The following is a 43916-nucleotide window of genomic DNA, read 5'->3' on the forward strand; positions in this document are numbered from 1 at the left end:
TCCACCACACACTTCCCCTCCCCGACGCTCTTCCGATCGGGCTGGCCCCTGCGGGGTGGCTGGCCAGCCACCCCGCAGCCACCGCTCAGCGCAGGGCGGGCTCCGCCGTGACCGGCGCGTCCCAGTCGATGACGTAGCGCTGCTCGTCGGCGACGGTCTTCTCCGGGTCCAGCACCGTGCGCACCATCAGCGGCATCAGCAGCGGCATCAGCGTCCGCGCGACCGCACCGGGCGCCTTCGCGTGGTTGATGCGGGCCGCGCGGGCCGCGACCCTCTCCACCCGGGTACGACGCAACCGCACGTACGCGGCGAACGCCGCCTGAACGTCCGGCAGGTCGCGCAGGCAGCGGGCGAGTTGCACAGCGCTCTCGATGGCCAACGACGCGCCCTGCCCCGAACTGTTCGACGGCGCGTGCGCCGCGTCGCCGACCAGCACCATCCGGCCCCGATGCCAATGCGGCACGGGCGGCATGATCTGCAACGACCCGACCACCTGGAGGTCGTCGGCGTTGCTGGTCGCGACCAACTCCCGGCCCGGGTCGTCGTCGCCGTAGGTGGCGCGCAGCGTGTCCAGCCACTGCTCCGCCGGCACCGCCCGGGCCTCGACGAGGCTCATCGGCCGCCGCTGCGGCAGGTTGGCCCCCCACCGGGTGCCGCCGCCAGGCTCCGGCCAGTACAGGTAGTAGCCGCGTCGGCCGAACGCGAACGTCATAGTGCCGGGCTCGGCGTCCACCTCGTGCCGGGCGACCGCCTCGAAGCCGAGCAGCCCGGTGAACCGGGGGCCGGGCGCGGACGGGTCGATGAGACCCCGGACCGTGGAGCGGATCCCGTCCGCGCCGACGAGGATGTCGGCGGTCGCGGTGCTGCCATCCTCGAAGCGTGCGGTCACGCCGTCGCCGGTCTGCTCGGCGTGGACCAGCCGCTTGCCGTACGCGAACGGCACACCTTCGACGAATGCCTGGTCGTGCAGCACCTGGTAAAGCTCAGCCCGGTGCACCACGTGCAGCGGCGGCACCCCGGTCAGCGTGGGCATGGCGATGCGGCGGCGGCCGACGGCCAGAGCGCTGCTGTCGATCGGTGTGGCGATCGCCGTCACCGCCTCGTGCGCGCCGACCGTACGCAGAGCCGCCACGCCGTTGGGCGCGAGGGCGAGGGTGCCGCCGATGCCGCTGGCCGTGGTCGGGTAAGCCTCGTAGACGGTTGCGGTGATGCCGGCGCGGCGCAGCGCGAGCGCTGTCACCGGCCCGGCGATGCCAGCGCCGATGACGATCGCGGTTCGTACCGTGGTCATGCTCTCTCCCTGGTTGTGGTCGTTGGCGCGCGGGCGCGGACCTGGTGTGGTCGGTGCGCGGGCGCGCGGACCTGGGAGGGAGCCCGGTTATCCTCGTGGTTGCCGCTTCGGGCCGGGTGCCTTCCCAGGCGTCGGTTCGGGGTCAGGGCCCCGGTGAGGTGTTGGCGCACCTCGCCGGGGCCGCTCTTCAGCCGGTGGTGTCGGCTCCCCGGCTGCTGCTGTCGGGGCGTTCGGCGCTGTCGGGGCTGGCCTCCTGGGTGTGGGTGGTCGGGGTGTCGGGGTTGGCCTTCGGGGCGTGTGTCTTCTCGGCCAACTCGGTCAGTTCGGCAGGCATCTCGCCGGTCTCGTGGAAGGCCCGCCAGGTGTCCAACCCGGGGTAGCTGCCCGAGGTCAGCTCGGCGAGCAGTGCCCGCAGCCAGGCGGCCTCCGCGTTGCGGATGGCGAGGTCGTACTCCGACTCCACCAGGAACAGCCGCGGGATCTCTCGCAGGTGCGCGTCGAGGGTCTCGCGGTCCTGGTGGACCGCGGCCTCCAACAGGTCGAGTCGCTGCCGCAGCAGGCCGGTGGCCTCGTCGGGGTGCAGCGCGGCGAGCACTGACAACCCGGCCCGGAAGCGGGGATGCTCCGCCATCGGGGTGGAGACCAGCTCGCGGGCCCAGTCGACCAGCTCCGCCCGCCCCGCGTCGGTGATCCGGTAGACGGTGCGTTCCGGGCGTCGGCCCTCGCGCACACTCTCCACCGCCTCGATGAGGTGGTGTTTGTCCAGGTTGCCGATCACCGTGTAGAAGGACCCCCACTTGAACTCCATGTCCTGGTCCTTGCCCCAGGCACGCAGTGCGGTGGCGATCTCGTACGGGTGCATCGGCCGCTGGACCAGCGCGGACAGCACGGCCAGCGCCAGCAGGTTGCCGACCTTGCGCCGCTTCGGCACGATGACCCCCTCGCTCGTCGACGGTTACTCGCCGACGAATATACGCCGACGGTCAGAATGCTACGACCCCCTACGTGCGGTGCCCTCGGTGGATTGACTCGGTTTTCATGAACTCGCGGTGTCCGGGTCTCCCAGATGGGCCGACTCTCAGGAAGTCGAGTTGATCACGGTGCCGGGCCGGGACGGTCGGCCACGACGCTCGGCCTACGATCATTGGGTGGAGGAAGATATCCGGCGGATCGGGATCATGGGTGGCACCTTCGACCCGATCCACCACGGGCACCTCGTCGCGGCCAGCGAGGTGGCGGACCGGTTCGGCCTGGACGAGGTGGTCTTCGTGCCCACCGGTCAGCCGTGGCAGAAGGCCGACGAGCCGGTCAGCCCGGCCGAGGACCGGTACCTGATGACAGTGATCGCCACCGCCTCCAACCCCCGCTTCCAGGTCAGTCGGGTCGACATCGACCGTAGTGGCCCTACCTACACGGTCGACACGCTGCGTGACCTTCAGGCCGAGTACGGCCCGAAGGTGCAGTTGTTCTTCATCACCGGCGCGGACGCCCTGCAACGCATTCTGTCTTGGAAGGACCTGGATGAGATCTTCGAGCTGGCCCATTTCATCGGCGTGACCCGGCCCGGTTTTCCGCTGAGCGACAAGCACCTCCCGGCGGACACCGTCAGCCTGATCCAGGTGCCCGCTATGTCCATCTCGTCGACCGACTGTCGCGCTCGGGTAGCCCGAGGCGAGCCGGTCTGGTACCTGGTGCCAGACGGTGTGGTGCAGTACATCGCCAAGCGGAGCCTCTATCAGCGCTGAGTGCACCCGTTATGCCCAGTTTCGTGCCGTTAACCGACCAGAACTGGACGATCGGGGTGCCGCCGGGTATGAGACGCTTGGAGGATCGCACGCTTGATCGAAGGAGAACGGTGACGATTTCCGAACGCGCTCACGAGCTGGCTATCGCGGCCGCCCAGGCCGCCGCCGACAAGAAGGCGCAGGACATCACGATCATCGACGTCGGCGACCAGCTCGCCATCACCGACGCGTTCGTGCTCGCTGCTGCCCCCAACGAGCGTCAGGTGCTGGCCATCGTCGACGCCATCGAGGAGAGCCTGCTCGAGCTGCCGGACAAGGCGAAGCCGGTGCGGCGCGAGGGCGAGCGTGGTGGCCGCTGGGTGCTGCTCGACTACGTCGACATCGTGGTGCACGTCCAGCACACCGAGGAGCGCGAGTTCTACGGGCTCGACCGCCTCTGGAAGGACTGCCCCACCATCCCGTTCGTCGATCGCGACCTGGTCGAGGCCGACGCCAGCGGGTCCGCCGCGGCCGAATGACCCGACTGATCGTCTGGCGGCACGGCAACACCGACTGGAACGCCGCCAACCGCGTCCAGGGGCAGACCGACGTACCCCTCAACGAGCTTGGCCGCGACCAGGCCCGCGCCGCCGCCCCGCTGCTCGCGGGGCTGCGGCCCGACGCCATCGTGGCCAGCGACCTGAGCCGCGCCGCCGACACCGCCGCCGCGCTCGCCGCGCTGACGGGCCTACCGGTACGCACCGACGCCCGGCTGCGCGAGCGGCACTTCGGCCAGTGGCAGGGTCTGCACCTCACCGAGGTCGCCGAGCGATTCCCCGACGAGTACGCGCGCTGGCGGGCCGGTGACCCGGACCCGGGCGCGGATCTGGAGCCCCTGCACGACCTCGGTGAGCGGGTCGGTGCCGCGCTGCGGGAGGCTGCCGAGGCGGCAGCCGGCGGCACTGTGGTGGTCGCCACCCACGGTGGCGGTTCCCGGCAGGGCATGGGTCATCTGCTCGGCTGGGACACTGGTGTGCTGCGCTCCATCGGCTCATTGGCCAACTGCCATTGGAGTGAGCTACGGCACGACGACCGTGCGCCGGCCATCGGGCGTCCGCAGGACGTCAGTGGCTGGCAGTTGCGGGCGCACAACGTCGGCCTGATCACCGCCCCGGTCGCCGTCGACGCGGTCTGAGCATTCGCGCCTCGGCGTTCGGGGCCTCGATCGGCTAGCGTGCCGGGCATGCCCGTCGCGGTTGTCATCGACTCCACCGCCTACCTTCCGTCCGAGCTGGTGCAGGCGCACCGGCTGACCGTCGTGCCGTTGACCGTCGTGCTCAACGGCGCGGAAGGGCTGGAGGGGGTGGAGACCCAGCCGGCCGACGCCACAGTGGCGCTGAGTGCCCGCCGGGTCACAGCGACCACCTCGCGCCCGGCACCCGAACAGTTCGCCAGGACGTACCGTCGACTGCTCGACGCCGGCGCCGACGGGATCGTCTCGGTGCACATCTCCGCCGCGCTGTCCGGCACTGTGGAGGCCGCCCGGCTCGCCGCCGCCGACCTGGACGGCCGGGTCGAGGTAGTGGACAGCCGCTCGGCGGGCATGGGGCTGGGCTTTCCGGCCATCGCCGCCGCCACCGCCGCCGAGGCTGGCGCGGACAGTGCCGCTGTACGCGACGCGGCGCTCGGCGCCATCGCCCGCACCACCGTCTGGTTCTACGTCGACACGCTGGAGTTCCTCCGCCGAGGCGGCCGGATCAACGCGGCCGAGGCGTTGGTTGGCACCGCGCTGTCCGTCAAGCCGATCATGCACATGCCGGACGGGGCGATAGTGCTGCGGGAGAAGGTCCGCACCGCCAGCCGGGGAGTGGCCCGTCTCGTGGACCTGGCCTTCGAGACGGCCGACGGCGACGACGTGGATCTCGGGGTGCACCACCTGGCCGCGCCGCAACGCGCCGAAGCGCTGCGCGCCGCGCTGACCGAGCGGTTCGGTGACCGGCTGCACGACACGTACGTCTCCGAGGCGGGTGCGGTGGTCGCCGCGCACGCCGGGCCTGGCCTGGCCTGTGTGGTCGTCCACCGCCGACCGCAGGGCTGAGCCGTGCCCACGTCGTGCGTGGTGACCGGAGGCGGTCGCGGTGTCGGCCGGGCGGTGGTGGAACGGCTGCTGGCGACCGGCGCAACCATCGTCGTACTGGAACGCGACGCCGACGTTGTCGACTGGTTGGCCGACCATCCGGCCGCCGATCGGCTCGTCGCGGTCATCGGCGACGCCGCCGACGAGCAGGTGGCCGAGCGCGCCGCCGAGCTGGCCGACCGCGCCGCGCCGCTGACCGGCTGGGTGAACAATGCTGCGGTGTTCCGCGACGCCACGCTGCACACCGCGTCGGCCGACACGGTACTGGACCTGATCGGGTTGAACCTGCGCCCAGCCGTTGTGGGCGCCGCTGTCGCCGTCCGCCGCTTCCTGGCCCGCGCCGCAGGCGGCGCGATCGTCAACGTCTCGTCGCACCAGGCCCGTCGACCGGTGTCCGGTGCCCTGCCGTACGCGACGGCGAAGGCCGCAGTGGAAGGGCTGACCCGGGCGCTGGCCGTCGAGTACGGGCGGCACGGCATCCGCGCCAACGCGGTGGCGCTCGGCTCGATCGCCACCGAGCGGCACGCCGAATTCCTCGCCACGCAGGAGCCCACCCAGGCCCAGTGGATCGACGCCGAGCTGACCCGCCTGCACCCGGTGGGCCGCATCGGGCGGGCCGACGAGGTGGCCGAGGCGGTCGCGTACCTGCTGTCGCCCGCGGCGAGCTTCGTCAACGGGGTGACGCTGCCGGTGGACGGCGGACGGGCCGTGCTCGGCCTCGACCCGGAGGCCCGCTGACCGCCAAGATCGCTCGGCTTCTAGCTGTCGGCGACGAACACGCCCTGCCCCTGCTGACCGTGATCGAGACAAGGCGGCAGATCCGCTTCGAGTTTCTGGCCGTTCTTGCCGCCGGATCCCCAGGCGCGAACGTAGACGGCCCGGCGGTAGAAACCGTCGACCTGTCAGGCGTGCGCGGGCGGGTCGAGGAGGTCACGAGCGCCCTGCTGGAGCAGGTCGGCGGCGACGGAGGTCCCGAGGGTGATCGGATCCGCCGCCCATTCGTGTACGTCGAGCACTGTCTTACCGTCAACGCTGATCACCCTCGCCCGTAGGCCGAGGCGTCCGTCGGATTCGGTGCGGGCAAGCGCAGCGATGGGGGAGTGACAGTTCCCCTCCAGGATCCGCAGCATGGTCCGTTCCGCCACGGTCTCCCGCCAGGCCCGTGGGTCGCCGAGGCTGACTGCCAGGTCGCGGGTGCTCACGTCGTCCTCCCGGCACTGCAGGACCAGGGTGCCGGAGCCGACGGCCGGGACCATCGTGTCGACGCCGATCGGGTGGGTGATGCGGGCGGCCTGCCCGATCCGTTCCAGCCCGGAGACCGCGAGCAGCAGTGCGTCGTACCTGTCCCCGGCGTCGAGTTTGGCGAGCCTGCTGTTCGCGTTGCCCCGGATGGCCACCGGCACCAGGCTCGGCCAGTGCAGCGCCAGCTGCGCCACCCGCCGGACGGCGGAGGTGCCGATCCGGGTACCGGAGGGCAGTTGGTCGATCCGCAGCCCGCCCGGGTGCACGAGGCAGTCCCGGACATCGTCACGGGCCAGGTAGGCGGCCATCACCGTGCCGGCCGGTGCCGGCCGGTCTCCGGGGACGTCCTTGACGCAGTGCACAACCAGGTCCACATCCCCGGCGATCAGGGCCGCGTCCACCTCCTTGGTGAACGCCCCCTTGCCGCCCAGGGCAGCCAGGTCACCGTGCCAGCGGTCCCCGCTTGTCGACATCGACAGCACGTCCACTGTGACCTCTGGGTGCCGATCGGCGAGCATCGCGCGGACCCGCTCGACCTGGGCGAGAGCCATCGGAGAGTTGCGGGTGCCGATGCGCAGCAGGCGGGAGTCGGACATACCGGCGAGGGTAGTCCGCTCGCTGTGGGCGTCCGCGACCAGACCGGCCGCCCAGGCCGCGCGCCGTAACTTGACGCCCACATAGCAGATCAGAGCATGATCAGGGCGTCGTCCACAGTGGCGGTGGTTGTCCACAGGAAGACGTCGTCACCCACCACCGTCCCGGCCGCCGCCATAGCGTCGCGCTGTGTCGCACGACGAGGAGACAGAGGTACGCCAGCGCCTGCGCCGGCTGACGGAGACGGCCGTCGTGCCACCGCCCCGGCCGGAGGTGCCGCTCGCGGGCGTACCCCCGTCGTCCCTGGTCGGCGCGCTGCCGGCGGACGTGCTGCCCTCCCAGCCCGCCGCGCTGGTCGCGGAGCCGACATCGGACGGCCTTGCGGTCCCGTCCGAGTCGCGGCTGCCCGGCCCCGGTGCGTTCGACCCTGGGCGGCGCGGTGTGCGGGCGTTGGCGGTGGTCGCCGTGGTGGTGGTAGTGGGCGCGGCAGGTTGGGCCTGGCAGGCCCGGCCGCAGTCGGAGCCGGTCGCCCCGCTGGCCAGCGACGCCGCGTCGGCCGCGCCGGCGGGTGACCCGAGCGTGTCCAGCTCCGCCGAGGTGGTGGTGGCGGTCGCGGGCAAGGTCCGAAAACCCGGTCTGGTACGCCTGCCGGCCGGGTCCCGGCTCGCCGACGCGGTGCAGGCGGCCGGCGGCGCGCTCCCGGGGGTCGACGTGGCGCTGCTCAACCCCGCCCGCAAGGTCAACGACGGCGAGCTGATCGTGGTCGGGGTGACGCCACCGCCACCGCCGGTGCCGGGCGGCGCGGCCGGGCCTGCGGCGGGCGGCGCGGCACCCGCCACCGGGCCGCTGAACCTCAACACCGCGACGCTGGCGCAGCTCGACGCGCTGCCCGGGGTGGGGCCGGTGCTCGCCCAACGAATCCTCACCCATCGAGACCAGCACGGCGGGTTCAAGTCCGTCGGCGACCTACGCCAGGTCGACGGGATCGGTGATGCCCGTTACGAGCAGCTCAAGGATCTGGTGACGGTGTGAGCGAGTCCTCCGTCGCCGCTGGCCCTTCGCCGGCCGGTAGGGCTCAGCCCGAGCCGCTGGCCGGGCCGGCTCCGAGCACGCCACTGGTTGGCCGGGCCCGGTCCGAGCCGCCGGATCTGCGACTGGCTGGGCTCGCGGTGGCGGCCTGGCTGACGGCGCTCGCCGGCCTGCACCTCGGCAGCCGCACCACGCTGCTGGTGACGGGTACGGCAGCCGGGCTGACGGCAATTGGTGCCGTGCACCTGCTCGGCCGCCTCGGCAGTCCCCGAGCCGTGGTGCGGCGCTACGGGTGGGTCGCCGTGGCGGTCGGCCTCGGTGTGGTCTGCGGTGGTGCGGCTACCGCCGCCCAGCTCGCCGTCCGCGACGCGCCGGCGATCCGTGCCCTCGCCGAGCAACGCGCTCCGATCACCGCCGACCTGGTCGTCCGGGACGATCCGCGCCCGATCCGGAGCGCCGGGCGGCCGGGGATGCTGCTGGTGTCGTCCGAGCTGGTCCGGCTCACCGGCCCGGATGGTCGACGGATCCACGCATCGGTGCGGCTGCTCGTCCTGGCGACCGACCCGGCGTGGCGGGGGCTGTTACCCGGGCAGCGCCTCACCGTCGACGGCCGGCTCGGCGTTCCGCGGGGCGGCGACCTCACCGCGGCGGTGCTCAGCACCAACGGTCCACCGGAGCGGCACGGCGCGCCGTCCTGGGCGCAGCGCGCCGCCGGGACGCTGCGTACCGGCCTGCAACGGGCCTGCGCGCCGCTGCCCGACGACCCCGGCGGGCTGCTGCCCGGTCTGGTGGTGGGTGATACCAGCCGACTTCCACCCGCCGTCGAGGCGGACTTCCAGGCCACCGGGATGACACATCTCAACGCGGTCTCCGGCTCCAACGTCGCGATCGTGGTGGGTGCGGTGCTGTTACTGGCCCGGTGGTCGCGTGCCGGCCCGTGGCTCGCCGCGGCGCTGTGTGCGGTGGCGCTGGTGGGGTTCGTCATCCTGGTCCGCCCGTCACCGAGCGTCGTACGGGCCGCCACGATGGGAGCGATCGGGCTCGCCGCGCTCGCCGCCGGTCGACCTCGGGCGGCGCTGCCCGCGCTGGCCGCCGCCGTGACAGTGCTGGTGCTCGTCGACCCCGAGTTGGCCGGGGACCCCGGGTTCGCCCTCTCCGTGCTGGCCACCGGTGGCCTGCTGCTGCTGGCGCCGCGCTGGCGGGACGGATTGCGTCGGCGAGGCGTCCCGCCAGGGCTGGCCGAGGCGCTGGCCGTGCCGGCGGCCGCCCAACTCGCCTGCGGCCCGGTCGTCGCCGGGATCTCCGGCACTGTGAGCCTGGTGGCGGTGCCGGCAAACCTGCTGGCGGTGCCGGCCATCGCGCCTGCGACAGTGCTGGGCGTGCTGGCGGCCATGGTCTCGCCGATCTGGCCAGCCGGCGCCGAGTTCGTCGCGTGGCTGGCGAGTTGGCCGGCCTGGTGGCTGGTGGTCATCGCCCGCCACGGTGCTCGACTGCCAGGTGGCACCCTGCCGTGGCCGGGCGGGGTGCCCGGTGCCCTGCTGCTGACCGGGCTGACCGTCGCGCTGCTGATCGCTGTTCGCCGGCCACTCGTACGCCGGCTGGTGGCGGTGGTCGGGGTCGCCGCCGTGTTGGGTGCCCTGCCGGTCCGGCTGGTGGCTGCCGGCTGGCCGCCCGCCGGGTGGGTGGTGGTGGCCTGCGCGGTGGGGCAGGGCGACGCCCTGGTGCTCCCGGTCGACCCCGGCCGGGCCGTGGTGGTGGACGCCGGGCCGGAACCGGGTGCGGTGGACGGCTGCCTACGTCGGCTCGGCGTACGGGAGGTGCCCCTGCTGGTGATCAGTCACTTTCACGCGGACCACGTGGGCGGGGTGGCCGGGGTGTTCCGGGGACGGCGGGTGGGTGCCGTGTTGACGCCGTCGTCCACCGACCCGGAGAGCGGCCGGGACCTGGTTCGAGCGGCGGCCACCGGGGGGCGGGCCGCGCTGCTCACCACGGTGGCTGGCGCTCGCCACCCCGTGGGCGAGGTCGACCTGCTGGTGCTCGGCCCGCCGTACCCGCTGGCCGGGACCAGGTCCGATCCGAACAACAACTCGCTGGTGCTGCGCGCCACGGTGGCCGGGGTACGGATCCTGTTAGCCGGCGACGCGGAGACCGAGGAGCAGCACGCGCTGCTGGCGCGGGCGGCCCCCGGCCAGTTACGGGCGGACGTGTTGAAGGTCGCGCACCACGGGTCGGCGTATCAGGATCCGGGGTTCCTCGACGCGGTGCGGCCGACGGTGGCGCTCGTGCCGGTGGGCACGGGCAACACCTACGGGCACCCGAGTCCGGCGCTACTCGCCCAACTGGGCAGGGGCGGGGTGCGGGTGCTGCGCACCGACACGGATGGCGACGTGGCGGCGGTCCGAACGGGCGACGGTCTGGCGGTAGCCCGGCGAGGTGTGCCCGCAGGCCGGCAGCCCTGACCGGCGGGCGGACGGCCCTGACCCGCGCGCCGGCAGCCCTGACCGGCGGGCGGACGGCCCTGACCTGCGCGGACGGCTCTGACCTGCGCGGAGGGGCCTGACCCGCAAGCGGACGGCCCCGGAACCGCGCTGGCTGTTCTCGGTCACTGATCGACTCGGTTCCGCTGAACCCGGCGTATCACCGTGGTCCGACACCGCGGTCTCCTGATGGCGCATGTAGCAAGTAGGCACGCCGTTGCGTAAGACAGACTGCTGTTCGTCAATCCCACACTGCCCCGTCGATCATGGACTTATGGTGGGCGACAAAGGCCACCTTAAGGCGCAAAACAGGCACCACAACTCCATGATCGACAGGTAACCCCCGACCCCGCCCGCGATCTTGCAGTTGCTGTCGCGGCATGGAGGGCATTCCAGGCGTATGGGCGACCGAAAGTGCAAGATCGGGGAGATCGCGGACGCTGCGGCGTGGGTCATGAGGCGCGGGTGACTTGCGGATTAAGCGGGGAATTGAGTTGGATGTCTGGATTTGCGCTGTGTGCGGGCTGCGCCGATCAAGCAGCGAATGAGCAGGCACGATCCCGCCGCAGGCCGTGCGAATATGGGCGGCGTGACCCCCGCCAGCCTCGCCCCCATTCTGCTCGTCCTCGGTGACGAGGAACTGCTCGCCACGCGCGCGGTCACCGAAGCTGTCGCGAAGGTTCGCAGTGTCGACCCCGAGGTGGACGTCCGCGAGTACCAGGCCAGCGCGCTCACCGTCGGCGAGATCGCCGAGATGCTCAGCCCCTCGCTGTTCGGCGGGCGGCGGCTGTTGATCCTGCGTTCCGGCCAGGACGCCCGCAAGGACCTGGTCGCCGCGCTGTTGGCGTACGCGAAGAATCCCGACCCGGAGGTCCAGCTGCTGGTGCTGCACCTGGGCGGTGCCAAGGGCAAGGCGTTCGCCGACGGTCTGCGGGCGGCCGGCGCGACTGTCGTCCCGGCCGCCAAGCTCAAGGGGCACCGCGACCGGGTGGCCTTCGTCCGCGACGAGATCCGCCGGGCCGGCGGAAAGTGCACCGACGACGCCGCCGAGGCGCTCATCGCGGCGGTCGGCAACGACCTGCGTGAGCTGGCCGCCGCCTGTTCCCAACTGGTCGCCGACACCGATGGGCGAATCAGCGCCGAGACGGTCTCCCGTTACTACCGGGGCCGGGTCGAGGTGACCGGCTTCACGGTGGCGGACGCCACAATGGTCGGCGACGTGCCGGCGGCGCTGGAGGCACTGCGCTGGGCCCTGCACGTCGGGGTCGACCCGGTGCCCATCGCCGACGCCCTGGCCGACGGGGTGCGCACTGTGGCCCGGGTGGCGTCGGCCGGGCGGGGTAGCGCGTACCAGCTCGCCAGCAGCCTCGGAATGCCCGCCTGGAAGATCGAGCGGGCGCAGCGGCAGGGGCGGGGCTGGACGCCGGAGGGCCTGGTCCGGGCCATGCAGGTCGCCGCCGAGTGCAACGCGGCCGTCAAGGGCGGCTCCGACGACAGGGCGTACGCCCTGGAGCGTGCGGTCTTCTCGGTCGCGGCGGCCCGGCAGGGCAGCACCAGGTGACGGGGGCGAACCGCCCAGCGTGGGCCACCATTCCCGTGGACGAGGAGCGCTACCGGCCGCTCTACGCCCGGCTGCTCGGCCTGCGGTTCGTCAACCCCGGCGGCGTGCTGTGCTTCCTCTTTTTCGAGGGTGCCATCGCTCTGGCGGTGCTGCTCGCCCTCGCCGAGCTGGTCAGCTGGTGGGCGGTGCTGGTGCTGCCGGTCGTGGTGGCCGCCATGGTGAAGCTCAACGACATGGTGGCCGCGATCGTGGTCCGCTCCGCCGCGCTCGTGCCCGAGCAGGAGCGGGACCGGTTTCGCCGGCAGATGGAACCGGTGGTCGGCCGAGCCCGGGTGGAGTGGGTCTCGCACAGCGTTCCCGGCGTGGTGATCACCGCCGATCCGGTGCCACCGCCCCGACGGGCCAACCCCTCAGACTGACCGCCGACCCGTCAGAGCCCACGCCCAGGGACGGCCGGCGGGAGAAACGCTGCCCGCATCCCGCACAGAACGGCCGGCCCGCAGAGAACGGCCGCCCGGATGAACACGGCCGGCCTCTGGACACACGGAAACCCCGGGCCTGGGGCCCGGGGTTTTCCGAATCAGTCTGACGGTTAAGTCGTCAGGCGGAGAGCGACACCACGCGCTTCGCGATCGCGGACTTGCGGTTCGCGGCCTGGTTGGAGTGGATCACGCCCTTGCTGACGGCCTTGTCCAGCTTGCGCGAGGCGTCCAGCATGAGCGCGGTCGCCTTCTCGACGTCACCGGCCTCGGCAGCCTCGTGGAACTTCCGGACGGCGGTCTTCAGCGACGACTTGACCGACTTGTTGCGCAGCCGGGCCTTCTCGTTCTGCCGGTTGCGCTTGATCTGGGACTTGATGTTCGCCACGCGACAGCCTCGTCTTGATAGCTCGGGTTGGTCAGCTTATTGCGCGTGATGACGAACGTGCGTCATCGCTGCGCGAAGAGCCAGGTTACCAGGTCGCCCGGGACGAGCCAAAACGGCTCGGCCTTCGCGCGGACGGACCCGGCCCGTCGGGGACCAGGTTACGCCCTCGAACACGGCGGCGGCCCACCGCCGGCCCTGGCGGCAGGCCGGTACGCGTGACCGGGAGTCCGGGCCGCTTCAGGCTGGTCAGCCGTCACCGCCAGCCCTGGCGGCGGGCCAGCCAGTCGAGCGACTGCTCGCCGCTCCACCGCTGGTGGGCGGGCAGGTGCGGCGAGGCCGTCGGCGGTGCCGCCGCCGCGCCGGTCAGGTAGTAGCCGGCCAACGCGGCCAGTGTCGCGTCCAACGCGTCCGCTGGCGCGCCGGCGGCGGCCGGGTGCGCGGCGAAGAGCCGGTCCGCGTCCAGCCCGCTGGCGTACGCGGTGAGCAGCAGGCCGGCCAGGTCGAACCAGGCCGGCCCGGAGCAGACCCAGGTCCAGTCGCAGAACCAGGCTCGGCCGTCCGTGCCGATCAGCACGTTGTCGACCCGCAGGTCGCCGTGGATCAGGCCGGTCGCGCCGACGGCGTACCGGGGGAGGAGGGACTCCAACTCCACCAGCTCGGGCAGCCGGCCCACCAGCGGCGCGGGCAGTGGTGGGGTCGGTTCCCGACCGGCGGCGACCTCCTCCCACCAGAGGATGTCCGACCGGGCCAGGTCGGCCAGGTGCGGCAGGTCGAGCGCTGTCAGCTCGGCCGGCGGGTCGGCCAGGGCGGCGGCGATGCGCGCGTACCCGGCGAGGGTGGCGTCCAACTCGGCGGGCACCCAGGGCAGGTGCGGTGTGTGCCCGTCGACCGCGTCGGTGCAGAGCACGAACCAGCCGGCCGCGGAGAGGGTCCACCGGGGGCGGGGCGCCGGCAGGTCGGCCGGCAGCCGGTCGAGGATCGCTGCCTCCCGGGCGTACCAGTCGACCAGATGCGGTTGCTCGGCGGCGGGTGCGGCCTTGACGAAGGCTTGACCACCGTCGGCGGTGTCGAGCACGGCGGCGAACCCGCGGGTGAAGCCCGCGCCCGCGATCCGGGCGGTGACCACCGGCGCGCCGAGCCGGTCGGCGACCGCGGTCCGCAGCGCCGCCGGCAACGCCGGCCACGACGGGCGCAGGGCACTCGCGTGGTACGGCACCGGCGGCAGCAGGGGAGGGGACATCCCACCATGCTGCCCCGGGGTACGTGCGCGACGCACGGCGACACTGCCAGACTGCCAAGCCATGAGGACCGAGGACTTCTGGAAGCTGATCGACGAGGCGCGGGCCGGCGGCGGGGGTGAACCCGGCCCGGTCGCCGCGCGGGCCGTGGCGTTGCTCGCGGAGCGCGACCCGGAGGACATCATCGGGTACGCGCGGCACCAGACGCGGGTGCTGGCCGCCTCGCACAAGGCGGATCTGTGGGGTGCGGCGTACCTGATCAACGGTGGTGCCTCGGCTGAGGGCTTCGAACACTTCCGGGGCTGGCTGATGACCCAGGGGCGGGCCGTCTTCGCCGGTGCGGTCGCCGAACCGGACTCACTGGCCGAACTGCCCCAGGTGCGGGCAGCCTCGCTCAGCGGCGAGGAGTTCTCCGCCGAGCAGATGCTCTCGGTGCCCTGGGACGCGTACCGCAAGGCCGCCGCCACCGAACTGCCGGCGGACCGCGACCCGGTGCGGACGCCGGATCTCAACGACTTCTGGGACTTCGACGACGAGGACGAGGCGCGTCGCCGGCTGCCCCGGCTGGCCGCGCTCTTCGTCGAGCCGCCGATGGAGTGAGGGGTCCTCGGGCCGTTCCATCGCCCGCGCAGTGGGCGCACCCCGGCGGCGTGGGAACATAGAGGGGGTCGGCGGCGCGCCGGCCTGTTCACGTCAGCCGACCAGAACGGACCGCTGTGCCACCGAAGCTCGATCCCGGCGCGAACGCCCCTGGTGCCACCGACCCCGGTCGCATCCGGAACTTCGGCATCATCGCCCACATCGACCACGGGAAGTCGACCCTGGCCGACCGGATGTTGCAGCTCACCGGTGTGGTCGACCCGCGGCAGATGCGCGCGCAGTACCTGGACCGGATGGACATCGAGCGCGAGCGCGGCATCACCATCAAGAGCCAGGCCGTCCGCATGCCGTGGACCATCCGCGAGGGTGAGCGGGCTGGTGAGCAAGCGGTACTCAACATGATCGACACCCCGGGGCACGTGGACTTCACCTACGAGGTGTCGCGGTCGTTGGCTGCCTGCGAGGGTGCCGTGCTGCTTGTCGACGCCGCGCAGGGCATCGAGGCGCAGACCCTGGCCAACCTCTACCTGGCTCTCGAGAACGACCTGCGCATCATCCCGGTGCTCAACAAGATCGACCTGCCGGCCGCGCAGCCGGAGAAGTACGCCGAGGAGCTGGCCCACCTGATCGGCGGTGATCCCGCGGACTGCATCCGGGTCTCCGGCAAGACCGGCGAGGGCGTTCCGTACCTCCTCGACGAGATCGTCCGGCAGTTCATCCCACCGGTCGGTGACGCGGTGGCGCCCGCCCGGGCGATGATCTTCGATTCGGTGTACGACGTCTACCGCGGCGTCGTCACGTACGTCCGGGTCATCGACGGCCGGATCAGCGCCCGCGACCGGATCAAGATGATGTCCACCGGTGCTGTGCACGAGCTGCTGGAGATCGGTGTCATCTCACCCGAGATGGTCAAGGCTGAGGCGCTCGGCGTCGGCGAGGTCGGCTACCTGATCACCGGTGTGAAGGACGTCCGGCAGTCCCGGGTCGGTGACACGGTCACCATCAACACTCGGCCGGCGGCCGAGGCGTTGGGTGGCTACAAGGACCCGAAGCCGATGGTCTACTCCGGCCTCTACCCGATCGACGGGTCCGACTACCCCAACCTGCGCGAGGCGTTGGACAAGCTCAAGCTCAACGACGCCGCCCTGGACTACGAGCCGGAGACCTCCGGCGCGCTCGGGTTCGGCTTCCGCTGCGGCTTCCTCGGCCTGCTTCACCTGGAGATCATCCGGGAGCGGCTGGAGCGCGAGTACAACCTCGACCTGATCTCCACCGCGCCGAACGTCGTCTACCGGGCGATCACCGACGACGGCGAGGAGATCGTCGTCACCAACCCGAGCGAGTACCCCACCGGCAAGATCGCCGAGGTGTACGAGCCGGTGGTCCGGGCCACAGTGTTGACGCCCAACGACTACGTGGGCGCGGTCATGGAGCTCTGCCAGGGCCGTCGCGGCAACCTGCTCGGCATGGACTACCTCTCCGCCGACCGGGTGGAGCTGCGCTACACGCTGCCCCTCGCGGAGATCATCTACGACTTCTTCGACCAGCTGAAGAGCCGCACCAAGGGCTACGCCTCGCTCGACTACGAGCCCACCACCGAGCAGGCGTCCGACCTGGTGAAGGTGGACATCCTGCTGCACGGCGAGCCGGTGGACGCGTTCAGCGCCATCGTGCACAAGGACAAGGCGTACAACTACGGCGTCACCATCGCCGCCAAGCTGCGCACCCTGATCCCGCGCCAGCAGTTCGAGGTACCCATCCAGGCGGCCATCGGCAGCCGGGTCATCGCCCGGGAGACCATCCGGGCGATCCGCAAGGACGTGCTCGCCAAGTGCTACGGCGGCGACATCAGCCGTAAGCGCAAGCTGCTGGAGAAGCAGAAGGAAGGCAAGAAGCGGATGAAGATGGTCGGCCGGGTCGAGGTGCCGCAGGAGGCCTTCATCGCCGCCCTCTCCTCCGACTCCGGCGACGGCAAGGCCGCCGGCAAGAAGTAGTTCGCGCCGCCGTACGCGCCCGGGTGCCACCCGCACCCGGGCGCGTCGCGTTTCCGCGCACTTCGCCCGCACTGCCCCCCGTCGGGTCTGGCGGGCCGCCGAGACTGCCGGCCGAGCGCGCCCGTGTGGGGCGTGTGACCGCCGGGCGCGGAAAATTTTCTGTCGCTGTGCTGGGGCCGGCGGGTCGACGACATGGCCTCCTACCTGTGTGGACGTACTTACGCGCCAACCGACGCACCTCGAAAACATTGACGAGTGGCGTTGTCGATTGAGGTGAGTCGGTTTGGGCTTTCGGTGGCTCGGGCACTTAGCCGTCACGACAGGAAGCACACACCTCGTGTGTCACACATTCTTTGAAGGAGGGCGACCGTGGAGTTCACCGTGTGGGGCATCATCACTGCGATCGTTGTCGGTCTCATCGTCGGCGCGCTCGGCCGGCTGGTCGTCCCGGGCCGGCAGAACATGCCGATCTGGCTGCACATGCTGATCGGTATCGGCGCGGCCCTGCTGGGCACCGTCCTGGCGCGGGCCATCGGCATCGCGACCGAGACGAGCGGCATCGACTGGGGCGAGCTGCTGGTGCAGGTCGTGGTGGCCGCGATCGCTGTCGCGCTGGTGGCCGGTGTGGGTGGCCGCCGCCGCGTGACCCGGTAACACCACAGCACCAACTCGTACCACCGCGACACCTCCGATGGGCGTCCGACCGACAGGTCGGGCGCCCATCGGTGTTATGCCCGCCGCGAGGGCCGTCGCCGCGTCCTGCTCGACGTTCCCGGCGGGCTGGAACCCAGTGATCGACTCGGTTTTGGTGATGTCGCGGTGTCCCGGTCGGTCCAATGCCGCGGATTCAATGACCTCGTGTTGATCATGCGCCGGCGGCTCGGCGGCTCGGCGGCTCGGCGGCCCGGCGGCCCGGCGGCCCGGCGGCTGGTGGGAGCGCTGTGGAACGTGTCCCTGTCGGCCAAGTCGTGATCGTTTGGTGAGTGAAGTCGGTTTGGATTTTCGGTGGGTAGGGCAATTAACGGTCACGACAGGAAGCACACGAACCGTGTGTCAGACATTCTTGAAGGAGGGTGGCCGTGGAGCTCACCGTGTGGGGCATCATCACTGCGATCGTTGTTGGTCTCATCGTCGGCGCGCTCGGCCGCCTGGTCGTCCCGGGTCGGCAGAACATGCCGATCTGGCTGCACCTGCTGATCGGTGTCGGCGCCGCGCTGCTGGGCACCGTCCTGGCGCGGGCCATCGGCATCGCGACCGAGACGAGCGGCATCGACTGGGGCGAGCTGCTGGTGCAGGTCGTGGTGGCCGCGATCGCTGTCGCGCTGGTGGCCGGTGTGGGTCGCCGCCGCAGCGTCACCCGATAACGACCCGGCATCATCTGGCGACACAGCACCACTGCTGGAACAGCACGACTGGAAAGGGCGCCCGGCCGAGAGCCGGGCGCTCTTTCGTGCTGGTAGGCCCGACTTTGGCCGGATGTTGGAGTGCCGGTCGTCGGGCCGCTGCGGTACGGTCGCCACGCTTCGGCCAGTCCCGCCCACTGTCGTAAAGGAATTCTCCGTACTAGGGTGCGGCGGAGAAGGTTAGTTCCAAGCGGCGCGAGGGGAGAAGTGGCGTGAACAGGTGGAAGCGGCTGGCCCCGGTCACCGCCATAGTGGCCTCGGCCGCGATGGTGCTGACCGGCTGTGGGGGCTCCAGCGACGATGCGGCCGACGACAGCAAGCTCACGGTCTGGATGATGGGCGAGGGCGGGGACGCGCAGAACTCCTTCCTCGACGGGGTCGAGGCCGAGTTCCGCCAGAAGCACCCCGACACCGATGTGGTCGTGCAGTACATCCCCTGGCTGGAGGCGCCCAAGAAGTTCCAGGCGGCGCTCGCCGGCGGTGAGGGGCCGGACATCACCGAGCTGGGCAACACCGAGACTCAGGGTTGGGCCGCCCAGGAGGCGCTCGCCGACGTGAGTGGTCGGATGGGCGGCTGGGCCGACGGCAAGGATCTGCTGCCCGACCTGGTGCGCAACGCTCAGCTCGACGGCAAGCAGTACGGCGTGCCCTGGTACGCCGGTGTGCGCGCCATCTACTACCGCACCGACTGGTTCGCCGAGGCCGGCGTGCAGCCCCCGAAGAACTGGGACGAGCTGGTCACAGTGGCCAAGGCCGTACAGGCGAAGAAGAAGGGCACCTACGGCATCGCGCTGCCTGGAAACTCCGAGCTGCCCTTCTACTCCTTCCTCTGGGGTGCCGGCGGCGAGATCGCCAGCAACCAGGGCGGCACCTGGAAGTCCGGCTACACCACGCCGGAGGCGCAGCGGGCCGTCAAGTTCTGGACCGACCTGGTGACAGTGCACAAGGTCGCCCCGCCGGCGGCGGCGGGTTGGAACGAGATCGACGCGCGTACCCAGTTCGCCACCGGCAAGGCCGCGATGGCCTTCGCCGGCAGCTGGCAGCAGGGCGCCATCAAGAAGGACAACCCCGAGATCGAGAAGGTCTGGGGCACGTTCCCGATCCCCGGCCCGGATGGCAAGGCGGCGCCCGGTTTCGCGGGCGGCTCGGACGTGGCGATCTGGAAGGACAGCGAGCGGCAGGACCTGGCCTGGGACTACCTGACCGTGCTGCTGAACAAGAAGAACGCACAGAGCTTCGCGAGCAGCCTCGGCTTCTTCCCGGTTTACAAGGACCTGGTCTCCGGTGACGCGTACGCGAACGACAAGGTGATGGCGTCGTTCGCCACCACGATGCAGAACACCAAGCTCACGCCGCTCACCCCGAAGTGGGTGGAGGTCAGCCGGACGAAGACGGTGACCCAGGCGATGAACAGCTCGGTCATGAAGGGTCAGAAGACGGTCGAGAAGGCTACCGCCGACGCGGCCGGTGAGATGGAAGGCATTTTGAACAGCAAGTGAGCTCACAGACCAAAAACCCGGAGACGGCCGCTGCGCGGGAGACCCCCGCGCGGCGGCCTCGCCGGGTGGACCGCCTGCCCTACCTGCTGCTCCTGCCCGCTCTGCTGATCATCGGGGTGCTGCTGCTCTGGCCGCTCGGCCAGGTGGTGGTGATGTCCTTCTACCGGCTGAACAGCGTCCGGCAACTGCGCGGCGATCGGGAGTGGCCGTGGGTGGGGTTCGGCAACTACGTCGACATCCTCTCCGACCCGTTCTTCCTGACCGTGCTGCGCAACACGGTTCTGTTCGCCGCGGCCAACGTGCTGCTCACCATGGTGCTCGGCACCCTGGTGGGGCTGCTGCTCAACCGGCTCGGTCGCAAGATGGCGACGTTCGTGGCCAGCTGCGTGATGCTCGCCTGGGCGACGCCGGCGCTGACCGGCACCATCGTCTGGAAGTGGATCTTCGACGACACGAGCGGCCTCGTGACGTGGTTGTTCAACGCGTTGCCGGACGGTCTCTCGAACAGCCTGTTCGGGCGCAGCGACTGGACCGGCTACGGCTGGTTCAACTCGCCACTGCTCTTCTTCGCCATCCTCACCCTGGTGGTGGTCTGGCACTCGTTCCCGTTCATCGCGGTGAGCGTGCTGGCCGGTCTGAAGAGCGTGCCGAGTGAGCTGCACGAGGCGGCCCGGGTGGACGGCGCCAGCCCGTGGCGGGTCTTCTGGAAGATCACTTTCCCGTTGCTGCGCCCGGTCTTCGGGATCCTGATCGTGCTCTCCACGATCTGGGACTTCAAGGTCTTCACCCAGCAGTTCGTGCTGGCCGGCGGCACCCAGGACCGGCCGACGTTCATGCTCGCCATCTACTCGTACGCCGAAGCCTTCTCCCCGCCGCCCAAGTACGGGCTCGGCGCGGCCATCGCGGTCATCCTCACGCTGATCCTGCTCGTGGTCACCGGCTTCTACGTACGGATGGTGCTCAGGCAGGAGGACGAGTCGTGAAGAAAATCGCCCTCAACGGCGCCGGGCTGCTGGTCGCGCTCTTCGCGGCGTTCCCGGTCTACTGGATGATCTCCACCTCGCTGAAGCCGAGCAACGAGATCTTCTCGGCCACCCCGCAGCCGGTGCCGACTCATCCGACGTTGGCGCACTATCGGGAGATCCTGACCGGCAACCTGATCCCCGGCGTCAGCTTCCTCGACTTCTTCCTCAACAGTGCGTTGGTAGCTGTCTCGACTGTGGTGCTCAGCGGTCTGGTGGCGTTGCTCGCCGCGACCGCTGTGGCCCGGTTCCGCTTCAAGCTGCGGACCAGCTTCCTGATCATGCTGCTGGTGGTGCAGATGATCCCGCTGGAGGCGTTGGTCATCCCGCTGTTCCTGATGATCCAGCGGCTCGGGCTCTACAACACCCTGCCCAGCCTGATCCTCACGTACCTCGGCTTCTCGCTGCCGTTCGCGGTCTGGATGCTGCGCGGCTTCGTCGCCGCGGTGCCGAAGGAGTTGGAGGAGGCGGCGGCGATCGACGGAGCCAGCCGGGCCCAGATCTTCCGCCGGGTGCTCTTCCCGCTGGTCGCGCCCGGCCTGGTGGCCACCAGCATCTTCTCCTTCATCACCGCCTGGAACGAGCTGATCTTCGCGCTGACCTTCATCAACGACCAGGGCAGCTACACGCTTCCGGTGGCGATGACCTTCTTCTTCGGTCGGGACGACACCAACTGGGGGCCGGTGATGGCCGCGTCGACCCTGTTCACCCTGCCGGTCATCATCTTCTTCCTGCTGGTGCAGCGTCGGATGGTCTCCGGCCTGGTGGCCGGCGCCGTCAAGGGCTGACCCCGCGTCAGCCCGAGGCCGACGTCGGCCTACGTGCGGGATGTCGACCCCCACGCTGCCGCCCTGCCCAGCCATGGACCGCCACTAGGCTGACGGTCATGACGGGCAGGGTGGCAGCGGTGAACCTCGGCATCGTGACCGAGGCTGGGTGGGCCAGCGACGCGAGCGGTCGCAGCGGCATCGACAAGCGGCCGGTCGACGGCCCGGTGTCGCTGCTCACCGGCGGCGTGGCGGGCGACTTCATCGCTGAGCGGCCCCAGCACGGCGGCCCGGACCAGGCGGTCTACGCGTACGCGGAGGAGGACGCCGCCTGGTGGGTGGCCGAACTGGGTCGCGCCATACCGCCCGGCGGCTTCGGCGAGAACCTGACCACCTACGCGGTCGACGTGACGGGTGCGGTGATCGGCGAGCAGTGGCAGGTCGGTTCGGCCCTGTTGCAGGTCACCAAGCCGCGTACGCCCTGCACCACGTTCGCCGGGTTCTGGGGCGTACCGGATCTGATCAAGCGGTTCACCGTCCGGGCATCGCCCGGGGCCTACCTGCGGGTGCTGCGCGAGGGGGAGGTCGGCGCGGGTGACCCGGTCGAGGTGGTGGACCGGCCGGCGCACGGTGTCACCATCGGCGAGGTGTTCCGGGCGACCAGCCTGGAACCGGAGTTGCTGCCCCGGCTGCTCGACGTCGAGGATCTGCCGGCGCCGATCAGGGAAAAGGCCCGACGACGCCTCGCCGCCCGGGGCTGACCGACCCCGACGACATCCGCCTCGACGCCGCGACGAGCACCGGCGGCGTCCGCGACGAGCACCGGCGGCATCCGCCTCGACGCCGCGACGAGCACCGGCGGGCTCGGCGGATCCGACCCGGAAGAACCCCGATGACGGGTCCAGCGTCGGACTTGCCCGTATCGTCCCCACGGAGGGTGTGCGGCGGGGACCGGGTGGAGCGCGATGTCGATGGCGACGGACGGCGGTGCCGCAGGGGCGTCACCCCCCGATCCGGGCCTGGAGCGTCCGGCGTTCCTGGAGCTCTTCTTCGACCTCGTCTACGTCTTCGCGCTGGTCACCTTGGCGACGGTGTTGACCGAGAACCTGACCTGGACGGGCGTCGCGGAGACGCTGGTGCTGCTGCTCGGGTTCACGATGATCTGGGCGCTGACGGTGTGGACGGCGGACAGCGTCGACCTGACCCGCCCTGCCGGGCAGGGGCAGTTCATCTGGGTGGCGGCCGCCAGCCTGCTGTTGGCCGCGCTCGCGGCCGATGCGTACGGCGATCGCCGGCTGCTCTTCGCCACCACGTACGTGGTCATCCACCTCAGTACGGCGGCCTACTACATCCTGGTCGTCTCGCTCAGGAGACCGCCGCGTCGCAGCATCCGCATCCTGATCTGGGAGGCCGTCGCGGGCATCGGCTGGATTGGTGGGGCGCTCGTCGGCGGTTCGGGGCAACTGGCGATCTGGGTGCTCGCTGTCGTCGTCGAGTACGGCGCAGCGGCGTTGGGCTGGCCGGTGCCCGGGATCGGTCGCTCACGACCGCGCGACTGGCGGCTGGTCGGCGGGCGGGTGGCCGAGCGGTACCGGCAGTTCGTCATCGTCGCGCTCGGTGTCTCGCTCTTCGTGACCGGAACGACCTTCAGCATGAGCGAGTACACGATGGAACGGGCCTGGGCGCTGGTGGTGGTGTTCAGCACGGTGGTGCTGATGTGGCGGATCTACATCTACCGCGCCGGTGAGCTGCTGACCGATGCGATCGCCAGGTCGTCCAACCCGGCGCTGCTCACCCAGTCCGCCGCGGTCACCCATTTGATCATGGTGGCCGGAATCGTCGGCGCGGCGGTCACCAGTCACCTGGTGGTGAGCCGCCCGTGGGGCGAGACCCCGTCGTCGTGGGTCGCGGTCATCCTCGGCGGCCCCGCGTTGTACCTGGTCGGTCGGGGTGTCCTCGACTTCACGGTGTTCGGGCGGATCTCAAGGTCCCGGCTGGCCGGGCTGGTGCTGCTGGCGGGCGTGGCGCCGGCCACGCCCCTGCTGCCGCCGGTGCTTGTCGCGCTGCTCGCCATGGCCGTGCTGGCCCTGATCGCCGTGGCGAATCTGCTGAGCACCCGGCGACACGCGCGAACGCCGGCGCCGCCGATGCTGCGGTGACTCTTTCCCGGGGCCGCGGACGGCGCTTCATCGCGATGGCGCGGCGGCCCCGACCAGGCGGCTGCGCGCGGCCCACCCTTCGCCGACCAGGGTGATCAGCAGGACCAGGTTCGCCAGCACCAGGGCGGTCAGGGGTGTGAGCAGGAGTGTCGCGGGTGCCATCACGGCACACAGCACCACGATCGCCAGCACCCGGGACCAGAGGATCCGGCCGGTCACCACGGCGTCGAACAGGACGCTGCCGAGCAGGAACAGGACCGGTCCGCCGAGGGTGGCGACCACCAGCTCGGCCGGGGCGCGACCGAACGGCCGGTCGATGACCAGCGAGGTGCTGGTCGAGACCAGCACCACCCCGGCGACCATGACGAGGTGGCTGTACGAGGTGGAGGTGCCGGAGCGGACCCGTTCCACAGTTGCGACGCTCGGTGGTGCCAGGATCCGCTGGACCCGCTGGAAGTAGAGCTGGAACAGGAGAACCGCGCTGACGAACGCGACAGCGCCGGTAGCCACCGCGCCAGCCGTGAATCCGCTGCCGGCCAGCCCCGTGCCGGTGCTCAGGATCAACTCGCCGAGGGCGACGATGAAGATCGCCCGGTGCCGCTCGGAGAGGTGCACACCGGTGAAGATCTGGCTGGCGAGCTCGGTACGCCCCAGCCTCGGCGTCGGCCAGCCGATCCGAGCCGAGCCGAGGTCGATCGCCACCGCGAGCGACCAGAGCACCAGTCGGGCGGTCTCGTCCACGAACACTCCGGCCACCCAGGGCGTCACTGTGACGCCGAACCAGAAGAAGACCCGGATGCTCCTGGCCTGGATCGGGCGGTTCACTCGGGTGCCGGGGATCAGGACGGCGTCACGGACCAGGTGAATACCGAAGTACGCCGCGACGAAGAGCCACCCGTACCGACCGAAGGCGTACGGCGTCGCGATCGCCATCAGCAGGGTGCCGAGCATGACCACCAGGACTGTCGCCTGGATGATCGGCAGTCGGGGGTTGAACAGGTCGGTGAGCCACGCGGTCAGCACCCAGACCCACCAGGCGGCCAGCAGCAGGACGGCGGTCTGCGCCGCGCTCCGGACGGTGAGGTTCTCGGCCAGGCTGGCAGCGAGCCGGGAGAACATGAAGATGTAGACGAGATCGAAGAAGAGTTCCAGGAAGGTCGGGTATTCCGGCTCGCCGCGGCGGCGGAGGATCCGGGGGAGCGGAGCGGATGTCACTGCGCTGCCTCCTGTGCCACCCCACGCCCTGCGCACCACGCCCCGACCTGCGCACCCGCCACGCTACCGACAGTGCGGTCCCCGGTGGTCGGGAACGGGCTCGGCCCGAGCGGTCCGTCCGCGAACGTGGAACGGCCCCCTGCCAACGCTGAGCGTCGGCAGGGGGCCGTCCTACGAGCCGTGGATCAGCGGAGCCAGGGGATGTTGCGGTCGAGCAGACCGCGCTCCTTGAGCTCCTTACGCAGCGGGATCTCGTCGTCGACGTACCCGTCCCAGTTGATGCCCCAGTAGTTGGCGGTGTGGGTGCCCTCACCGATCAGCTGGCGCTGCACGGGGGTGCGGTTGCGGTACCACTCGCCGTCCACGTCGGGGTGCAGCTCGTCCAGGGGACGGATCCACCGGTAGGTGTACCCGACGAAGAGCATCTTGCGGGTGATGGTCGACAGGTTCGTCGACCGCGAGTGCCACTGCCGGCGGTCGAAGATGAAGGCGTCGCCCGGGTTGGCGGTGATCTCCACCGTGCCCTCCGGGTCGGGGTTCTGCACGGTGAGGTCCGCCGGCCGGGACAGCGAGTTCTTCAGGTGGCTGCCCGGGATGACCTTGGTGGCGCCGCGGCCGGTCTCGGAGAGGTCCGACAGCACGTACGCGACCTTCAGCGAGAACATCGGCCGAGGCAGGTTCGGGTCCATCGTCTCCGGGTCGGAGTTCTGGCGGTACCCGTCCTGGTGCCAACCCCAGTACGGCTTCTCCGGCTCGGCGGCCGGCGGGGTGACGTCCAGGTGGTTGTGGTGGGTGTAGATGTTCCAGCCGGCCAGCCCCCACATGTACGGGAAGGCGATCGGGTGGGTCAGCAGCTCACCGAAGAGCTCGTCGCGCTCCAGGAAGCCCAGCAGGTGCAGGGTGCCGTCCTTCTTGGTGGTGCCCTTGGCCTGCTCCTCCGCGTAGACGCGGTCGACCGCCGCCTCCAGCGCCGCCCGGTGGTCCTCCGTCAGGACGTTGCGCAGCAGGAGGAAGCCCTGCTCGTGGAACTCCTTGCGGTCAGTGTCGCTGATCGGTTCGTAACCGGTCCGGTCGCCGTAATCGAACACCGCGTCGTACCCCTCCCCATGAGGTGAAACCTTTTCTGGCACAGGCCGCCGATCGTAACGCGGCGGTCCAGGCATCGGGGAGGGTGTGGTGCGGGATTGGGCCAGTGTGGGACCCCGCGCAGCGAGAGAAACGCACAGAGTGAGATCCGGGAGATCAATAGTGCGATTAGATGGGCATTGCCCGATTGTGCGGTGACTGCCGGTTAAGAGATCCGGGTCGGTCAACCCTCGTTGAACACCTCGGCCACCACCTGGCCGGCGGGGTTCTGCCGACCGTCCACCCGGCCCCACGAGCCCTCGCGGGCGGTCCACTCCAGGTCGCCGAAGCGGACCCGCTTCACGCCGTGGTCCTGGGCGTGCGAGACCAGCCAGTGCGCGTACCGCCAGCCGTCGCGCTGGTCGCCCGGAGTCACCGCCAACCCGGTCGGGTCGGTCGGGTCGGTGCCCTTCAGTCCCCAGTCCAGCACCAGGTTGCGGGTCAGTTGCGCAGCCGCCGACGCGCCGTGCATCGCCGGGGTGCGCCCCACCGAGCAGGTGACCGCGCCGCTGGCGTCGCCGAGCAGGGCCCGGCTGAGCACCTCGGAGTCGTCGGCCCACTTCTGGTACGCCTCGGGGAACGCCGAGCGCTGCACCCGCTGCGCGGCGTCGGTGACCCGCATCTTCTCCCAGCCGCGCACCTTCTTGAGGGCCGCGTAGAACCGGTTGGCCGCGTAACGCGGGTCGCGGATCTGCGCCGGAGTGCCCCAGCCCTGGCTCGGCCGCTGCTGGAACAGGCCGACCGAGTCGCGGTCGCCGTCGGCGAGGTTGCGCAGCCCGGACTCCTGGTACGCGGTGGCGAGCGCGACCACGACGGCCCGCTCGGGCATTCCGCGCTTCGCGCCGATTGCCGCGATGGTCGCCGCGTTGGCCATCTGGTCGGCGTCCAGCGCGACACGTCCGTCGGCCTGCACCGTGCACTTCCGTGCCACCAGCGGCAACCTGAGGTTGTCGCCGACCTGTCGTACGACGAGCCAGATCGCGATCACGGCGACGAGGATGAGCACCACTCCACCCGCCACGGTTGCCCGAGTTCGCACCCACACCCCCAGATCGACAGTTCGCCAAGCGTACGTCCCCGCAGGCGCTGTCCGGGTCGTCCGCGCGGTTCGGGCCCAACCTGGCCGACTCTGACCGGTTCGGGGGCGCCTCCGCTGTCGCGTACCGGTTGGCGACGTTCCCGCTCTGGTCTCGATCTCACCTGCTGCGTCGTTCTGTCACCCGCCCCGGTGCGGGGCTGTCGTGAGCGTCACCGGGTAAGCGATATCGGGAAGCGATTGACCGGTCAAGGACTTAACCCGGTTGACATGTCAATTCGACCTACCACCGCATAGTCGGACGCGTGGGTCACCGCACGAGGAGGAGTTCCATGGGAACGCTCGATGGCAAGGTCGTTCTGATCACCGGCACCGGCGGTGGTCTGGGCCGCGTCGCGGCGCTGACTTTCGCCCGCGAGGGCGCGAAGGTCGTCGGGGCCGACCTCCAGGTCGCCGGTAACGACGAGACCGTCGAACTCGTCCGCCGCGCCGGCGGCGAGATGACCGGCATCGCGCCGGTCGACCTCACCGACCCCGAGCAGGTACGCAAGCTCGTCGACGACGCTGCCGCCGCCTACGGTGGCCTCGACGTGGTCTACAACAACGCGGCCGCGCTCCGCTTCGGCCCGATGCCCGACTTCTCCGTGGAGGACTGGCGCTACACCATCACCGGAGAACTCGACATTCCGTACTTCGTGTCGAAGTTCGCCTGGCCGCACCTGGTCCGACGCGGTGGCGGTGTCATCATCAGCGCCGCCTCCATGGCCGGCTTGATCGGCGGCCACGTCCCGCCGATGGTCGGTCACACCGCAGCGAACGCCGGCATCATCGGGATGACGCGACAGCTCGCGCTCGAAGGCGCGCCCCACGGCATCCGCGCGGTGGCGGTCAGCCCGGGGCCCACACTCACCCCGGCCAGCGAACGCGACCTCGGCGACAACCAGGAGGCCCGGGACGCCATCACCGCCAAGACGCTGCTCAAGCGCTTCGCGCGCCCCGAGGAGGTCGTCGAGCTGGTGGTCTTCCTCGCGTCCGACCGGGCGTCGTACATCACCGGGGCGAACTACCCGGTCGACGGCGGCGCGACCGCCTGGTGACCCGGCAGGACACCGGGGCGCCGCCGAACGACGGCGGCGCCCCCATCCTCAGTCGTCGAGAGCGGGCACCCAGCGCGCCGGTCGCTTTTCCCGGAACGCGGTGACCCCCTCGCGCCCCTCGTCGGAAAGGAAGTAGCCGGTCGAGACGGCGGAGAGCCGCGCCAGATCGGCGCGCAACTCGGCCGTACCCGGTCGGCGCAGCAACTCCTTCGCGCCGGCCAGCGCCCCGGGCGCACCGCGCACCAGCGAGTCGCAGTAGCCCCGTACCGCGTCGTCCAACCCGTCCGCCGGGACCGAGGCCGTCACCAGGCCGATCTCGGCGGCCCGGCGACCGTCGAAGGTGTCGCCGGTCAGGTACAGCTCGGCGGCGGCGCGAGGGTGCAGCCGGGGCAGCACTGTCGCCGAGATCACCGCCGGGATCACCCCGATGCGGACCTCGGTGAACGCGAACGTCGCCTCGTCGGCGCAGACCGCCAGGTCGGCGGCGGCGATCAGGCCCAGCCCACCGGCCCGCGCCGGCCCGCCGACCCGGGCCAGCACCGGCTTCGGGCACTCCCAGAGCGCCGCGAGCACGTCACCCAGCATGCCGGCCGGCACCGTCCCGCTGGCGTACGCCGCGGCGGTCTCCTTCAGGTCCGCTCCGGAGCAGAAGACCGGGCCGGTGTGGTCGAGCACGATCACACGGACCGCCTCGTCGGCGACCGCGTCAGCCAGCCCAGCCAGCAGTTGGGTCATCAGGCCGGTGGAGAGCGCGTTGCGGTTGTGCGGGCTGTCCAGGGTGAGGGTGGTCACCCCACGGGCCGTGGCGACCCGCACGAGGACGTCGGGAGAGGTCATGCCGGGCACACTAGTGGCCATGCCCGGCGTCCTTCCAGATGGTGAGACCGTCCCCGTCGACGGATCGTTGCCCGCCACCGCCACCACTGCGGTCGGCGCGCGCGGCTTCGGCGTGTACGTGCACGTCCCGTTCTGCGCCAGCCGCTGCGGATACTGCGACTTCAACACCTACACGGCGTCCGAGCTGGGCGGCGGCGCGAGCCGCGAGGGGTACGCGGACACGGTCCTGGCCGAGCTGAAGCTCGCCGGCCGGGTGCTCGGCGACACCCCGCCGCCCCGGGTCGACACCGTCTTCGTCGGCGGCGGCACGCCCACCCTGCTCCCCGCCGACGACCTGGCCCGCATCCTCGACGGCATCGACCGCACCTGGGGGCTGGCCGCCGACGCCGAGGTGACCACCGAGGCCAACCCCGAGTCGGTCACCCCGGAGTCGTTGAAGCTGCTGCGGGCCGCCGGCTACACACGGATCTCGCTGGGCATGCAGTCCGCCTCCCCGGGGGTGCTGGCGATCCTGGACCGCAAACACAGCGCCGGCCGGGCCACCGCCGCCGCCCTGGAGGCGCGCGACGCCGGGTTCGAGCACGTCAACCTGGACCTGATCTACGGCACCCCGGGGGAGCGGGCCGAGGACTTCGCCGCCTCGCTGGAGCAGGTCGTCGCCGCCGGGGTGGACCACGTCAGCGCGTACGCCCTGATCGTCGAGGACGGCACCCGGCTCGCCGCCCGGATGCGACGCGGCGAGCTGGCGTACCCCAGTGACGACGTGGCCGCCGACCGCTACCTGGCCGCGGAGGCCGCGCTCGACGCGGCAGGGCTCTCCTGGTACGAGGTCTCCAACTGGGCCCGCACCGAGGAGGCCCGCTGCCGGCACAACCTGCTCTACTGGACCGGCGCGGACTGGTGGGGGCTGGGCCCGGGGGCGCACAGCCACGTCGGCGGGGTGCGCTGGTGGAACGTGAAACACCCCTCGGCGTACGCCCAGCGGTTGGCAGCCGGCGCGTCTCCCGGCCTGGCCCGGGAGGTGCTCACTGTCGACGAGGCGCACATGGAGGACGTGATGCTCCGGCTGCGGCTGGCCAGCGGCCTTCCGTTGGCGGTGCTCGACGCCGCCGGCCGGGCCGGCGCCGAGCGGGCGTTGGCCGGCGGCCTCCTGGCCGCCGACGAGTACGCCGCCGGCCGGGCGGTGCTCACACTGCGCGGGCGGCTGCTCGCCGACGCTGTCGTCCGCGACCTGCTGCCCTGAGTGGCCCACCGCTGCCCGGACCGGGACCGCGGTGATCCGGACCGGCCGGGGGAGCGGCCGGCCCGGTTCACTTGATGAAGTTGGCAGTCATCGGGTAGCGGTACGGGGTGCCCTCGTTGGCCTTGATGCCGGCGATGATCCCGAACAGGATCTGGATCACCACGACGGCGATGCTGGGCAGGAAGAGCAGGCACCAGCTCACGAAGAGCAGCACGAACGCGATGATCGACCAGAGGATCTGGAAGTTCAGGGCGGCGAGGGCGTGCGCCCGGACGGTCGGCGACTGCTGGCCGCGGGCCAGGTAGGCGATCAGCGGGGCGACGAAGCCCAGCGGACCAAAGCTGACCAGCGCGCCGAGCGCGCCGCCGAAGTGCGCGACAAGCGCCCAGGTCTTGTCCTCGTTGGTGGCGTAGCCGCCGCCGGGGCCGCCGTAGGCCCCACCGGCCGGGTAGCCGCCGGGTGGGGGATAGCCACCGGGCGGGGGGTAGCCGCCTGCCGGAGGGTAGCCGCCTGACGGCGGTTGGTCACCGGTGGGCGGCGGATAGCCACCGGGCGGGGGATAGCCGGCTGGGCCGGGTGCCCCGGACAGTGGTGCGGTGGGCGGCTCGGCCGACGGAAACGGGCCTGGGGAGGTGGGCTCCGGCGGGTAGTTGCCGGGGTCGCCCGAGCCGGGAGGGCGAGGAGGTTCAGTCATGGATGTCACGGTAGGTGCCAGTGGCAACGCCGCACCAGAGCGACACCGCCTGGCAGTGTGGGCCGATCGGCCCCACAGGGTGGTGTGGGCCGCACCGAAGGGTGGCCGTTGATCATCGCGTCGGCGGGCCCGCCGACGTAGACTGGCACTCGTTACAGTCGAGTGCCAGGACGGCCCGACCGGCCCAGAGCGCCGGCGGCCGACGTGCGACAGGAGGTGCGGAGGATGGGTCTCGACGACCGGAAACTCGCAGTGCTCCGCGCCATCGTCGAAGACTACGTCTCCACCCAGGAGCCGGTCGGCAGCAAGGCGCTGGTCGAGCGGCACCAGCTCGGGGTCTCCCCGGCCACTGTCCGCAACGACATGGCCGTGCTGGAGGAGGAGGGCTACATCCGGCAGCCGCACACCAGCGCCGGCCGGGTGCCCACCGACCGTGGCTACCGCCTCTTCGTCGACCGGTTGTCCCGGGTCAAGCCGCTCAGCCCGGCCGAGCGCCGGGCCATCGAGCGCTTCCTGGTCGGCGCTGTCGACCTCGACGACGTGGTGCACCGCACGGTGCGGTTGCTCGCCCAGTTGACCAGGCAGGTCGCCGTCGTGCAGTACCCGAGCCTGGCCCGCTCCTCGGTGCGTCACCTGGAGCTGGTGCCGATCTCCACCACCCGGCTGATGCTCGTCATGATCGCCGACACCGGGCGGGTGGAGCAGCGACTCGTGGAGTTGCCCGGGCCGGTGCCCGCCGACGACGTCACCGACCTGCGCCGACTGATCAACGAGAAGCTCGCCAACGCCCGGCTGTCCGAGACGCCCCCGCTGGTGCAGGCGCTGGTCGAGGAAGCGCCGACCGGCCTGCGTCCGACAATGACCACGCTCGCCACCGTCCTGCTGGAGACGCTCGTCGAGCGGCACGAGGAGCGGATCGCGCTCGCCGGCACCGCGAACCTCACCAGGGGCGGCCTGCTCGACTTCCAGGGCTCCCTGCGGCCGATCCTCGAAGCCCTGGAGGAGGAGGTCGTGCTGCTCAAGCTCATCGGTGAGACCGAGCCGAGCACGACCCGGGTGCTGATCGGCGACGAGAACGAGTTCGACAACCTGCGCGCCGCCTCGGTGGTCAGCACCGGGTACGGCCCGGGCACCACGATCGTTGGCGGCCTGGGGGTGCTGGGGCCCACCCGGATGGACTACCCCGGCAACATCGCCACGGTGCGCGCCGTGGCACGCTACGTGGGCGAGTTGCTGGCCCAGAACTGATTGGTCAGGGCCGATGCGGCCGGCTGCGGCCGCCGACCGGCGCAACGCGAGACGAACATGAGGACACGGAACGCAGTGGCCAGGGACTACTACGGCATTCTCGGTGTGAGCCGGGAAGCCTCCGATGACGAGATCAAGCGCGCCTACCGCAAGCTGGCGCGCCAGTTCCACCCGGACGTCAATCCGGACCCGGAGGCTCAGGAGAAGTTCAAGGACATCAACGCCGCGTACGAGGTCCTCTCGGACGACCGGAAGCGGCAGATCGTCGACCTGGGTGGCGACCCGCTCGCCCCGGGTGGTGGCGGTGCCGGCGGCCCGGGTGGTCCCGGAGGCGCCGGCCCGTTCGTCGGTTTCCAGGACATCATGGACGCGTTCTTCGGCGGTGCCGGAGGTGGCGCCCGTGGCCCACGGCCGCGTACCCGCCCGGGCGCCGACGCGATCCTGCGACTCGAACTCGACCTGCACGAGACGGCGTTCGGCGTCGAGGCCCCGATCACCGTCGACACCGCGGTGCTCTGCACCACCTGCTCCGGCGCCGGCACTGCCGCCGGCACGCACCTGGCGACCTGCGAGGCGTGCGGCGGTCGGGGCGAGGTGCAGTCGGTGCAGCGCACCTTCCTCGGCCAGGTGGTCTCCGCCCGGCCGTGCACCGTGTGCCAGGGCTACGGCACCACCATCCCGCACCCCTGCCCCACCTGCGCCGGCGACGGCCGGGTGCGGACCCGCCGCTCGCTGACCGTCAAGATCCCGGCCGGCGTCGAGGACGGCATGCGGATCCGGCTGGCCCAGCAGGGCGAGGTGGGCCCCGGCGGCGGCACCGCCGGTGACCTCTACGTGGAGATCCACGAGCGCCCGCACGACGTGTACTCGCGCAAGGGCGACGACCTGCACTGCCGGGTCACAGTGCCGATGACGGCGGCGGCGCTGGGCACCCGGCTGACCATCAAGACGCTGGACAGCGAGGAGACCGTCGACGTCAAGGCCGGCACCCAGCCGGCCAGCACGCTGCGACTGCGCGCGCGGGGCGTGCCGCACCTGCGCGGCACCGGCCGAGGCGACCTCTACGTCCACCTGGACGTGCGGACGCCGACCAAGCTCGATCCGGACCAGGAGAAGATGCTGCGCGACTTCGCCAAGACCCGTGGTGAGGAGGTCGCCGAGCTGTCAAAGCAGGGCGGCTTCTTCTCCCGGATGCGCGACGCGTTCAACGGGCACGCCTGAGGTGTCCGCGCCGCTGTTCCTGGTCGAGGCGCTGCCCACCGGCGACGCGCTGACACTGGACGGCCCCGAGGGGCACCACGCCGCGACAGTGCAGCGGTTGCGCGTCGGCGAGGAGCTGCTGCTCGCCGACGGCCGGGGTGGCACGGCCGCCGCAGTGGTCACCGCCGTCGGCCGGGGCAGCCTGGAGGTCACCATCACCTCCCGGGGGTACGCGGACGCGCCAGTACCCCGTCTGGTGACGGTGCAGGGCATCGCCAAGGGCGACCGAGGTGAGCTGGCCGTGCAGGCGATGACCGAGGTCGGGGTGGACGAGATCGTGCCCTGGGCGGCCTCCCGTTCGGTGACCCAGTGGCGCGGCGACCGGGGCGTACGCGCCCGGGAGAAGTGGGTGGCCACCGCCCGGGAGGCGGCCAAGCAGGCCCGCCGGCCGTGGCTTCCGGTGGTGGCCGGTGCGCCGGACGAGTCCACCGCCACTGTGGCTCGGCGGATCGCCGGTGCCGCCGCCGGGTTCGTGCTGCACGAGGAGGCCCAGGACCGGCTCACTACCGCCGATCTGCCCTCCACCGGCGAGATCGTGCTGGTGATCGGCCCGGAGGGTGGCATCGCCCCGACCGAGCTGACCGCCTTCACCGAGGCCGGCGGGCGACCCGTACGTCTCGGGCCGGCCGTGCTGCGCACCTCCACCGCCGGCGTGGCGGCCCTCAGCGTGCTCGCCACCCGCCTCGGTCGCTGGTGACAGTGGGCCTCGGGCTCGTTCAGGGCCGGGGAAACACCGGCACCACCTCTTCCTCCGGCCCCAGGTCCAGCCCGGCCGGCCCGATGATCTGAGGGTCCGGTGCGCCGACCACGTCGGGGTCCTTGCCCGTGTAGTCGAAGCGGTGCAGCACGTGCCGCATCGCCTCGAGCCGGGCCCGCTTCTTGTCGTTGCTCTTCACCACCGTCCACGGCGCGTCGGCCGTGTCGGTCCAGAAGAACATCGCCTCCTTGGCCTCGGTGTACTCGTCCCACCGGTCGAGTGAGGCGATGTCCATCGGGGACAGCTTCCACTGCCGGACCGGGTCGACCTGGCGGATCGCGAACCGGGTGCGCTGCTCGTTCTGGGAGACGGAGAACCAGAACTTGACCAGCCGGATGCCCGAGCGCACCAGCATCCGTTCCAGCTCCGGGGCCTGCCGCAGGAACTCCAGGTACTCCTTGCGGCTACAGAAGCCCATCACCCGCTCCACGCCGGCCCTGTTGTACCAGGAACGGTCGAACAGCACGATCTCGCCGGCCGCCGGCAGGTGTGCCAGCCAGCGCTGGAAGTACCACTGGGCGGCTTCCCGCTCGTCCGGCTTGGCGAGCGCCACCACCGACGCGCCACGCGGGTTGAGGTGCTCCATGAAGCGTTTGATGGTGCCGCCCTTGCCGGCCGCGTCCCGGCCCTCGAAGAGGATCACCAGACGCTCGCCGGACTCCTTGATCCAGTCCTGGAGCTTCAACAGCTCGATCTGGAGCAGCCGCTTGTCGCGGTCGTACTCGTCGCGGTCCAGTCGCTCGTCGTACGGGTAGTCCTCGCGCCAGGTCTCGACGGGGGTGCCGTCGGGGCGGAGCAGGACAGGGTCGTCGTCGTGGCCATCGGCCACCCGGTAGTCGGCGGTGAGGTCCAGCAGCGCGGAGTCGGCCATGTCGGTGGGACTTACCCTTCCGCGAACCGCCAACCACCTCCCCGGCCGGGTGATCTGCCGACGGCGTCGACCTCAGCTGCGCAGGTAGGAGGCACCGTTGAGATCGACGATAGTGCCGGAGGCCCACTCGGACTGCGGCGAGGCCAGCCAGTGCACGGCGGCGGCGATCTCCTCCGGTTGGCCCACCCTGTCGAACGGGCTCTGCGCCCGGATGGCCGCGCCCCGCTCGCCGCGCAGGTGCTCGGTGGTCATGTCGGTCGCCACGAAGCCCGGCGCGACGGTGGCGACGGTGATGCCGTACGGCGCGAGCGCCACGGCGAGGGACTGGCCCAGCGCGTTCAGCCCCGCCTTGCTGGCGCCGTACGCCGGCTGCTCCGGTTCGCCGCGGAACGCGCCACGGGACGAGACGTTGACGATCCGCCCGCCGCGTTCGCGCATGTGCTGGGCGGCGCACCAGGTGACGTTGCCGGCGCCGGTCAGGTTGGTCTCCATGACCTGCCGCCAGCGCTTCTGCCACTCCTCGTACGAGGCGCCGAAGATCGGGTGCGGGTCGTCGCGGTCGCCGTACGTCCCGGCGTTGTTGACCAGCACGTCCAGTCCGCCGAGCAGTTCGGCGGCCCGGTCGACCATGACCCGGACCGCGTCCGGATCGGTGAGGTCGGCGCGGACCACGGCGTGCCCGGTGCCCGGCAGGTGCGCGCGCAGTTCCTCGGCCGCGTCGGCGGAGTCGCGGTGGTGGATGGCCACCCGGTCGCCGCCGGCTGCGAACGCCTTCGCCACGGCGCGGCCGATCCCGCGCGAGGCCCCGGTCACGAGTACCGCCCGATCCGTCATGCCGGCCATCCTGCCTCAGCAGTGCCTTGGCCTACGAACGGGCCGGGAGCACTCCGGCGCGTGCTGCGCCGGAGTGCTCCCGGCCCGTTAGTCCTTACACTGCCCCGATGGGATCCGACTGCCTGTTCTGCCGCATCGTCGCCGGGGAGATTCCGGCCACAGTGGTCCGGGAGACCGACACCACGCTCGCCTTCCGCGACATCGACCCGAAGGCGCCGGTGCACGTCCTGGTCATTCCGAAGGAGCACTACGCCGACGTCGCCACGCTCGCCCAGGGTGACCCGGCGCTGGCCGCCGACGTGCTGGCGACGTCCGCCGCCGTGGCCGAGGACGAGGGGCTGCTCGGCGACGGTTTCCGGCTGATGTTCAACACCGGCGCGTACGGCGGGCAGGAGGTCTTCCACGTGCACGCGCACCTGCTCGGTGGTGCGCCGCTCGGCCCGATGCTCGCCCGGGACCTGGCGTGAGCGAGCGCAGCGAGCGAACCAGAAGGCTCAGTGGGGTGCCTCACGCCGACGCGCAGCGAAGCGGAGCGGGGGCGTGACCGGAGGTGCGGCGCCTGGCTCTCGGGCGGATGAGCACCTGGACCGGTTGGTCCGGCGGGTGCAGGCCGAAGCCCGGGTGCCGGCGGTGTCCGCGGCGCTGCACCGGGCCGACCGACCGCTCTGGAGCTGCACCGTCGGCGAGACCGGCACCGACAGCCCCCTGGGCGCGGGCACCCAGTTCCGGATCGGCTCGATCACCAAGACGTTCACAGCGGTGCTGGTCCTACAGTGCCGCGACGACGGGCTGCTGGACCTGGACGACCCGGTGGGACGGCACCTGGACCTGCCGGCGCACGGCGAGCTGACCGTACGCCGGTTGCTGTCGCACACCGGCGGCCTGCAACGCGAGCCGTTCGGCGATGTGTGGGACAGCCTGCGCGCACCGGACGACGACAAACTGGTCGCCGAGCTGGGCCGAGCCGAGCGGGTGCTGCCGACCGGCCGGCGGTTCCACTACTCCAACCTGGGCGTGGCCGTCCTCGGCCAACTCGTCGCCCGGCTCCGCGGCGGCGGCTGGGCGCAGGCGCTCACCGAGCGGATCCTGACGCCGTTGGGGCTGACCGACACCACAGTGACCCCACTGCCGACGGCGGCCACCGGGTTCCTGGTCGACGCGTATTCCGACGAGGCGCACCCGGAACCGCCGACCGACTTCGGCGCTGTCGGCCCGGCCGCCCAGCTCTGGAGCACCGCCACCGATATGGCCCGCTGGGCGGCGTTCCTGGCCGACCCGGCGGCGCTGGACCCGACCGGCGCGGTCCTCGCCCCGGCCACCCTGGACGAGATGCGCTGGCCGCTGACCACCACCGACGAGACGCTCTGGGGCGCGGGCTTCGGGCTCGGGCTGATCCTGATCCCGCAGGGGGAGCGGGTGATGCACGTGGGGCACGACGGGGCGATGCCCGGCTTCCTCGCCGGGGCGTACGGCCGTCGCGGCGGTGACGGCACACCCGGCGCGATGGGCGCCGCGGTGCTCGGCTCGTCCGGAACGGCGAGCGAACTGTTCGACCTGTCGCACCGGCTGCTCGCCGCGGCGGTCGAGCACGACCCGGCCGAGATCGAGCCCTGGCGGCCCGGCGCACCCGCGCCGGCGGCCCTGCGGGGTGCGCTCGGCCGCTGGTGGGGCGAGGGCTCCGAGTACGTCTTCTCCTGGCACGACGGCACCCTGCGGGCGCGGGGGGTCGGTGATCCGACCGGACGTCCGCCGGCGATCTTCACCCCGCTGCCGGACCAGCCGGACGTGTTCCGGGTGGTCTCCGGTCGGGAGGTCGGTGAGCTGCTGCGGCTGACCCGGGATGAGGCCGGCGCGGTGGTCCGGATGCACTGGGCGACGTACCGGTTCACCCGCCACCAGGAGACCTTCGACAGGTACGACTTCCGGGCCGGGAGTTGATCGCGGCCAGCGGAAATGGGCGCGATGCGGCCCGCGTTGAACCGATACGATGGGTGTAACGTCCGCACGCCAGGCCAGGAGGCCGGCGCCGAGATCGAGAGCAGGTGGCGCAGGGCCCTTCGGCCCAACCTATGACCGGCACCCCACCTCCCGGCCCGCCCCGGGTGCAGACCAGGATCACAGTGCCCGACCCGAAGATCATGGTCAATCTGCTCGGCGCAGGCGACGAGATCCTCAGACTCGTCGAACGCTCGGTCACCAGTGACGTGCACGTCCGCGGCAACGAGATCACCATCACCGGTGACCCCGCTGACAACGCCCTCGCCGAGCGGGTCTTCAGCGAGCTCCTCGAACTCATCGAGAAAGGCGAGACCCTGACCACTGACGCCGTCCGGCGTACCGTCGGCATGCTCGAGCAGGGCAGCGCCGAGCGGCCCGCCGAGGTCCTGACACTCAACATCCTCTCCCGGCGCGGGCGCACCATCCGCCCCAAGACGCTCGGGCAGAAGAAGTACGTCGACGCGATCGACACCCACACCATCGTCTTCGGCATCGGCCCGGCCGGCACCGGAAAGACCTACCTGGCGATGGCGAAGGCCGTCCAGGCGTTGCAGGCCAAGCAGGTCAACCGGATCATCCTCACCCGGCCGGCGGTCGAGGCGGGCGAGCGACTGGGCTTCCTGCCCGGCACGCTCAACGAGAAGATCGACCCGTACCTGCGCCCGCTCTACGACGCGCTGCACGACATGCTCGACCCGGAGACCATCCCGAAGCTGATGGCCGCCGGCACGATCGAGGTCGCCCCCCTCGCCTACATGCGGGGTCGGACGCTCAACGACGCGTTCATCATCCTGGACGAGGCGCAGAACACCACGCCCGAGCAGATGAAGATGTTCCTCACCCGACTCGGCTTCAACTCCAAGATCGTCGTGACCGGTGACATCACCCAGGTGGACCTTCCCGGCGGGACGAGCAGCGGCCTGCGGGTGGTTCGGGAGATCCTGGAAAACGTCGACGACGTGCACTTCTCCCAGTTGTCCAGCTCTGACGTGGTCCGCCACCAGCTGGTCGGGGAGATCGTCGACGCGTACGCCCGCTGGGACGCCGAGCGGGAGAACCAGCAGGCGCAGGGCGTTCACGCCGTGCCTGGGCGACCCGCCCAGGGCGGCCGGGCCGCCCGCCGCCGCTAAAGCAGAGGAAAGCAGTTGTCCATCGAGATCGCCAACGAGTCCGGTGTCGACGTCGACACCGACGCCGTGCTCGCCGTCGCCCGGCACGCCCTCGACGAGATGGGGGTCAACCCCCTCGCCGAACTGTCAGTGCTGCTGGTCGACATCGACTACATGACCGAGCTGAACCACCGCTGGATGGGTGGCGACGGCCCGACCGACGTGCTCGCCTTCCCCATGGACGAGGGCAGCGTCGACCACGGCCCGGGTGAGTCCGCACCGGCCGGCGGCGAGCCCGCCCTGCTCGGCGACATCGTGCTCTGCCCGGAGGTGGCGGCCAAGCAGGCGGCGACCGCCGGGCACGCGCCGGCCGACGAGCTGCACCTGCTCACCGTGCACGGGGTGCTGCACCTGCTTGGCTACGACCACGCCGAGCCGGAGGAGGAGCGGGAGATGTTCGCACTCCAGGCTCGGCTGCTGGCGAGCTGGCGGTCGACCCGCACCCAGTGATGTCCACTCCTCCGTTACTCGCGGCCGGCGCCACCGCCGGCCTTCCCGACTTTCAGCTGATCGTCTTCGCGGCCGGTCTGGTGGTGCTGGCCGGCCTGATCGCGATGACCGAGGCGGCCCTCGCCGCTGTCTCACCGGCACGAGCCGCCGAGCTGGCCCGCGACGGCGTGCGCGGCGCTCGTACCCTCCAGGTCGTGGCCGGCGACGTCGTCCGGCACCTCAACCTGCTTCTGCTGTTGCGGCTGCTCGCCGAGCTGACCGCCACCACGCTGGTGGCGCTCGTGGCGGTGGACAGCTTCGGCGCAGGCTGGCGGGCCGCGCTGGTGACCGCCGGCGCGATGACAGTGGTCAGCTTCGTGGTGGTGGGCGTCGCCCCGCGCACCATCGGCAGGCAGCACGCCTACGCGGTGGGTCGTGCGGTGGCGCCGCTGGTCCGCTGGTTGGGCCGGGCGCTCAACCCGCTCGCGTCGCTGCTGATCCTGATCGGCAACGCGGTCACCCCGGGGCGCGGTTTCCGGGAAGGTCCGTTCGCCACCCAGGTGGAGCTGCGGGAGCTGGTCGACCTGGCCGAGCAGCGCGGCGTTGTCGAGCACGGCGAACGCCAGATGATCCACTCCGTCTTCGCGCTCGGCGACACCATCGCCCGTGAGGTGATGGTGCCGCGTACCGAGATGGTGTGGATCGAGGAGGGCAAGACGCTCGCGCAGGCGCTGGCGCTCTTCCTGCGCTCCGGTTTCTCCCGCATCCCGGTGATCGGCGAGAGCGTCGACGACGTGCTGGGGGTGCTCTACCTCAAGGACCTGATCCGGCGCTCCCGTGGCGGGGACCCGAGGGCCGAGCAGTTGCCGGTGGCCGAGCTGATGCGCCCGGCGACCTTCGTACCCGAGTCGAAGCCGGTCGACGACCTGCTGTCCGAGATGCAGGCGGCCCGCAACCACCTGGTCATCGTGGTCGACGAGTACGGCGGCACCGGCGGTCTGGTCACCATCGAGGACATCCTCGAGGAGATCGTCGGCGAGATCACCGACGAGTACGATGTCGAGCGCCCGCCCGTCGAACGTCTGGCGGACTCCTCGGTGCGGGTGACCGCTCGCCTGCCGGTGGAGAATCTCGGCGAGATGTTCGACACCGACCTGCCCACCGACGAGGTGGAGACGGTCGGCGGTCTGCTCGCCCAGTCGCTGGGGCGGGTGCCGATCCCAGGTGCCGAGGCCGAGGTCGCCGGTCTCCGCCTGGTCGCCGAGGGCACCACCGGCCGGCGCAACCGAATCGACACCGTCCTGGTCAGTCGGGTGGAGCCGGGCGATGAACAGGACACCGCGGGGCGCGGCGAGCACGCTGGCCCCGGAGACGACACTGACAACTATCGAGACGACGAGAGGCAACCCGCCGATGCCTGACACACCCGCCGCGCCTGCCGCCCGGCCCACCCCCACCGCGTCGGGCGCGCTGAGCGCCGAGGACGGCAAGCTCGTCGTCCTGGCCCGGGGAGCCCGCGCGCGGGTCGGCGCCGTGGAGGGCGCCGCGGTTCGCGACCAGGACGGCCGGACGTACGCGGCTGCCAGCGTCGCGCTGCCGTCGCTGACGCTCACCGCGCTGCAGTTGGCGGTCGCTTCGGCAGTGGCGGCCGGGGCGACTCGGTTGGAGGCGGCGGTGGTGGTGACCGAGGCGTCGACGCTGGATGGTGCCGGGCACGCTGCGGTACGGGACCTCGCGGCGGACGCACCGGTCCACGTGGCCGCTCCGGACGGCACTGTCCTCGGCACGGTGACCCAGTGAGCCCGGTGCAGGACCCGGAGGCGCGTCCGTACCGGGCCGGGTTCGGCTGCTTCGTCGGTCGCCCCAACGCCGGCAAGTCGACGCTGACGAACGCCATCGTCGGCACCAAGATCGCCATCACCTCGAACAAGCCGCAGACCACCCGGCACGTCATCCGGGCGGTGCTGCACCGACCGGAGTCGCAGCTGGTCCTCGTCGACACGCCGGGCCTGCACCGCCCCCGTACGCTGCTCGGCGAACGTCTCAACGACCTGGTCCGGTCCACCTGGACCGAGGTCGACGTGATCGGCCTGTGTATCCCCGCCGACGAGCCGGTCGGGCGCGGTGACCGGTTCATCACCGGCGAGTTGGCCGAGTTGAAGGCGACAGTGCTGGCGGTGGTCACCAAGACCGATCTGGTGGACAAGCGTCGCCTGGCCGAGCAGCTGCTGGCGGTCAGCAAGATGGGGGAGTTCGCCGAGATCGTGCCGGTGAGCGCGGTGTCCGGGCACCAGGTGGACACCCTCGTCGACGTGATGACCAAGTACCTGCCACCGTCGCCGCAGCTCTACCCGGACGACATGCTCACCGACGACCCGGAACAGGTGCTGGTCGCCGAGCTGATCCGGGAGGCCGCCCTGGAGGGGGTCCGCGACGAGCTGCCGCACTCCATCGCCGTGGTGGTGGAGGAGATGATCCCCGAGGGTCAGGTCATGAAGATCTACGCCGACCTGTACGTGGAGCGGCCCAGCCAGAAGGCCATCGTGCTCGGGCACAAGGCGAGTCGGCTCAAGGAGGTCGGCACCAACGCCCGCAAGCAGATCGAGGAGCTGCTCGGCGGTCGGGTCTACCTCGACCTGCACGTGCGGGTCGCGAAGGATTGGCAGCGCGACCCGAGGCAACTGCGCAAGCTGGGCTTCTGACTCACCTCATTCACCGCTGCCCGACCGGCGGCACGATCGCCCTCGGTCGGGCAGCGGTGGACGATCAGCGAGAGCCGAGATCAACGCTCGCTGATCGTGAGGTTGCCGCTGTTTGCCGAACCGTCGAGCACCAGGGACGCCGCCGGGTTGTCGGCGACGGTGACGGTCTTGTCGCCGGAGTCGGCGCTGGACCGGACCCGGTAGCTGCCCTGCGGCACCACAAGCGTGACGTCACCACTGGAGGCGTGGACCCGGGCCGAGGCGGGCTTGTCCAGCTCGACGTTGACATTGCCCGAGCTGGCCTCGGCGTCGACAGTGCCGCCCAGCCGGCGTGCGCTGATGTCTCCGGACGAGGCACGCAGCCGTACCGCCGCGGCGGCCTCACTCACCTCGATGTTGCCGGAACGGGCCTCCACCCCGACCGCGCCCGACGCACCGGAGATCCGCACGTCGCCCGAGCGCACCTGCAGCTCCACGGTGCCGACCCGACTCAGCTCGACGTTGCCGGAGCTGGTCTCGCCCTGCACCGCCACACCCTCCGGCACCGTCACCTCGTACGAGACACTGCACCGTGAGCCACAGTCGGTGTCCAGCACCAGCTCGCTGCCCTTGATCTCGTAGCGGGTGTTGTCCGGTTCGCCGCCCTGGTAGCGAACCACTCGCTTGATCCGCACCTCGGACGCCGGGCCGGTGCCGCGGACCACCACGTCGCCCGAGCCCCCGGAGAGCCGGACCGTGGTGATCCGTACCGCCTCGGTGTTGTCGTAGTCGAGCCGACGGAACGACAGGTTGTCGCACCCGGTGAGCACGATGAGCGTGGTGGCGAGCCCTAGCGCGACGGGAGCGGCGACGCGACGACGGCGGGGGGTGGTGGTCAGGTGCAGTGCCATGACCAGCACGCTACGACCGAGCACGAGGTGGCCGCATCGGGGTTCATCCGCGCTTGCACCCCGAACCAACCCTGATTTCACACCCCGAGGGAGAATGGTCCGATGGCCGGGTATCGCCGACAGCTCTACCGCGACGACGCGGTGGTGCTGCGTGTGCAGAAGCTCGGCGAGTCCGACCGGATCATCACCCTGCTCACCCGCCGGCACGGCCGGCTGCGGGCTGTGGCTCGAGGGATCCGCCGCACCACCAGCAAGTTCGGTGCCCGGCTGGAGCCGTTCGGCCACGTCGACCTCCAGCTCGCCGGTGACCCGAAGGGCAACCACGGCAGTTCTCTGCACACGGTGAGCCAGGTCGAGGGCATCGACCTGTACGGCAAGCGGTTCCTGGGCGACTATCCGCGCTACACGGCGGCCAGCGCGATCGCCGAGACCGCCGAGCGGCTGACCCCGGTGGAACGGGAGCCGTCGCTGCGGCTGTTCCAGCTCACCATCGGCGCGCTGAAGGCACTGTCCCGGGGTGAGCACGCCACCACCCTGGTGCTCGACGCGTACCTGCTGCGCGGGATGTCCCTGGCCGGCTGGGCGCCGGCGCTGGTCGCCTGTGCGGTCTGCGGGACGCCCGGGCGGCACCGGGCGTTCTCGGTGCCGGCCGGCGGCGCGGTCTGTCCGGATTGTCGGCCACCCGGAGCGGCTCATCCCGCCCCGGCCACCATCGATCTGATGTCCGCGTTGACCTCCGGCGACTGGGTGATCGCCGACGCCACCGACGCCGCCGTACGTCGGGAGTGCAGTGGGCTTGTCGCGGCTCACCTGCAGTGGCACCTGGAGCGCGCGCTACGCTCGCTGCCGCTGGTCGACCGGGGTACCTCGGCGGCCGGCACGGCGTGTCGCAGCCGCTCCAACTCCG

General features: G+C 71.2%; 44 protein-coding genes. 31 read left to right on the forward strand and 13 right to left on the reverse strand.

Annotated elements, in window-relative coordinates; genetic code table 11:
* Positions 1-85: 85 nt before the first annotated feature.
* Both AB0C20_RS13390 and AB0C20_RS13395 read right to left on the reverse strand, forming a co-directional pair.
* Positions 86-1291, reverse strand: coding sequence for an FAD-dependent monooxygenase (locus AB0C20_RS13390; RefSeq protein WP_357191412.1), 1206 nt, complete (start codon positions 1289-1291; stop codon positions 86-88).
* Between the two features lie 187 nt (positions 1292-1478).
* Entirely contained in the window at positions 1479-2222 is a 744-nt protein-coding gene (locus tag AB0C20_RS13395) for a PadR family transcriptional regulator (RefSeq protein WP_357191409.1), read from the reverse strand.
* A gap of 217 nt (positions 2223-2439) precedes the next feature.
* Here AB0C20_RS13395 and nadD point away from each other — a divergent pair, with 217 nt between their 5' ends.
* The 5 genes from nadD to AB0C20_RS13420 all read left to right on the forward strand — a co-directional run bounded on the left by nadD (position 2440) and on the right by AB0C20_RS13420 (position 5890).
* Positions 2440-3036 (forward strand): nicotinate-nucleotide adenylyltransferase, encoded by a 597-nt coding sequence (nadD, locus tag AB0C20_RS13400; RefSeq protein WP_030336528.1) that lies wholly within the window; start codon positions 2440-2442, stop codon positions 3034-3036.
* 110 nt (positions 3037-3146) lie between these two features.
* Positions 3147-3554 (forward strand): ribosome silencing factor, encoded by a 408-nt coding sequence (rsfS, locus tag AB0C20_RS13405; protein WP_210785344.1) that lies wholly within the window; start codon positions 3147-3149, stop codon positions 3552-3554.
* A complete protein-coding gene (locus tag AB0C20_RS13410) occupies positions 3551-4210 on the forward strand; it encodes a histidine phosphatase family protein (RefSeq protein ID WP_357191407.1) in 660 nt (219 codons plus the stop codon). The genes rsfS and AB0C20_RS13410 overlap by 4 nt, the downstream gene beginning before the upstream one ends.
* Before the next feature lie 48 nt (positions 4211-4258).
* Positions 4259-5113 carry a DegV family protein gene (locus tag AB0C20_RS13415; RefSeq protein WP_357191405.1) on the forward strand — a complete coding sequence of 285 codons (855 nt, stop codon included), beginning with the start codon at positions 4259-4261 and terminating at the stop codon, positions 5111-5113.
* A gap of 3 nt (positions 5114-5116) precedes the next feature.
* On the forward strand, positions 5117-5890 hold the full coding sequence (locus AB0C20_RS13420; protein WP_357568053.1) for an SDR family oxidoreductase: 774 nt from the start codon (positions 5117-5119) through the stop codon (positions 5888-5890).
* A gap of 164 nt (positions 5891-6054) precedes the next feature.
* Here AB0C20_RS13420 and hemC read toward each other — a convergent pair whose 3' ends face one another.
* Positions 6055-6990, reverse strand: a complete 936-nt coding sequence (hemC, locus tag AB0C20_RS13425; protein ID WP_357568055.1) for a hydroxymethylbilane synthase — start codon at positions 6988-6990, stop codon at positions 6055-6057.
* 187 nt (positions 6991-7177) lie between these two features.
* Between hemC and AB0C20_RS13430 the strand changes: the two genes are divergently transcribed.
* The 4 genes from AB0C20_RS13430 to AB0C20_RS13445 all read left to right on the forward strand — a co-directional run bounded on the left by AB0C20_RS13430 (position 7178) and on the right by AB0C20_RS13445 (position 12474).
* Entirely contained in the window at positions 7178-8020 is an 843-nt protein-coding gene (locus AB0C20_RS13430) for a ComEA family DNA-binding protein (RefSeq protein WP_357568057.1), read from the forward strand.
* A gap of 56 nt (positions 8021-8076) precedes the next feature.
* The gene (locus AB0C20_RS13435) at positions 8077-10476 is read left to right on the forward strand and encodes a ComEC/Rec2 family competence protein (RefSeq protein WP_357568070.1); all 2400 of its coding nucleotides are present in this window, start codon (positions 8077-8079) and stop codon (positions 10474-10476) included.
* A gap of 598 nt (positions 10477-11074) precedes the next feature.
* Positions 11075-12055 carry a DNA polymerase III subunit delta gene (gene holA / locus AB0C20_RS13440; RefSeq protein WP_357191042.1) on the forward strand — a complete coding sequence of 327 codons (981 nt, stop codon included), beginning with the start codon at positions 11075-11077 and terminating at the stop codon, positions 12053-12055.
* On the forward strand, positions 12052-12474 hold the full coding sequence (locus tag AB0C20_RS13445; protein ID WP_091409841.1) for a hypothetical protein: 423 nt from the start codon (positions 12052-12054) through the stop codon (positions 12472-12474). The genes holA and AB0C20_RS13445 overlap by 4 nt, the downstream gene beginning before the upstream one ends.
* A 181-nt stretch (positions 12475-12655) precedes the next feature.
* On the opposite strand, the gene rpsT is transcribed toward AB0C20_RS13445, so the two are convergent.
* Positions 12656-12922 (reverse strand): 30S ribosomal protein S20, encoded by a 267-nt coding sequence (gene rpsT, locus AB0C20_RS13450; protein WP_030491765.1) that lies wholly within the window; start codon positions 12920-12922, stop codon positions 12656-12658.
* Positions 12923-13175: 253 nt separating this feature from the next.
* A complete protein-coding gene (locus AB0C20_RS13455; protein WP_357191045.1) occupies positions 13176-14162 on the reverse strand; it encodes a phosphotransferase in 987 nt (328 codons plus the stop codon).
* A gap of 61 nt (positions 14163-14223) precedes the next feature.
* Between AB0C20_RS13455 and AB0C20_RS13460 the strand changes: the two genes are divergently transcribed.
* From AB0C20_RS13460 to AB0C20_RS13500, 9 genes are all read left to right on the forward strand, one after another.
* Positions 14224-14760, forward strand: a complete 537-nt coding sequence (locus AB0C20_RS13460) for a DUF4240 domain-containing protein (RefSeq protein ID WP_357568058.1) — start codon at positions 14224-14226, stop codon at positions 14758-14760.
* Positions 14761-14876: 116 nt separating this feature from the next.
* A complete protein-coding gene (gene lepA / locus AB0C20_RS13465; RefSeq protein ID WP_357191050.1) occupies positions 14877-16754 on the forward strand; it encodes a translation elongation factor 4 in 1878 nt (625 codons plus the stop codon).
* A 369-nt stretch (positions 16755-17123) separates the two neighbouring features.
* Positions 17124-17408 carry a GlsB/YeaQ/YmgE family stress response membrane protein gene (locus AB0C20_RS13470; protein ID WP_091409827.1) on the forward strand — a complete coding sequence of 95 codons (285 nt, stop codon included), beginning with the start codon at positions 17124-17126 and terminating at the stop codon, positions 17406-17408.
* Between the two features lie 425 nt (positions 17409-17833).
* A complete protein-coding gene (locus AB0C20_RS13475) occupies positions 17834-18118 on the forward strand; it encodes a GlsB/YeaQ/YmgE family stress response membrane protein (protein WP_203122726.1) in 285 nt (94 codons plus the stop codon).
* A 251-nt stretch (positions 18119-18369) separates the two neighbouring features.
* The gene (locus tag AB0C20_RS13480) at positions 18370-19656 is read left to right on the forward strand and encodes a sugar ABC transporter substrate-binding protein (protein ID WP_357191053.1); all 1287 of its coding nucleotides are present in this window, start codon (positions 18370-18372) and stop codon (positions 19654-19656) included.
* Positions 19653-20639: a sugar ABC transporter permease gene (locus tag AB0C20_RS13485; RefSeq protein ID WP_357191055.1), complete on the forward strand. Its 987-nt coding sequence runs from the start codon at positions 19653-19655 to the stop codon at positions 20637-20639. Before AB0C20_RS13480 ends, AB0C20_RS13485 begins: the two co-directional genes overlap by 4 nt.
* Positions 20636-21466 (forward strand): carbohydrate ABC transporter permease, encoded by an 831-nt coding sequence (locus AB0C20_RS13490; RefSeq protein WP_238678492.1) that lies wholly within the window; start codon positions 20636-20638, stop codon positions 21464-21466. Before AB0C20_RS13485 ends, AB0C20_RS13490 begins: the two co-directional genes overlap by 4 nt.
* Positions 21467-21564: 98 nt before the next feature.
* The gene (locus tag AB0C20_RS13495) at positions 21565-22206 is read left to right on the forward strand and encodes an MOSC domain-containing protein (protein ID WP_357191058.1); all 642 of its coding nucleotides are present in this window, start codon (positions 21565-21567) and stop codon (positions 22204-22206) included.
* Positions 22207-22410: 204 nt separating this feature from the next.
* Complete coding sequence (locus tag AB0C20_RS13500; RefSeq protein WP_357568060.1) at positions 22411-23604, forward strand: low temperature requirement protein A; 1194 nt, start codon at positions 22411-22413, stop codon at positions 23602-23604.
* Between the two features lie 27 nt (positions 23605-23631).
* On the opposite strand, the gene AB0C20_RS13505 is transcribed toward AB0C20_RS13500, so the two are convergent.
* The 3 genes from AB0C20_RS13505 to AB0C20_RS13515 all read right to left on the reverse strand — a co-directional run bounded on the left by AB0C20_RS13505 (position 23632) and on the right by AB0C20_RS13515 (position 26989).
* Positions 23632-24819 (reverse strand): low temperature requirement protein A, encoded by a 1188-nt coding sequence (locus tag AB0C20_RS13505; RefSeq protein WP_357191062.1) that lies wholly within the window; start codon positions 24817-24819, stop codon positions 23632-23634.
* Positions 24820-25004: 185 nt separating this feature from the next.
* The gene (locus AB0C20_RS13510) at positions 25005-25907 is read right to left on the reverse strand and encodes a phytanoyl-CoA dioxygenase family protein (protein WP_357191064.1); all 903 of its coding nucleotides are present in this window, start codon (positions 25905-25907) and stop codon (positions 25005-25007) included.
* Positions 25908-26128: 221 nt separating this feature from the next.
* Positions 26129-26989, reverse strand: coding sequence for a hypothetical protein (locus tag AB0C20_RS13515; protein ID WP_357191066.1), 861 nt, complete (start codon positions 26987-26989; stop codon positions 26129-26131).
* A 323-nt stretch (positions 26990-27312) separates the two neighbouring features.
* Here AB0C20_RS13515 and AB0C20_RS13520 point away from each other — a divergent pair, with 323 nt between their 5' ends.
* Positions 27313-28077, forward strand: a complete 765-nt coding sequence (locus tag AB0C20_RS13520) for an SDR family NAD(P)-dependent oxidoreductase (RefSeq protein ID WP_328652545.1) — start codon at positions 27313-27315, stop codon at positions 28075-28077.
* A 48-nt stretch (positions 28078-28125) separates the two neighbouring features.
* Here the strand turns inward: AB0C20_RS13520 and AB0C20_RS13525 are convergent, their stop codons facing one another.
* Positions 28126-28914, reverse strand: coding sequence for an enoyl-CoA hydratase-related protein (locus AB0C20_RS13525; RefSeq protein WP_238690179.1), 789 nt, complete (start codon positions 28912-28914; stop codon positions 28126-28128).
* A 19-nt stretch (positions 28915-28933) separates the two neighbouring features.
* Here AB0C20_RS13525 and hemW point away from each other — a divergent pair, with 19 nt between their 5' ends.
* A complete protein-coding gene (gene hemW / locus AB0C20_RS13530; protein ID WP_357191143.1) occupies positions 28934-30157 on the forward strand; it encodes a radical SAM family heme chaperone HemW in 1224 nt (407 codons plus the stop codon).
* A 67-nt stretch (positions 30158-30224) separates the two neighbouring features.
* On the opposite strand, the gene AB0C20_RS13535 is transcribed toward hemW, so the two are convergent.
* Entirely contained in the window at positions 30225-30851 is a 627-nt protein-coding gene (locus AB0C20_RS13535) for a DUF4870 domain-containing protein (protein ID WP_357191070.1), read from the reverse strand.
* Between the two features lie 225 nt (positions 30852-31076).
* Between AB0C20_RS13535 and hrcA the strand changes: the two genes are divergently transcribed.
* The 3 genes from hrcA to AB0C20_RS13550 all read left to right on the forward strand — a co-directional run bounded on the left by hrcA (position 31077) and on the right by AB0C20_RS13550 (position 34056).
* Positions 31077-32099 (forward strand): heat-inducible transcriptional repressor HrcA, encoded by a 1023-nt coding sequence (gene hrcA / locus AB0C20_RS13540; protein WP_091409786.1) that lies wholly within the window; start codon positions 31077-31079, stop codon positions 32097-32099.
* A 75-nt stretch (positions 32100-32174) separates the two neighbouring features.
* Positions 32175-33320, forward strand: a complete 1146-nt coding sequence (gene dnaJ, locus AB0C20_RS13545) for a molecular chaperone DnaJ (RefSeq protein ID WP_181518639.1) — start codon at positions 32175-32177, stop codon at positions 33318-33320.
* Between the two features lies 1 nt (position 33321).
* Positions 33322-34056, forward strand: a complete 735-nt coding sequence (locus AB0C20_RS13550) for a 16S rRNA (uracil(1498)-N(3))-methyltransferase (RefSeq protein ID WP_357568062.1) — start codon at positions 33322-33324, stop codon at positions 34054-34056.
* 19 nt (positions 34057-34075) lie between these two features.
* On the opposite strand, the gene ppk2 is transcribed toward AB0C20_RS13550, so the two are convergent.
* Positions 34076-34987 (reverse strand): polyphosphate kinase 2, encoded by a 912-nt coding sequence (gene ppk2 / locus AB0C20_RS13555; protein WP_357568063.1) that lies wholly within the window; start codon positions 34985-34987, stop codon positions 34076-34078.
* A 72-nt stretch (positions 34988-35059) separates the two neighbouring features.
* Positions 35060-35821, reverse strand: coding sequence for an SDR family oxidoreductase (locus AB0C20_RS13560; protein ID WP_357191075.1), 762 nt, complete (start codon positions 35819-35821; stop codon positions 35060-35062).
* Between the two features lie 107 nt (positions 35822-35928).
* Between AB0C20_RS13560 and AB0C20_RS13565 the strand changes: the two genes are divergently transcribed.
* The 7 genes from AB0C20_RS13565 (at position 35929) to era (ending at position 42119) form a co-directional block, all read left to right on the forward strand.
* Positions 35929-36288, forward strand: a complete 360-nt coding sequence (locus AB0C20_RS13565) for a histidine triad nucleotide-binding protein (protein WP_088988083.1) — start codon at positions 35929-35931, stop codon at positions 36286-36288.
* A 73-nt stretch (positions 36289-36361) separates the two neighbouring features.
* On the forward strand, positions 36362-37759 hold the full coding sequence (locus tag AB0C20_RS13570; RefSeq protein ID WP_357568065.1) for a serine hydrolase domain-containing protein: 1398 nt from the start codon (positions 36362-36364) through the stop codon (positions 37757-37759).
* A gap of 131 nt (positions 37760-37890) precedes the next feature.
* A complete protein-coding gene (locus tag AB0C20_RS13575) occupies positions 37891-38949 on the forward strand; it encodes a PhoH family protein (protein ID WP_091409765.1) in 1059 nt (352 codons plus the stop codon).
* A gap of 15 nt (positions 38950-38964) precedes the next feature.
* Positions 38965-39438, forward strand: coding sequence for an rRNA maturation RNase YbeY (ybeY, locus tag AB0C20_RS13580; protein ID WP_030491788.1), 474 nt, complete (start codon positions 38965-38967; stop codon positions 39436-39438).
* A complete protein-coding gene (locus AB0C20_RS13585; RefSeq protein ID WP_112619635.1) occupies positions 39414-40838 on the forward strand; it encodes a hemolysin family protein in 1425 nt (474 codons plus the stop codon). The genes ybeY and AB0C20_RS13585 overlap by 25 nt, the downstream gene beginning before the upstream one ends.
* Positions 40831-41217, forward strand: a complete 387-nt coding sequence (locus tag AB0C20_RS13590; RefSeq protein WP_266304669.1) for a cytidine deaminase — start codon at positions 40831-40833, stop codon at positions 41215-41217. Before AB0C20_RS13585 ends, AB0C20_RS13590 begins: the two co-directional genes overlap by 8 nt.
* Positions 41214-42119, forward strand: coding sequence for a GTPase Era (gene era / locus AB0C20_RS13595; RefSeq protein ID WP_181518637.1), 906 nt, complete (start codon positions 41214-41216; stop codon positions 42117-42119). The genes AB0C20_RS13590 and era overlap by 4 nt, the downstream gene beginning before the upstream one ends.
* Before the next feature lie 80 nt (positions 42120-42199).
* Here the strand turns inward: era and AB0C20_RS13600 are convergent, their stop codons facing one another.
* Complete coding sequence (locus tag AB0C20_RS13600; protein WP_357568067.1) at positions 42200-43009, reverse strand: DUF4097 family beta strand repeat-containing protein; 810 nt, start codon at positions 43007-43009, stop codon at positions 42200-42202.
* A 102-nt stretch (positions 43010-43111) separates the two neighbouring features.
* On the opposite strand from AB0C20_RS13600, the gene recO reads away from it, so the two are divergent.
* On the forward strand, positions 43112-43916 hold an 805-nt coding region (recO, locus tag AB0C20_RS13605), incomplete at its 3' end, for a DNA repair protein RecO (protein ID WP_357568069.1).

The organism is Micromonospora sp. NPDC048843 (genome assembly GCF_040649965.1).
Classification (GTDB): domain Bacteria; phylum Actinomycetota; class Actinomycetes; order Mycobacteriales; family Micromonosporaceae; genus Micromonospora; species Micromonospora hortensis.

What these genes read in the sequence shown, in the direction of transcription:
- hemC (WP_357568055.1), bottom strand. Translation starts at nt 6,990, where the DNA reads ATGTCCGACTCCCGCCTGCTGCGCATCGGCACCCGCAACTCTCCGATG.
- AB0C20_RS13575 (WP_091409765.1), top strand. Translation starts at nt 37,891, where the DNA reads ATGACCGGCACCCCACCTCCCGGCCCGCCCCGGGTGCAGACCAGGATC.
- AB0C20_RS13565 (WP_088988083.1), top strand. Translation starts at nt 35,929, where the DNA reads ATGGGATCCGACTGCCTGTTCTGCCGCATCGTCGCCGGGGAGATTCCG.
- AB0C20_RS13390 (WP_357191412.1), bottom strand. Translation starts at nt 1,291, where the DNA reads ATGACCACGGTACGAACCGCGATCGTCATCGGCGCTGGCATCGCCGGG.
- AB0C20_RS13460 (WP_357568058.1), top strand. Translation starts at nt 14,224, where the DNA reads ATGAGGACCGAGGACTTCTGGAAGCTGATCGACGAGGCGCGGGCCGGC.
- AB0C20_RS13600 (WP_357568067.1), bottom strand. Translation starts at nt 43,009, where the DNA reads ATGGCACTGCACCTGACCACCACCCCCCGCCGTCGTCGCGTCGCCGCT.
- AB0C20_RS13495 (WP_357191058.1), top strand. Translation starts at nt 21,565, where the DNA reads ATGACGGGCAGGGTGGCAGCGGTGAACCTCGGCATCGTGACCGAGGCT.
- AB0C20_RS13535 (WP_357191070.1), bottom strand. Translation starts at nt 30,851, where the DNA reads ATGACTGAACCTCCTCGCCCTCCCGGCTCGGGCGACCCCGGCAACTAC.
- AB0C20_RS13455 (WP_357191045.1), bottom strand. Translation starts at nt 14,162, where the DNA reads ATGTCCCCTCCCCTGCTGCCGCCGGTGCCGTACCACGCGAGTGCCCTG.
- AB0C20_RS13520 (WP_328652545.1), top strand. Translation starts at nt 27,313, where the DNA reads ATGGGAACGCTCGATGGCAAGGTCGTTCTGATCACCGGCACCGGCGGT.
- AB0C20_RS13560 (WP_357191075.1), bottom strand. Translation starts at nt 35,821, where the DNA reads ATGACGGATCGGGCGGTACTCGTGACCGGGGCCTCGCGCGGGATCGGC.
- AB0C20_RS13590 (WP_266304669.1), top strand. Translation starts at nt 40,831, where the DNA reads ATGCCTGACACACCCGCCGCGCCTGCCGCCCGGCCCACCCCCACCGCG.
- ppk2 (WP_357568063.1), bottom strand. Translation starts at nt 34,987, where the DNA reads ATGGCCGACTCCGCGCTGCTGGACCTCACCGCCGACTACCGGGTGGCC.
- AB0C20_RS13500 (WP_357568060.1), top strand. Translation starts at nt 22,411, where the DNA reads ATGTCGATGGCGACGGACGGCGGTGCCGCAGGGGCGTCACCCCCCGAT.
- AB0C20_RS13525 (WP_238690179.1), bottom strand. Translation starts at nt 28,914, where the DNA reads ATGACCTCTCCCGACGTCCTCGTGCGGGTCGCCACGGCCCGTGGGGTG.
- AB0C20_RS13410 (WP_357191407.1), top strand. Translation starts at nt 3,551, where the DNA reads ATGACCCGACTGATCGTCTGGCGGCACGGCAACACCGACTGGAACGCC.
- holA (WP_357191042.1), top strand. Translation starts at nt 11,075, where the DNA reads ATGGGCGGCGTGACCCCCGCCAGCCTCGCCCCCATTCTGCTCGTCCTC.
- hemW (WP_357191143.1), top strand. Translation starts at nt 28,934, where the DNA reads ATGCCCGGCGTCCTTCCAGATGGTGAGACCGTCCCCGTCGACGGATCG.
- hrcA (WP_091409786.1), top strand. Translation starts at nt 31,077, where the DNA reads ATGGGTCTCGACGACCGGAAACTCGCAGTGCTCCGCGCCATCGTCGAA.
- AB0C20_RS13415 (WP_357191405.1), top strand. Translation starts at nt 4,259, where the DNA reads ATGCCCGTCGCGGTTGTCATCGACTCCACCGCCTACCTTCCGTCCGAG.